The 57,671-nt window shown below is 69.3% G+C and carries 51 protein-coding genes (2 of these 51 cut by a window edge); 26 read left to right on the forward strand and 25 right to left on the reverse strand.

Going from position 1 to position 57,671, the window contains the following annotated elements:
• Positions 1-245 carry the 5' portion of a VOC family protein gene (locus EIZ45_RS20330; protein ID WP_043835433.1) on the reverse strand. The gene continues 130 nt to the left of window position 1, outside the view, so the window shows 245 of its 375 coding nt (coding positions 1-245); the start codon lies at positions 243-245; its stop codon lies beyond the left edge, outside the window.
• Between the two features lie 138 nt (positions 246-383).
• Between EIZ45_RS20330 and EIZ45_RS20335 the strand changes: the two genes are divergently transcribed.
• The gene (locus tag EIZ45_RS20335; RefSeq protein WP_043835431.1) at positions 384-1,085 is read left to right on the forward strand and encodes a response regulator transcription factor; all 702 of its coding nucleotides are present in this window, start codon (positions 384-386) and stop codon (positions 1,083-1,085) included.
• Entirely contained in the window at positions 1,082-2,533 is a 1,452-nt protein-coding gene (locus EIZ45_RS20340) for a cell wall metabolism sensor histidine kinase WalK (RefSeq protein ID WP_134665545.1), read from the forward strand. Before EIZ45_RS20335 ends, EIZ45_RS20340 begins: the two co-directional genes overlap by 4 nt.
• Here the strand turns inward: EIZ45_RS20340 and EIZ45_RS20345 are convergent.
• Positions 2,505-3,179 (reverse strand): pyridoxamine 5'-phosphate oxidase family protein, encoded by a 675-nt coding sequence (locus tag EIZ45_RS20345; RefSeq protein ID WP_134665543.1) that lies wholly within the window; start codon positions 3,177-3,179, stop codon positions 2,505-2,507. The two genes, EIZ45_RS20340 and EIZ45_RS20345, sit on opposite strands and share 29 nt — an antisense overlap.
• Before the next feature lie 89 nt (positions 3,180-3,268).
• On the opposite strand from EIZ45_RS20345, the gene EIZ45_RS20350 reads away from it, so the two are divergent.
• From EIZ45_RS20350 to EIZ45_RS20360, 3 genes are all read left to right on the forward strand, one after another.
• Positions 3,269-4,639, forward strand: coding sequence for a PLP-dependent aminotransferase family protein (locus EIZ45_RS20350; RefSeq protein ID WP_043835426.1), 1,371 nt, complete (start codon positions 3,269-3,271; stop codon positions 4,637-4,639).
• A gap of 331 nt (positions 4,640-4,970) precedes the next feature.
• Positions 4,971-6,068: a D-alanine--D-alanine ligase family protein gene (locus EIZ45_RS20355; RefSeq protein ID WP_134665541.1), complete on the forward strand. Its 1,098-nt coding sequence runs from the start codon at positions 4,971-4,973 to the stop codon at positions 6,066-6,068.
• Between the two features lie 286 nt (positions 6,069-6,354).
• Entirely contained in the window at positions 6,355-7,695 is a 1,341-nt protein-coding gene (locus EIZ45_RS20360; protein WP_037811717.1) for an MFS transporter, read from the forward strand.
• Here EIZ45_RS20360 and EIZ45_RS20365 read toward each other — a convergent pair.
• Positions 7,676-8,215 carry a DUF3515 domain-containing protein gene (locus EIZ45_RS20365; RefSeq protein WP_134665539.1) on the reverse strand — a complete coding sequence of 180 codons (540 nt, stop codon included), beginning with the start codon at positions 8,213-8,215 and terminating at the stop codon, positions 7,676-7,678. The genes EIZ45_RS20360 and EIZ45_RS20365 overlap by 20 nt on opposite strands.
• A 19-nt stretch (positions 8,216-8,234) precedes the next feature.
• Positions 8,235-8,468, reverse strand: a complete 234-nt coding sequence (locus tag EIZ45_RS20370; RefSeq protein ID WP_037811714.1) for an Lrp/AsnC ligand binding domain-containing protein — start codon at positions 8,466-8,468, stop codon at positions 8,235-8,237.
• Positions 8,469-8,614: 146 nt separating this feature from the next.
• Here EIZ45_RS20370 and EIZ45_RS20375 point away from each other — a divergent pair, with 146 nt between their 5' ends.
• The 5 genes from EIZ45_RS20375 to EIZ45_RS20395 all read left to right on the forward strand — a co-directional run bounded on the left by EIZ45_RS20375 (position 8,615) and on the right by EIZ45_RS20395 (position 12,268).
• A complete protein-coding gene (locus EIZ45_RS20375) occupies positions 8,615-9,574 on the forward strand; it encodes a thiamine-phosphate kinase (RefSeq protein WP_043835420.1) in 960 nt (319 codons plus the stop codon).
• Positions 9,575-9,594: 20 nt separating this feature from the next.
• Entirely contained in the window at positions 9,595-10,074 is a 480-nt protein-coding gene (locus EIZ45_RS20380) for a GNAT family N-acetyltransferase (RefSeq protein WP_134665537.1), read from the forward strand.
• A gap of 17 nt (positions 10,075-10,091) precedes the next feature.
• On the forward strand, positions 10,092-10,613 hold the full coding sequence (locus EIZ45_RS20385; protein ID WP_043835417.1) for a gamma carbonic anhydrase family protein: 522 nt from the start codon (positions 10,092-10,094) through the stop codon (positions 10,611-10,613).
• Between the two features lie 115 nt (positions 10,614-10,728).
• On the forward strand, positions 10,729-11,406 hold the full coding sequence (locus EIZ45_RS20390) for a uracil-DNA glycosylase (RefSeq protein ID WP_037811706.1): 678 nt from the start codon (positions 10,729-10,731) through the stop codon (positions 11,404-11,406).
• 73 nt (positions 11,407-11,479) lie between these two features.
• A complete protein-coding gene (locus EIZ45_RS20395) occupies positions 11,480-12,268 on the forward strand; it encodes an alpha/beta fold hydrolase (RefSeq protein ID WP_134665535.1) in 789 nt (262 codons plus the stop codon).
• 255 nt (positions 12,269-12,523) lie between these two features.
• Here the strand turns inward: EIZ45_RS20395 and rpmB are convergent, their stop codons facing one another.
• Positions 12,524-12,715 carry a 50S ribosomal protein L28 gene (rpmB, locus tag EIZ45_RS20400; RefSeq protein ID WP_009074135.1) on the reverse strand — a complete coding sequence of 64 codons (192 nt, stop codon included), beginning with the start codon at positions 12,713-12,715 and terminating at the stop codon, positions 12,524-12,526.
• Between the two features lie 134 nt (positions 12,716-12,849).
• On the opposite strand from rpmB, the gene EIZ45_RS20405 reads away from it, so the two are divergent.
• Both EIZ45_RS20405 and recG read left to right on the forward strand, forming a co-directional pair.
• Positions 12,850-14,436 carry a DAK2 domain-containing protein gene (locus EIZ45_RS20405; protein ID WP_134665533.1) on the forward strand — a complete coding sequence of 529 codons (1,587 nt, stop codon included), beginning with the start codon at positions 12,850-12,852 and terminating at the stop codon, positions 14,434-14,436.
• Between the two features lie 2 nt (positions 14,437-14,438).
• Positions 14,439-16,592, forward strand: a complete 2,154-nt coding sequence (gene recG, locus EIZ45_RS20410; protein ID WP_043835411.1) for an ATP-dependent DNA helicase RecG — start codon at positions 14,439-14,441, stop codon at positions 16,590-16,592.
• Between the two features lie 60 nt (positions 16,593-16,652).
• Here recG and EIZ45_RS20415 read toward each other — a convergent pair whose 3' ends face one another.
• The gene (locus EIZ45_RS20415; RefSeq protein WP_167756507.1) at positions 16,653-21,620 is read right to left on the reverse strand and encodes an RHS repeat-associated core domain-containing protein; all 4,968 of its coding nucleotides are present in this window, start codon (positions 21,618-21,620) and stop codon (positions 16,653-16,655) included.
• Positions 21,621-21,909: 289 nt separating this feature from the next.
• Here EIZ45_RS20415 and EIZ45_RS20420 point away from each other — a divergent pair, with 289 nt between their 5' ends.
• On the forward strand, positions 21,910-22,437 hold the full coding sequence (locus tag EIZ45_RS20420) for a GNAT family N-acetyltransferase (protein ID WP_134665529.1): 528 nt from the start codon (positions 21,910-21,912) through the stop codon (positions 22,435-22,437).
• A 634-nt stretch (positions 22,438-23,071) separates the two neighbouring features.
• On the opposite strand, the gene EIZ45_RS20425 is transcribed toward EIZ45_RS20420, so the two are convergent.
• Positions 23,072-23,704: a TetR/AcrR family transcriptional regulator gene (locus EIZ45_RS20425; protein WP_134665527.1), complete on the reverse strand. Its 633-nt coding sequence runs from the start codon at positions 23,702-23,704 to the stop codon at positions 23,072-23,074.
• A gap of 31 nt (positions 23,705-23,735) precedes the next feature.
• Between EIZ45_RS20425 and EIZ45_RS20430 the strand changes: the two genes are divergently transcribed.
• The 4 genes from EIZ45_RS20430 (at position 23,736) to EIZ45_RS20445 (ending at position 30,569) form a co-directional block, all read left to right on the forward strand.
• On the forward strand, positions 23,736-24,953 hold the full coding sequence (locus EIZ45_RS20430) for an erythromycin esterase family protein (RefSeq protein ID WP_134665525.1): 1,218 nt from the start codon (positions 23,736-23,738) through the stop codon (positions 24,951-24,953).
• Between the two features lie 246 nt (positions 24,954-25,199).
• Entirely contained in the window at positions 25,200-26,132 is a 933-nt protein-coding gene (locus EIZ45_RS20435) for a S8 family peptidase (protein WP_106961417.1), read from the forward strand.
• 142 nt (positions 26,133-26,274) lie between these two features.
• Positions 26,275-29,652, forward strand: a complete 3,378-nt coding sequence (locus EIZ45_RS20440) for a pyruvate carboxylase (protein ID WP_043835404.1) — start codon at positions 26,275-26,277, stop codon at positions 29,650-29,652.
• 119 nt (positions 29,653-29,771) lie between these two features.
• Positions 29,772-30,569 (forward strand): arginase family protein, encoded by a 798-nt coding sequence (locus EIZ45_RS20445; RefSeq protein WP_134665523.1) that lies wholly within the window; start codon positions 29,772-29,774, stop codon positions 30,567-30,569.
• A 145-nt stretch (positions 30,570-30,714) separates the two neighbouring features.
• On the opposite strand, the gene EIZ45_RS20450 is transcribed toward EIZ45_RS20445, so the two are convergent.
• Together EIZ45_RS20450 and EIZ45_RS20455 are read right to left on the reverse strand one after the other, a co-directional pair.
• Positions 30,715-31,101 (reverse strand): GntR family transcriptional regulator, encoded by a 387-nt coding sequence (locus EIZ45_RS20450; protein ID WP_134665521.1) that lies wholly within the window; start codon positions 31,099-31,101, stop codon positions 30,715-30,717.
• Positions 31,102-31,827: a hypothetical protein gene (locus EIZ45_RS20455; protein WP_037811688.1), complete on the reverse strand. Its 726-nt coding sequence runs from the start codon at positions 31,825-31,827 to the stop codon at positions 31,102-31,104.
• A gap of 350 nt (positions 31,828-32,177) precedes the next feature.
• Between EIZ45_RS20455 and EIZ45_RS20460 the strand changes: the two genes are divergently transcribed.
• The gene (locus tag EIZ45_RS20460; RefSeq protein ID WP_134665519.1) at positions 32,178-33,485 is read left to right on the forward strand and encodes a CdaR family transcriptional regulator; all 1,308 of its coding nucleotides are present in this window, start codon (positions 32,178-32,180) and stop codon (positions 33,483-33,485) included.
• 1,220 nt (positions 33,486-34,705) lie between these two features.
• On the opposite strand, the gene EIZ45_RS20465 is transcribed toward EIZ45_RS20460, so the two are convergent.
• Entirely contained in the window at positions 34,706-36,154 is a 1,449-nt protein-coding gene (locus tag EIZ45_RS20465) for a DUF6801 domain-containing protein (RefSeq protein ID WP_205670068.1), read from the reverse strand.
• A gap of 243 nt (positions 36,155-36,397) precedes the next feature.
• Here EIZ45_RS20465 and EIZ45_RS20470 point away from each other — a divergent pair, with 243 nt between their 5' ends.
• Positions 36,398-37,432, forward strand: coding sequence for a hypothetical protein (locus EIZ45_RS20470; protein WP_134665515.1), 1,035 nt, complete (start codon positions 36,398-36,400; stop codon positions 37,430-37,432).
• Positions 37,433-37,766: 334 nt separating this feature from the next.
• Here EIZ45_RS20470 and EIZ45_RS20475 read toward each other — a convergent pair whose 3' ends face one another.
• The 15 genes from EIZ45_RS20475 to EIZ45_RS20545 all read right to left on the reverse strand — a co-directional run bounded on the left by EIZ45_RS20475 (position 37,767) and on the right by EIZ45_RS20545 (position 53,609).
• Positions 37,767-38,378 (reverse strand): DUF6801 domain-containing protein, encoded by a 612-nt coding sequence (locus tag EIZ45_RS20475; RefSeq protein WP_037811680.1) that lies wholly within the window; start codon positions 38,376-38,378, stop codon positions 37,767-37,769.
• A 332-nt stretch (positions 38,379-38,710) separates the two neighbouring features.
• Positions 38,711-39,346, reverse strand: coding sequence for a hypothetical protein (locus tag EIZ45_RS20480; RefSeq protein ID WP_037811678.1), 636 nt, complete (start codon positions 39,344-39,346; stop codon positions 38,711-38,713).
• Positions 39,347-39,380: 34 nt separating this feature from the next.
• Positions 39,381-39,851: a hypothetical protein gene (locus tag EIZ45_RS20485; RefSeq protein ID WP_199817564.1), complete on the reverse strand. Its 471-nt coding sequence runs from the start codon at positions 39,849-39,851 to the stop codon at positions 39,381-39,383.
• 755 nt (positions 39,852-40,606) lie between these two features.
• Positions 40,607-41,290 (reverse strand): hypothetical protein, encoded by a 684-nt coding sequence (locus tag EIZ45_RS20490; protein ID WP_134665513.1) that lies wholly within the window; start codon positions 41,288-41,290, stop codon positions 40,607-40,609.
• The gene (locus tag EIZ45_RS20495; protein ID WP_037811676.1) at positions 41,269-42,474 is read right to left on the reverse strand and encodes an MCE family protein; all 1,206 of its coding nucleotides are present in this window, start codon (positions 42,472-42,474) and stop codon (positions 41,269-41,271) included. The genes EIZ45_RS20490 and EIZ45_RS20495 overlap by 22 nt, the downstream gene beginning before the upstream one ends.
• Entirely contained in the window at positions 42,474-43,526 is a 1,053-nt protein-coding gene (locus EIZ45_RS20500) for an MCE family protein (RefSeq protein WP_037811674.1), read from the reverse strand. The genes EIZ45_RS20495 and EIZ45_RS20500 overlap by 1 nt, the downstream gene beginning before the upstream one ends.
• Positions 43,523-44,521, reverse strand: a complete 999-nt coding sequence (locus EIZ45_RS20505) for an MCE family protein (RefSeq protein ID WP_134665511.1) — start codon at positions 44,519-44,521, stop codon at positions 43,523-43,525. Before EIZ45_RS20505 ends, EIZ45_RS20500 begins: the two co-directional genes overlap by 4 nt.
• Positions 44,518-45,501, reverse strand: coding sequence for an MCE family protein (locus EIZ45_RS20510; protein ID WP_134665509.1), 984 nt, complete (start codon positions 45,499-45,501; stop codon positions 44,518-44,520). Before EIZ45_RS20510 ends, EIZ45_RS20505 begins: the two co-directional genes overlap by 4 nt.
• On the reverse strand, positions 45,498-46,499 hold the full coding sequence (locus EIZ45_RS20515; protein WP_134665507.1) for an MCE family protein: 1,002 nt from the start codon (positions 46,497-46,499) through the stop codon (positions 45,498-45,500). The genes EIZ45_RS20510 and EIZ45_RS20515 overlap by 4 nt, the downstream gene beginning before the upstream one ends.
• Positions 46,496-47,737: an MCE family protein gene (locus EIZ45_RS20520; protein ID WP_134665505.1), complete on the reverse strand. Its 1,242-nt coding sequence runs from the start codon at positions 47,735-47,737 to the stop codon at positions 46,496-46,498. The genes EIZ45_RS20515 and EIZ45_RS20520 overlap by 4 nt, the downstream gene beginning before the upstream one ends.
• The gene (locus EIZ45_RS20525; protein ID WP_134665503.1) at positions 47,734-48,576 is read right to left on the reverse strand and encodes an ABC transporter permease; all 843 of its coding nucleotides are present in this window, start codon (positions 48,574-48,576) and stop codon (positions 47,734-47,736) included. The genes EIZ45_RS20520 and EIZ45_RS20525 overlap by 4 nt, the downstream gene beginning before the upstream one ends.
• Positions 48,576-49,349, reverse strand: a complete 774-nt coding sequence (locus EIZ45_RS20530; protein WP_037811666.1) for an ABC transporter permease — start codon at positions 49,347-49,349, stop codon at positions 48,576-48,578. Before EIZ45_RS20530 ends, EIZ45_RS20525 begins: the two co-directional genes overlap by 1 nt.
• Before the next feature lie 289 nt (positions 49,350-49,638).
• The gene (locus EIZ45_RS20535; protein WP_134665501.1) at positions 49,639-50,451 is read right to left on the reverse strand and encodes an alpha/beta fold hydrolase; all 813 of its coding nucleotides are present in this window, start codon (positions 50,449-50,451) and stop codon (positions 49,639-49,641) included.
• Positions 50,451-51,446 carry an LLM class flavin-dependent oxidoreductase gene (locus EIZ45_RS20540; protein WP_205670067.1) on the reverse strand — a complete coding sequence of 332 codons (996 nt, stop codon included), beginning with the start codon at positions 51,444-51,446 and terminating at the stop codon, positions 50,451-50,453. Before EIZ45_RS20540 ends, EIZ45_RS20535 begins: the two co-directional genes overlap by 1 nt.
• Before the next feature lie 39 nt (positions 51,447-51,485).
• A complete protein-coding gene (locus tag EIZ45_RS20545) occupies positions 51,486-53,609 on the reverse strand; it encodes an AAA family ATPase (RefSeq protein ID WP_134665499.1) in 2,124 nt (707 codons plus the stop codon).
• Between the two features lie 125 nt (positions 53,610-53,734).
• On the opposite strand from EIZ45_RS20545, the gene rsmD reads away from it, so the two are divergent.
• From rsmD to rnc, 7 genes are all read left to right on the forward strand, one after another.
• Positions 53,735-54,301, forward strand: coding sequence for a 16S rRNA (guanine(966)-N(2))-methyltransferase RsmD (gene rsmD / locus EIZ45_RS20550; protein WP_199817561.1), 567 nt, complete (start codon positions 53,735-53,737; stop codon positions 54,299-54,301).
• Positions 54,302-54,353: 52 nt separating this feature from the next.
• Positions 54,354-54,836: a pantetheine-phosphate adenylyltransferase gene (gene coaD, locus EIZ45_RS20555; protein WP_037811658.1), complete on the forward strand. Its 483-nt coding sequence runs from the start codon at positions 54,354-54,356 to the stop codon at positions 54,834-54,836.
• 141 nt (positions 54,837-54,977) lie between these two features.
• On the forward strand, positions 54,978-55,697 hold the full coding sequence (locus EIZ45_RS20560; protein ID WP_037811656.1) for a ribonuclease domain-containing protein: 720 nt from the start codon (positions 54,978-54,980) through the stop codon (positions 55,695-55,697).
• A 154-nt stretch (positions 55,698-55,851) separates the two neighbouring features.
• Positions 55,852-56,577: a DivIVA domain-containing protein gene (locus tag EIZ45_RS20565; protein WP_037812104.1), complete on the forward strand. Its 726-nt coding sequence runs from the start codon at positions 55,852-55,854 to the stop codon at positions 56,575-56,577.
• A gap of 147 nt (positions 56,578-56,724) precedes the next feature.
• Positions 56,725-57,342, forward strand: coding sequence for a DUF177 domain-containing protein (locus EIZ45_RS20570; RefSeq protein ID WP_037811654.1), 618 nt, complete (start codon positions 56,725-56,727; stop codon positions 57,340-57,342).
• Positions 57,343-57,416: 74 nt separating this feature from the next.
• Complete coding sequence (gene rpmF, locus EIZ45_RS20575) at positions 57,417-57,599, forward strand: 50S ribosomal protein L32 (protein ID WP_009074209.1); 183 nt, start codon at positions 57,417-57,419, stop codon at positions 57,597-57,599.
• Positions 57,600-57,613: 14 nt separating this feature from the next.
• Positions 57,614-57,671 carry the 5' end (the start) of a ribonuclease III gene (gene rnc, locus EIZ45_RS20580; protein ID WP_182892148.1) on the forward strand. 683 nt of this gene lie beyond the right edge of the window, so only the first 58 of its 741 coding nucleotides appear in the window; its start codon is at positions 57,614-57,616; its stop codon lies beyond the right edge, outside the window.

Raw genomic sequence — 57,671 nt, forward strand, 5'->3', positions numbered from 1 at the left:
TCCACCTCTTCGTCGCGGGTCCCGTCGTCCGGCGCCAGGCAGAGGTGCATCCGGTTCTTGACGGTCTTGGTTTCCGGGACGGCGATGAACAGGAGGGTGACGCCGGAATCGAGCGTGATGCCGATCTCCGGATCGCCTTGCCGGTCGTCCTCGCCGACCGGGCGGCCGGTCACCTTGGTCCAGAACTGGGCAAGAGCCCACGGGTCGGCGCAGTCGACGGTGATGTTGTCCACGTACGAGGTCATCGGGCTCCTTGTGCCAGGGTTGCTGCCGGTCCGGAGTCTGCCCGGAATGCCCGATGCGCGCGACAGGTTTCCTGTCGAGTCGCTGTCAGCCGGGGGTTCGGCTCGCGCGCCCGAGCGGACGTCGCGGAGGATGGCGGGGTGGAGAACCCGAACCCGGTGCGGCTGCTCGTCGTGGACGACGAGCCGCACATCGCCGACCTGGTCGCGACCGTCGCCCGTTACGAGGGCTGGCAGGCCGTGACGGCCGGCTGCGGCGCCGACGCGCTCGCGCGCGCTGCGGAGTTCGCTCCCGACATCGTCGTGCTCGACCTCATGCTGCCCGATTTCGACGGCTTCACCGTGCTCGACAAACTGCGCGAGAAACACGACGCGGTGCCGGTGGTGTTCCTGACCGCCAAGGACGCGACCGCCGACCGCATCGCCGGCCTCACCCGCGGGGGTGACGATTACCTCGTCAAGCCGTTCTCCGTCGAGGAGCTGATGGCGCGGCTGCGCGCGGTGCTGCGGCGGACGTCCGAGAAACCGGATACCCGCACGGTGGTGCTGCAGGTGGGCGACCTCACCCTGGACGAGGAGACGCACGAAGTCCGCCGCGGCGGCCAGCTCGCCGAGCTGACACCCACCGAATACGAGCTGCTGCGTTACCTGATGCGGCGTTCGCCCGCGGTGCTTACCAAGGCGAAGATCCTCGACCACGTCTGGGAGTACGACTTCGGCGGACGGTCCAATGTGGTCGAACTCGCGATCTCGCGGCTGCGGCGCAAGCTCGACACCGAGGCCGAACCGCTGATCCACACCGTGCGCGGCGTCGGGTATTCCGTGCGGCAGGCGGGCCGGTGAACCGGGTCGGGCGCTGGGCTCGCCGGTGGTACCGGGCTTGGCGCGCTTCCCGGCTGGGCACGCGGCTGGCGTTCGGGCTCGGCGCGTTGTCGCTGGTGGTGTTCGCGATCGTCGGCGCGCTGACCGTCGAGCTGATGCACGACTACCTCAACCGGCGGCTCGACGAGCAGCTCAAGACCAGCCAGGTCGCGCAGGTGCCGCATCTGCGCGAATCGAAGGACAATCCGGAAGTCGTCTACTCCTGGTATTCCGCGGTTTTCGACGTGCGGGAGGGGCACGCCGTCCCGCAGCCGGGAAGCACGTTGCCGAACGACGTGCGGCCGTTGGCGCAGGTCGCCGAAGATGCGACCAGCGGCGACCTGTTTCGCACGATCGCCTTGCCCGGCCAGGGTTCTTACCGCGTCCGGGCCTGTCCGGTGGAGACCTCGCGGAACGGGGCCGGCACCGTGCTGTTGAGCGCCGCGCCGCAGGCTGATCTCGACAACACCGTGCAGCAGCTGATGTTGATCGAAGTCATCGCGTTCCTCATCGCGTTGGCGATTCTCGTTGTCGCGGGCCGCGTGGTGCTGCGGCGCGGATTGCGTCCGTTGTCGGACATGGCCGGCACGGCGCACGACATCGCCTCGCACGACCTCACTGCTACGGCGGATTTGCCGGTGCGCGCGTCCGGCACGGGTGGCGGAGCGGAGGTCGAGGAGCTGCGGACGGCGTTCAACTTGATGTTGAGCCACATCGAATCCTCGCTGGCCGCGCGGACTGAGGCGAACGATCGGTTGCGCCGGTTCGTCGCCGACGCTTCGCATGAGCTGCGGACCCCGTTGACGTCGATTCGCGGCTATGCCGATCTTTTCCGTTACGCCGCCGCGAACGAACCCGAGGAACGCGAGGCGCACCTGGAGAAAATCCGGGCCGAGACCGCGCGGATGAGCGTGCTGGTGGACGATCTGCTGCTGCTCGCGCGGCTGGACGCGCGCGATGTCGAACCGCCGGTGCGCCCGCAGCGGATGGATCTCACCGAGATCGCCGCGGCCGCCGCGGACGCGTTCCGGGCCGGTCGGCCGGGTCATCCGCTGACGGTCTCGATTCCGGAGGAACCGGTGCTGCTGCACGCGGATCCGGCGCGGCTGCGGCAAGTCCTGGACAATCTGCTCGCCAACGCCGCCGTGCACACCGCGGAGGGAACGCCGGTCGAGCTGGCGGTGACGGTGGCCGACGGGATGGCCGTCGCCGCCGTCACCGATGCCGGACCGGGGATTTCCGCGGCGGATCAGCAGCGGATTTTCGACCGGTTCTATCGCGTCGACAACTCCCGCACCCGGGCCGCTGGCGGCACCGGGCTGGGGTTGTCAGTGGTGCATTCGCTGGTGGTGGAGCACGGCGGGACGGTCTCGCTGGAGAGCCGTCCCGGGCGGACGGTGTTCACCGTGCGGTTGCCGCTGCCCTCGTGACGCGTGCGGTGACGTGTTCGGGCACGGTCCAGCCGGGTGGCAGGTCGGCGGAGGGTTCGGGCTCGCCGAAGACCGTGCGCACCGGCAGTACTCCGGCCCAGGCGGCGTTGGCGGTGACGTCTTCGGGTTCGTCGTCGGGTCCTTCGGCGCGGAGTTTCACCGACGCTTCGGCGAGGTCGAGCGCGATGACCGACACCGCGGCGAATTCCTTCTTGTTCACCGCGCGAGCGTGCTCCCACGAACCAGGGGAGAGGTGGTCGGTGAGCACGTGCAGGCCGCGCATCTTCTCGTCCGGGTCGGTCACCAGCCGGGCCTTGCCGAGGATCACCGCGCTGCGGTAGTTCACCGAGTGGTTGTTCACCGAGCGGCAGTAGACGATGCCGTCGAGGAGGGTGACCGTCACGCAGACGTCGGTTTCCCCGGTCGCGGCTCGCAGACTGGCCGCGCCCGTGGAACCATGCAGGTACAGGGTGTCGCCGTCGCGGCCGTATCCGGTGGGCAGCACCAGCGGGACGCCGTCGCGGACCACGCCGAGGTGGCAGATCAGCGCCTCGTCGAGCACGGCGTGCAGGACCGCGCGCTCACTGGCGGCGCGGTGGCGTTTGCGGCCGAGCGTGGTGCGTTCGGTGGGCGAAAGGCTGCTCATGCGTTCAGTGTGCGGCGGCCAAGTGGCTACGTTGAATGTCCACTTCTTCTACACTTGAGAAGTCCACTTCGCCGTAACGGAGGTCCGCCGTGTCCTACGCCGACACCGCCCTGCCGGTCAGCCTCGACCGCGAAGCGGCCACCCCGCTGGCCGTGCAGCTGGCTGACGCGCTGCGCGAAGCCGCGGCCGGCGGACATCTCCGCGGCGGCGACCGGCTGCCGTCCACGCGCGCGCTGGCGGAACGGCTCGGCGTCTCGCGCACGGTCACTTCCGCTGCGTACGAGCAACTTCACGCGGAAGGCTGGATCGCTGGCCGACACGGTTCTGGCACCTACGTGACCACTCCGCCGACCCGCGCCGCCGCGTCCGTCACGGTGCCCGGTTCGCTGCTCGCCGAGGCGGAACAAGCCCCGCTGCTGGACCTCGCGCCGGGTACGCCATGGGCAGGCGGCCTCGACCGCGCGGCCTGGCGGCGAGCATGGCGGGCAGCCGCCGATCCCGAGCCGCTCACGCGCGCGCACCGCGCCGGGTTGCCGGAATACCGCGCGACAGTGTCGGAACACTTGCTGCGCCACCGCGGTCTGGCCGCCGGTTCGGTGCTCGCGACCGGCGGTACCACTGCGGCTGTCGTGGAACTCGCCGCTGCCGTGCTGCGCCGAGGTGCGGTCGTGGCGTTCGAGGAACCGGGTTATCAGCGTGCGGTGCAAGCGTTCCGGCAGGCCGGGCTCACCGTCGTCGGCGTTCCGGTGGACGAGGAAGGCCTGCGCCCGGACGCGATTCCCGCCGGGGCGCGCGCCGTTTATTGCTCGCCCGCGCACCAGTACCCGATGGGCAGCCGGATGAGCGCGGCCCGCCGCGTGCAGCTCGTGGAACGCGCTCGCGCGGAAGGCATGCTGGTCATCGAGGACGACTACGACGGCGAGCTGCGCTTCGACGTCGCCCCGCTGCCGATGCTGGCCGCGCTCGCCCCGGACGTCGTCGTGCACCTCGGCACCACCAGCAAAATCCTTACCCCGACCCTCGGCGCGGGCTGGCTCGTCGCCCCCGCCTCGGTGGCCGATTCCATTCTGGCGTACCGGGATCTCACCGGAACCCGTCCGTCACCCGCGGGGCAGCGGGTGCTGGTCGAACTCGCCCGGACCGGCGATCTGGGTCGGCACCTGCGGAAGCTGCGGCGGGAAATGGCCGAACGCCGGACTGTGCTGGTGACCGCGCTGTCGAACGCCGGGATCCCGTTCGTCGGCGACGACGCTGGCGCGCATCTGGTGGTGCGGACGGAAAGCGCCGAGGCCGAAGCCGAGCTGATCGCCGCGGCGGAACGGCATTCGATCCGACTCGACGGGCTGGCGCGGCATTTCGCCGGAACGCCGACGGTGCACGGCATCGCGCTGGGATACGCGGGCTGCTCGCGGGAAGCGTTGATGGCCGCGGTGCCGACGCTGGTCGATCTTCTCCGCTGACCGCGCTCAGCTCCCGCAGAAGTCCTGAGGGTTCCCCTCACGGACTTCACCGGGGCATGCAGCGGTGCTGCCTAGCCGCCCGCCGCAGCTGCCGAGAAACCCCACGGGGTCACCGGCCCTCTTCGTCCAGCCGCCGCGGTCCCGCCAGCCCCTGCGTCCCGGGCAGCCACGCCGCACACCGCGCCCGCAGCCTCGCCTTGAGTTCCTGGCATCGGGAATCAGAGTCCCCCAGAGGTCCCCTTCACGGACATCGGGCTCGCGCGCCTTCCGACCAGCGCAGGCACCCCCGGCGCGCGCTGTTGGCGAGGCTCACCCGGTACGGTGACCGGCTATGAGCGCTGAAAAGATCCGGGTCGCGGTCGTGTTCGGTGGCCGCAGCAGCGAGCACACCATCTCGTGCCTGTCCGCGGGCAGTGTGATCTCGAACCTGGATCCGGACCGCTTCGAGGTGCTCCCGGTCGGCGTCACGCCGAACGGCGGCTGGGTGCTCGGCACCGGCGACCCGAAGCAGCTCAGCATCCAGGGCCGCGAGCTGCCGTCGGTCGAGTCCGGCCGCGCGCTCGTGCTCGCCGGCGACCCGACCAGCCGCGAGCTGCGCACCGTCGACCCGGGCCAGGCCACCGAGGTGCTCGGCACCGTCGACGTCGTCTTCCCGGTGCTGCACGGCGCCTTCGGCGAGGACGGCACCATCCAGGGCCTGCTGGAACTCGCTGACATTCCGTACGTCGGCCCCGGCGTGCTCGCCAGCGCGGCGGCGATGGACAAGGAATACGCGAAGAAGCTGCTCGCCGCGGAAGGGCTGCCGGTCGGCACGTACTCCGCGCTGCGCCGCGGACAGTCCACTTTGGCCGAAGCGGACCGGGAACGCCTTGGCCTGCCGGTGTTCGTGAAGCCCTCGCGCGCCGGTTCGTCGGTCGGCATCTCCCGGGTCGCCGACTGGGCGGACCTGGACGCCGCGATCGAACTCGCCCGGCGCACCGATCCCAAGGTGCTCGTCGAGGCCGCGGTGCGCGGGCGCGAGGTCGAATGCGGCGTGCTGGAATTCCCGGACGGCCGCGTCGAGGCGTCGCTCCCGGCGGAGATCCGGGTGCTCGCCGAGGGCGAGGACGCCTGGTACGACTTCGAAACCAAGTACCTCGGCGAGGACGCCGAACTGGACATCCCGGCCAAACTGGACGACGCGCTCACCGACCGCCTGCGCGCGATGGCCGTCGAGGCGTTCCGCGCGCTCGACTGCCAGGGCCTCGCCCGCGTCGACTTCTTCGTGACCGAGGAAGGCGACCTGGTGATCAACGAGGTCAACACGATGCCCGGGTTCACCACGAAGTCCGCCTACCCGAAGATGTGGGAGGTCACCGGGGTGGACTACCCGACGCTGCTGTCGACACTGATCGACACCGCGCTCGCCCGGGGCACCGGCCTGCGCTGACCCGCAATGCCAGGAATTTAAGCCGCGTCGCCCCGCTGCCCGGCGCACAGGACGCGCCGGGCGAGGCGAATGTACGTGAGGGGAACCCTGAGGGAATCTGATTCCCTGAGGGTTCCCCTCACGTACATTCACCGGGGTCACGCGGGCGGTTCCTGGCATTGGCGCTGACCCGGGGGTCTTCCTCGGGAACCCCGCCGCGACAGCGGCGCACGCGGCCGGACCAGGCCGGCGACCTTACGATTGCCCTCGAACGAACGGCCTGTCCCCACCGTAAGGAAAACAGCGCGTGCAGATCGCATCCCGGCTCGACCGGCTCCCGGTCACCCGGCGGCACCGGTACTTCGTCGCAGTGGTCGGCATCGCGACCTTCTTCGACCTCTACGACCTGTTCCTCGCCGCGACCATCAGCACCGTCCTCACCAAGGAGTTCGGTGTCACCCCGACGACGCTGAAGTACGTCCTGGCGTCGGCGTTCGTCGGCGCGTTCGTGGGCGCGGTGTTCCTCGGCAGGCTGGCCGACCGGCTCGGCAGGCGTCGCGCGTTCCTGCTCACCCTGGGCCTGTACTCGGTGTTCACGCTGCTCGGCGCGTTCAGCACGGACGTGTGGATGCTGGTGATCTGCCGGTTCATCGCCGGGATCGGCATCGGCGCGGAGCTGCCGGTCGCTGACGCCTATCTCGCCGACCTGCTGCCCGCGCGCGCCCGCGGCCGGGCGACAGCCTGGGCTTACACCATTGGCTTCTGCGGTGTCCCCGCCGCCGGATTCCTCGCTCGTGCGCTCGTCGGGCACGCGCCGCTCGGCATCGACGGCTGGCGCTGGCTGTTCGTGATCGGCGCGCTGGGCGCGGCGGTCGTGTGGGCGCTGCGGTTCACGCTGCCGGAATCACCGCGTTGGCTTGCGGCACAAGGGAGAATCGGCGAAGCGGACGAGGTCGTGCGCAAGCTCGAAGCGAGTGCGCCGCAGCCGTTGCCCGAACCGGAGCCGGAACCGCCCGCGCCCGAACCCGTGCGCGCGTCGGCATTGCTGCGTCCGCCGTGGTTCCGTCGCACGGCGATGCTGTACGTCTTCCAGTTGCTGCAATCGTTCGGCTACTACGGCTTCGGTTCACTGGTGCCGATTGTGCTGGCCGCCAAGGGTTTCGGCCTCGTCACGTCGCTGACGTTCAGCGCGCTCACCTTCCTGGGCTATCCGATCGGGTCGGCGCTGTCCATCCCGATCATCGAACGGCTGGAACGCAAGTGGCTGATCGTCGCGAGCGCGGCGGCGATGGCGGTGTTCGGGCTGGCCTTCGGCTACGCGACGTCCGGCGTGCTCATTGCGGTGTTCGGCTTCTGCTACACCGCTGTCAGCAACGTCTTCTCCAACGCCTTCCACACCTACCAGGGCGAGCTGTTCCCGACGTCGCTGCGCGGCACCGCCGCGGGTTCGGCCTATGCGTTGTCCCGGCTGGCGACGGCGGCGATGCCGTTCGTGCTGCTGCCGGTTCTGCATTCGGCGGGTGCGACGACGATGTTCGCGGTGGTCGCGGGTGCGATGGTGCTGTTGATGGTCGACGTGGCGGTGCTCGGCCCGCGTACTACCGGCGAGTCGCTGGAAACGATCGCGGCTAGAACTTCAGAGGCTTGACCGGCAGCTTGGCCGAGATGGCATCCGAAACGGCCTGCAGCGGTCCCGTCCCGGCGCTCTCCGGGACGGTCAGCGCGACGTAGACCGGCCGGTCGACCGCGTACCAGGTGGCCGAACCGCCCTGCTCGATCTGCAGCCACTGCACCTTGTTGACCACGCGCAGCTGCGCGGTCTGGGTGAGCTCCGGCGGGCGTTCGAGGCCGCAGCGCAGCACGACCGGATCCGGTTCGCCCCACGCGACGGTGGCCTTCGGCGCGGGCTCGGCGAGCGTGCGCGGCGACAGTTCCTTGCCGTTCGACGTGAGCGTGGCCGGGACCCCGGCGATCAGCTTCGCGCAGTCCGGCGACCCGGCCTGCGGCGCGGGAACGGACACGAGCGCGAGCGGCTGGTTCGGATCGGGCTGTCCCGAAGAGCTCTTCGTCAGCGCGACGACCGCGACCGCGACCGCCAGCGCGGCCACGAGCAACGACGCGGTGACGAGGACGACCTTCGGAGGGGCCCCGGTGTCGGTGTCTGCCACCGCCTCAGTGGACCACGGCTCAGAGATGCACGACCGGGCAGGTCAGCGTGCGCGTGATCCCCTGCACGTTCTGCACGCGGGCGACGACGAGCTGGCCGAGCTGGTCCACGGTGTCCGCGGCCGCGCGCACGATCACGTCGTACGGGCCGGTGACGTCCTCGGAGCTGGTCACGCCCGGGACCCCGGCGATCTCCGCAGCCACCGCGGCCGCCTTGCCGACCTCGGTCTGGATGAGGATGTATGCGTGGACCACGGCGTGCCCTTTCGTCGGTGGCGGTCTAGTCGAGGTAGGAACGGTGTAGACGGTGTAGGAAACGTAGCGCCAGCCCTGGGAAAAACCTAGGGGATCCGATTGTCGGTGGCCGATCCGACACAGGCGAGGGAAACAGGAGGTGACCGGTGTCACCGGACGAGCACTCGGTGGCCGCGACAGGCGAGTTCGGCCTGATCCGGCGGGTCACCGAAGGACGCGCGCAGCCGCCGTCGACACTGCTGGGCCCGGGCGACGACGCGGCGGTTCTCGCCGCGCCGGACGGCCGCGTGGTCGTGACGACCGACGTGCTGGTCCACGGCGTGCACTTCCGGCTCGACTGGTCGAGCCCGGAGCAGGTCGGGCGCAAGGCGGTCGCGGTGAATCTGTCCGACGTCGCGGCGATGGGCGCGAAACCGACGTCGGTGGTCGTCGGGATCGCGTGCCCGGCCGACACTCCGGCGCAGGTCGTGACCGAGATCATGGACGGCATGTGGGCCGAGGCGGGCGCGGCCGGGATCGGGGTGTCCGGCGGCGATCTCGTGAGCGCGGACCAGCTCGTGATCAGCGTCACCGCATTGGGCGACCTCGAAGACCGCGAACCGGTGACCCGCTCCGGCGCGCGCCCCGGCGACGTGCTCGCGGTGTGCGGGCGGCTCGGCTGGGCCGCGGCCGGGCTCGCGGTGCTGCGCCGCGGATTCCGGTCGCCGGTCGGCGTGGTGAACGCGCAGCGCTGCCCGGAACCGCCGTACGCGGCCGGCCCGCAGGCCGCGCACGCCGGCGCGACGGCGATGATGGACGTGTCCGACGGGCTCCTCGCCGACCTCGCGCACCTGGCCGCCGCTTCCGAGGTCGGGCTCGACGTGCAGACCGCGTTGCTCGAAGTGCCGACGCGGCTGAAGGAGGTCGGCAGCGCGCTCGGCGCGGACCCGATGCAGTGGGTGCTGACCGGCGGCGAGGACCACGCGCTGGTCGCGACGTTCCCGCCGTTCGACGACCTGCCCGAGGGCTGGCGCAAGATCGGCGTGGTCACCATGCCCGGATCCGGCGTCACCGTGGACGGACGCGAGTACGACCAGCAGGGCGGCTGGGAGCACTGGCAGCAGTGATCCTTCATTAGGCTGGCGCCGTGGACATCCGTGCCGTCGCCTTCGACCACCCCGACGCCGCCAAGCTGATGGCCGAGGTGCAACTGGAGTACGTGCGCCGCTACGGCTCCGAGGACGAGACCCCGATGGACCCCGCGGAGTTCGCGCCGCCGCGGGGCCGGTTCCTGGTCGGGTACCTGGACGACGTGCCGGTGGCGTCCGGCGCGTGGCGCGCGCACGACGGTCCCGAGCCGACGTTCCGGCCCGGCGACGTCGAGCTGAAACGGATGTACGTGGTCGAATCCGCGCGGGGCCGCGGTTTCGCCCGCGCGATGCTCGCCGAACTGGAACGCACCGCGGTCGCCGCCGGACGCCGCCGCGTCGTGCTGGAGACGGGCACCGAACAGCCGGAAGCGATCGCCCTCTACCGTTCGTCGGGCTACGTCGAGATCCCGGCCTTCGGTTATTACGGCGATATGCCCGAAAGCCGGTACTACGGCAAGGATCTAGCCCGCGACTGAACGACCCGGAGGCGGCATTGGCCATCTACGCGCTCGGCGACCTGGTCCCGACCATCCACCCGGACGCCTACGTCCATCCCGACGCCACGGTGATCGGCGACGTCCGGATCGGCGCGCGCGCCTCGGTCTGGCCGCAGACCGTGCTGCGCGGCGACCACGGGTACATCGAGATCGGCGAACGCTCGAACGTGCAGGACGGCTGCGTCGTCCACTGCACCGCGCGGCATCCGACGATCGTGGGCCCGTCCTCGGCGGTCGGGCACGCGGTGCACATCGAGGGCGCGACGATCGGCACCGGCTGCCTGATCGCGTCCGGTTCGGTGGTGCTGAACGGAAGCGTGATCGCGGACGGCGGCATGGTCGGCGCGGGCGCGGTGCTGTCGTACGAATCGAGCGTCGGCACCGGCGAGATCGCACTGGGAGTTCCGGCGAAAACGCGGCCGAACAAGTCGTTTTCCGAAGACCAGATCGCCGCGGTCGTGGATTCCTACGTCCGGCGCGGGGCCCGGTTCCGGGCGGAGTTGCGCAGGCTGGACTAGGTCCGTGAAGACTCCTTGAGGGAATCGGAAGGAACTTGTCGCCAGGCCCGGGCCGCACGCCGGAGTCTGGACCCGCCCCGGTGATCTCGGGCACGTGGCGCTAGGCTCGCGGGCCGTGACTGGACGACCGCTGGACGAAATCGTCGAAGCCGGCTGGGCGAAAGCCCTTGAACCAGTGGCCCCGCAGGTCGCCGCGATGGGGGAGTTCCTCCGCGCCGAGATCGCCGCGGGCCGCACCTATCTTCCCGCGGGCGAGCACGTGCTGCGCGCGTTCAAGCAGCCGTTCGACGACGTCCGCGTGCTGATCGTCGGCCAGGACCCGTACCCGACGCCGGGGCACGCGGTCGGGCTGAGCTTCTCGGTGGCCCCGGACGTGCGGCCGATCCCGAAGAGCCTGATCAACATCTACCAGGAGTACTGCGAGGACCTCGGCCATCCGACGCCGTCCAACGGCGATCTGACCCCGTGGGCGGAGCAGGGCGTGCTGCTGCTGAACCGGTCGCTCACCGTGCAGCCGCACAAGTCGAACTCGCACCAGGGCAAGGGCTGGGAGCAGGTCACCGAGCAGGCGATCAAGGCGCTCGCCGCGCGCGGCGGACCGCTGGTGGCGATCCTGTGGGGCCGCAACGCGCGGAACCTGCGGCCGATGCTCGGCGAGGTGCCGTGCATCGAATCGGCGCACCCGAGCCCGCTTTCGGCGCGCAACGGCTTCTTCGGGTCGCGGCCGTTCAGCCGGGCGAACCAGCTGCTGGTCCAGCAGGGCGCGGAACCGCTCGACTGGAAACTTCCCTGACGCGGCGTGTCCAGTTCCGGCGATCGGCGCCGACCACCAGGGTAAGCAGCGACTGAAACCCTGGAGGAACGCCATGACCGCCACCGTCACGTCCGCCGACGGCACCCCGATCGCCTTCGACACCTACGGCGCGGGTTCGCCGGTGCTGCTGGTCGGCGGCGCGGTGAACGACCGCACGACCGTCGCCGCGCTCGCCGCGGTGCTCGCCGACGCCGGTTTCACCGCCATCGCGTACGACCGGAGAGGCCGCGGCGACAGCGGCGACGCGCCGGTCTACGCCGTCGAGCGCGAGATTGACGACCTAGAGGTGCTGATCGAGGCTGTCGGCGGCTCGGCCGCGGTGTTCGGCCACTCGTCCGGCGCGATCCTGGCCCTGGAAGCGGCGGCGCGCGGACTGCCGATCACGAAGGTGGCGGCGTACGAACCGCCGTTCATCGGCGACGACCGCCCACGGCCAGCCGAAGACCTGGTGGACCGGGTCAGCGCCTGCCTCGCCGACGGCGACCGGGACGGCGCGGTCGAGTTGTTCCTGGTCGAGGGCACCGGGACCCCGGCATCGGTGGTGGACTCGATGAAGTCGGCGCCGGTGTGGGGCTGGTTCGTCGGACTGGCGCACACGCTGCCGTACGACCTGACCGTGTGCGGACGCGGCAACTACCTGCCGACGGACCGGCTGGCGGCGATCACCGTCCCGGTGCTGTCGCTGTCCGGCGGCGCGGGGGAGGCCTGGATGACGTCGTCCGCCAAAGCCGTGGCGGCCGCGGTCGCGCACGGGCGGTACGAGGAGATCCCGGGGCAGGACCACGGGGTGCTGAACGCTCCGGAGTCCCTGCGAGAGGTGCTGACCGGCTTCCTGCGCTGACGGATGCACTCGCCCCTGGAGCTTCAAGTACGTGAGGGGAACCCTGAGGTACTCAGAGTCCCTCAGGGTTCCCCTCACGACCCGCAATCTGGGGGACCGCCCCTTCCGCAACCTTCAAACTCAAGGTGACCCAACGCGGGGGTCCAGGGGGCTTGCCCCCTGGCGGGGGCCCGGGGGTTCGACCCCCGGAAGACACGTAGCGACAAAAAATGGCGAGTGCTCTCCACGAGCACTCGCCACCCTTCGAGTTTGTCGCTACCCGCGTACGACCTTGCCAGCCTTGATGCACGAGGTGCAGGCGTTCAGGCGCTTGCGCTGGGACACGCCGACCTTCGCGTGCACAACCTGGATGTTCGGGTTCCACCGGCGGTTGGTACGCCGGTGGGAGTGCGAGACCGACTTGCCGAAGCCGGGTCCCTTGCCACAGACGTCGCACACGGCAGCCACGTCGAACTCCTCTGGATATGGGACAAAGAATGCGCGCCCGAACGTGCCGGGCAACTCGACCATAGTAACGAGTGGTCTCGGGGGCCTTGCCGCGGGGTCGTTACCCTCGCGGGGACCGGCTAGGAGGTTACGGGGTGCGGGTGCTGGACGCAGCGGCGGTGTCGGGCTGGGCGGCGGCCTCTGTGCGCAGCTTGGACAGGCTGCGCACGGCCATCGACGGCATCAACGTCTACCCGGTCGCGGACTCCGACACCGGTTCCAACCTGCTGTACACGATGACCGGTGCGCACGAGGCGCTCGCCGCGGCGGAACCGGCCGACGCGGCCGAGGCGCTGGCGGTGCTGGCGCGCGGGGCGGTGGCGCACGCGCGGGGCAATTCGGGAGTGATCCTTTCCCAGGTCGTGCGGGGGATGGCGGACTGGGCGGCCACCGGCGGCGACCTCGACGGATCGGGTCTTGCGGCTGCGCTGGGGCACGCGGACCAGGCCGCCACGGGCGCGGTCAGCAGGCCGGTCGCCGGGACGATGCTGACCGTCCTGCACGCCGTGGCCGCCGCCGTCCGTGACACGACGCGGACGTTGCCCGAGGTCGCGCGCGAGGTCGTCACCGTGGCTGCGGCGGCGCTGGAGGAGACGCCCAAGCAACTGCCCGCGCTGGCCAAGGCGGGAGTCGTCGACGCGGGGGGCCGGGGTCTGGTCGCGGTGCTCGACGCGTTGGCCGGGGTGATCACCGGCGAACCCGAGGATCCCGGGCACGACCTGAAGGCAGTCGCTTCGCTGCCGGAGCAGGCGCCGTACGCGTGGGAGGTCATGTACTTGCTGGACGAGGTCGACGAGGACCGGCTGCCAGCGTTGCGCAAGGAACTGAGCGGGTTCGGCGACAGCGTGACCGTGGCGGGCGACGGTTCGGGCAGCCACGCGGTGCACGTCCATTGCGCGGACATCGGCGCGGCCATCGAAGCCGGGCTGCAGCTGGGCAGGCCGCGGAAGATCCGGGTCGAACCGCTGATCACGCCGACGCCGATCGAACCCGGTGGCGGTATCGACCGGTCTGTGGTCGCGGTGGTGCGCGGCGGCGGGCTCGCCGAGCTGCTGCGCGCCGAGGGCGTCGCCGTGCTGGCGGTGCCCGAGGGCGAGACGCCGAGCGTCGAGGACATGATCGGGCTGTTCAACGAGGCGGCCGGACAGCACCTGAGCGTCCTGCCGGGCGGGCCGGATCTCACCGCGGCCGCCGACACCGCCGCCGGGCATCCGATGGCGGGCGAGCGCGACGTCGTGGTGATCCCGTGCGCGTCGCCGGTGCAGGTGCTGGCCGCGCTCGCGGTGCACGACAGCGGACGCCGGGTCAACGACGACGTCGTCGCGATGGCCGAGGCGGCCGCCGCGACCAGGCGTGGCGAGCTGCGGATCGCGCACGAGGAGTCGCTAACCTGGGTGGGCCGGGCCCAGTCCGGCGACGTGATCGGCCTGGTCGACGACGAGGTGGTGCTGATCGAGCCCGCCCCGGCGTCGGCGACGAATCTCGTCGCGGCGGCGGTCAGCGTGCTGAACCGGATGCTGGCGCTCGGCGGCGAGCTGGTCACCGTCCTGAGCGGGGCGGACGCTCCGCCGAGGGTGGCCGCCGAGCTCGCCGAACAACTGCGGCTGGAGCACCCCGAGGTGGAGTTGACGAGTTACGCCGGCGGGCAAAACGACGCTGTGCTGCTGATGGGGGTCGAATAATCATGGCCGGGCTTCGCGACAAGCTCCCGCTGCTGCTGGGCGCGAAAACGGCGAAGGCGCTCTCGAGTGCGCTCGACATCGAGACGGTTTCCGATCTGCTGCGCCACTATCCGCGCCGCTACGCCGAACGCGGCGAGCTGACCGACATCGCTGGGCTGGAGCTCGGCGAGCACGCGACCGTGCTGGCGCGGATCGAGAAGATCAGCAAGCGCCGGATGAAATCCCGCAACGGCACCATCCTCGACATGGTGATCACCGACGGCAAGCGACGGCTCGCGTGCGCGTTCTTCAATCAGGCGTGGCGCGAGAAGGAGCTGGCCCCCGGCAAGACCGGGCTGTTCGCGGGCAAGGTCACCGCGTTCCGGGACACGCTGCAGCTGGCCAACCCGGAGTACGAACTGCTCGACGCCGAACGCGAGGCCGAGGCGGTCGACAATTTCCTCGCCGAGATCATCCCGGTTTACCCGGCGGCGCAAGGCATGCCGACCTGGTCGATCGCCAAATGCGTGCGGCAGGTGCTGGACGTGCTGGAGGTCGGCGAGGACCCGATGCCCGAGGAACTGCGCAAACGGCACGGGCTGCCCGGCCTCGAGCGCGCGCTGCGCGGCATCCACCGCCCGGAGGACTGGGCGCACCTGGAGTCGTCGCGGCACCGGCTCAAGTGGGACGAAGCGATGGCCGTGCAGCTGATTTTCGCGCAGCGCAGGCATTCCGCGGTGTCGCGTCCGGCGAAAGCGAGCCCGCACGTCGACGGCGGCCTGCTCGACGCGTTCGACAAACGGCTGCCGTTCGACCTCACCGCGGGCCAGCGCGCGATCGGCGACGAGATCGCGGCCGACCTGTCGACCGAGCATCCGATGAACCGGCTGCTGCAGGGCGAGGTCGGTTCCGGCAAGACGGTGGTCGCGCTGCGGGCGATGCTGCAGGTCGTCGATTCCGGACGGCAGGCGGCGATGCTCGCGCCCACCGAGGTACTGGCCGCGCAGCACGCGCGCTCGCTGCGCGAAATGCTCGGCGACATCGGGATGGCGGGCGAGCTCGGCGCGGCCGAGAATTCCACCCGGATCACGCTGCTCACCGGGTCGATGGGCGCGAAGGAACGCAAGAAAGCGTTGCTGGAGACGGTAAGCGGCGAGGCGGGCATCGTCGTCGGCACGCACGCGCTGATCCAGGACACCGTGCAGTTCGCCGATCTCGGGCTCGTGGTCGTGGACGAACAGCACCGGTTCGGCGTCGAGCAACGGGACGCGCTGCGCTCGCGCGGGGCCGATTCGACGAGTCCGCACGTGCTGGTCATGACGGCGACGCCGATCCCGCGCACGGTCGCCATGACGGTCTACGGCGACCTGGAAATCTCGGCCCTGCGCGAAATGCCGGTCGGCCGCTCGCCGATCAAGACGACGGTCGTGCCGGTCGCGGAGAAGCCCGCGTGGTTCGACCGGGTGTGGCAGCGGGTCAGCGAGGAAGTCGGCAAGGGACACCAGGCGTACGTCGTGTGCCCGCGGATCGGCGACGAACCGCCGTCGGACAAGAGCGACAAGCGTCCGCCGCTCGCGGTGCTGGACGTCGCGCCGGATCTCGCCAACGGCGCGTTGAAGGGCTTGAAGATCGCCGCCCTGCACGGCCGGATGCCGACGGACGAGAAGGACGCCGTCATGCAGGCGTTCGGCGCGGGGAAGGTCGAGGTGCTGGTCGCGACGACCGTGGTCGAGGTCGGCGTGAACGTCCCCAACGCGACGGCGATGGTCATCCTCGACGCCGACCGCTTCGGCGTGAGCCAGCTGCACCAGCTGCGCGGCCGGGTCGGGCGGGGGAGCGTGCCCGGATTGTGTTTGCTGGTCACGGAAACCCTGGACGGCACTTCCACGCGCGAGCGGCTGGCGGCGGTCGAGTCCACCACGGACGGGTTCGAACTGTCCCGATTGGACCTGGAACTGCGCCGGGAGGGCGACATCCTCGGTGCGGCGCAGTCGGGCAAGCGGTCCGGGCTGAAACTGCTGTCGTTGCTGCGGGACGAGGACGTGATCACCGAGGCGCGGGCGCAGGCTCAGGAGATCGTGACGGGCGATCCGGAGCTGGCTTCGCTGCCGGGGCTGGCGCAGATGGTGGCGGACGTCGTCGACCTGGAGCGGGCGGAGTACCTGGAGAAGAGCTGAGCGGGGCGTGACCCGGGGGTTTCCCGGGCCACGCCTTCTTGCTCGAGGTTTCTCGTGGGGTCAGGCGTCGTAGAGGTCGTCGTCGGAGTCGTAGCCGTGGTTCCGGCGGCTGCTGCTGCCTCCGTAGCTGCTGCCGCCGCCGTACCCGCCGCTGCCGCCGTAGCCACCGCTGTATCCGCCGTGGCTGCTGGATCCGCCGCCGTAACTGCTGGAACCGCCGCCGTAACTCCCGCTGTACCCGCCGCTGTAACTCCCGCCGCCTGACCCGCGGTGGCCGGAGGACCGGCTCGGCTGCGGACTCACCAGATCCCAGTCGTGGTCCGGATTGCCGACATAGCCCCGGTGGTTCTTGTCCCAGTAGACCCGGTTGGAGTCCCGCGGGTCCGGGGCGCCGAACCGGGGTTCCTGGGATCCGCTCGCGGCGGAGTTGCTCTTCGGTTCGAGGTGCTTGAAGATCCGCACGTCGGAGTTGTGCGCGAAGTTCTGTTCGGGCGTGTTCCGATGGCCGGTCTGGTTGAAATGGGTTCCGGCCGAAGGGTTGTGGCCCATCACGACATTGCTGTGGCCGCGGACGATGCCGGTGGGATTGCCGAGGTAGTCGTGCGTCTGGTAGCGCCGGTTCGGGTCCATGTACCACTTGGTGTCGTCGCCGCGCCTGCGGAACTTCGGCGGCGGCGAAACGGCGTTCCGCTCGAACAGCGGCCGCATCTTGGAATGCTTGTGCGACAGGTTCTTGTAGCCGTAGTGCTCGCGCCTGCGCGCGCCGGCCGCGACGGTGGGCGGTCCCTCCTGGTAGACCCGGCCGCCGGGGGAGCGCACGCGGCGCTCCCCGTTCGGGCCGGGGCTGGGCGAGCGGGTGCGGCCCCGGCCGCGCTGGGAACCGCCGCCGGAGCCGCCGGACCCGCGCGGGGTGTTGCAGGATCCCCCGACGAGACCGAGCGGGTCGACCGAGACGTGCGGGTTGCTGACGTAGGCGTGCGGGTCGAGTCCGCCGCCGAGCCCGAGCGGGTCGGGGCTGAGGTACCGCGCGAGCACCGGGTCGTAGTACCGGTGGAAGTTGTAGTGCAGCCCGGTTTCCTCGTCGAAATACTGGCCCTGGAACCGGAGCGGGATGCCGGTGCCGCCGGACTCGGCGACGACGACGCCGAACAGGCTGCTGCGGGACTGCCACGCGATCTCGCCGCGGTCGTCGAGCAGTTCGGTCGGCGTGCCCGACGGTTCGGCCACGATGGCGAAGAACTGCTCGTCGACGCGTTTCTGGTCCGCGGAACCGGTGCGCCGGCGCTGCAGCAGCGGCACGAAGCTGCCCGGTTCGTAGTCCCACACCGTGGTTTCGGCGGCGCCGGGGCCGGAACTGGTCGCCTCGGCCAGCGTTTCGCCGTCCCACGCGAAATCGACGCGTTCGAGCAGCGTCGTCCCGTCGGCGGCGAAGTGTTCCTTGCGGATGCGGCGGCCCAGCGGATCGTAGGTGTAGCGCCAGGTCGTGGCGTCCGGGACCTCGACCGCGACGAGCCGGTTCAGCGGGCCCCAGGTGTAGGTCCAGGTCCGGCCGTCCTCGTGGCGGCGGGTGCGCATCCGGCCGGACTGGTCGTAGGTGTAGCGGACGCCGCCCGCCTCGGTGATCACCGAAGCCGGTCCCGCCCGCCTGCCGCGGCGGTCCTCGTCCTCGGGCGCGGGCCAGTCGGCGTCGACGAGCCGTCCGGTCGGGTCGTAGGCGTACTGCTCGTTCCAGCCCTGGGCGCGCACCGAGATCACCCGGCCGCGGACGTCCATCGCGAGCCAGCGCGACCCGGCCGTCCCGTCGTCGATCCGGTCGGGAAGGCCGTCGGGCCGGTAGTGGTACTGCCGGTCCTGGCCGAATTCGCCGGTCGCGGACCGGACCGCCTGCCGGGCGAGCCGTCCGGCCGGGGTCCAGGAGCGGACGATCGCCGCGTCCTGCCCGAACGCGCGGAGGGTTTCGCGGCCCGCCCGGTCGTACTCGAACCGGGTGGTCCGGCCGGCGGCGCGCACCGCGGCCGGGAGCCCGGCTTCGCGGTATTCCCAGACGCTTTCCGCCCCGGACGGCGTCTGCCGCCGGACCTGATTGCCCGCGGGGTCGAGTTCGGAGCGGACGGCGCGCCCGTTGACCGTTTCCCCGACGATCCGGCTCGCCGCGTCCCGGGTGTACTCGATGCGGGTCGTCCCGTCGTCGAGGGCGACGAGCTCGCCGAGGACGTCGTACTCGAAGCGGGTGTGCAGCGTCCCGGACGGTCCTTCGACGGTTTCCTCGACGATGTTGCCGCGCACGTCGCGGCGCAGGGTGACGACCTCGCCTTCCTGGTTGCGGATCTCGGTCAGCTCGCCGGCGGCGTTGTAGCCGTAGGACGAACTGGCCCCGCCGAAGTCGGTCTCGCGGGAGAGGTTGCCCGCCAGGTCGTATTCGTAGCGCCAGACCTGGCCCTGTTCGTTGGTCACCGCGGTGAGCCGCAGTTCGGTGTTGTAGGAGTATTCGAGCCGGGTGCCGTCCGGCCGGATCTCGGCCGAGACCAGGTCGAAATGGGTCACCTCCTGCTGGGCGATCGCCGAGGAGGCGTCGGAGTGCAGGCGGTTGTTGCCTTCTCCGTCGTAGAACCATTCCTCCGTCGAGCCGTCCGGCAGGCGGTGCCAGGCGAGCGCGCCGCTGACGGTGTAACCGAATTCCTCGGCCGCGCCGTTCGGATCGACGATCGCGGAGAGCCTGCCGAAGCAGTCGTAGGCGTAGGCGGTCGTCGCGCCGCGGGCGTCGGTGACGGTGATCGGGTTGCCCGCGTCGTCGGACACCACGGTCAGCGTCGAGCCGTTTGGATCGGTGACCGACGCGACGTGGCCCCACTCGTCGTAGGTGTAGCTGGTGGTCGCGCCGCCCGGTTCGACAACGCGGGTCACGTTGCCGCGTTCGTCGTACTCCCAGCGGGTTTCGACGCCGGGCGCCTCGGCCATGCGGACGGCTTGGCCGAAGTCGTTGCGCTCGATGGTCAATTCCGTGCCGTCCGGCCGCTGGAGGGCGACCAGGTTGTTCATTTCGTCGTAGCGGTAGGTCCGCTGCCTGCCCATTTCGTCGGTTTCGCCGACCAGGCGGTCCAGCGCGTCCCATTCGTAGGCGCGCGCCGCGCCCGTCGGGTCCACCTCGCGCACGACCCGGCCGGTTTCGTTCAGGTGGTAGGCACTGCGGCGGCCGAGCGAGTCGACGACGTGGGTGATCCGGGCGGCCAGGTCGTAGTGCATGGTGACGGTGAGGCAGTCGCCGGAGCCTTCGGTGCGCACGACCCGGCCTTCGCGGTCGTAGTGGAAGCGGTACCACTCGCCGTTGCGGTCGGTCCACTCGACGATCCGTCCCAGATTGTCGTAGGCGTAGCGGAACGGGAGGCCGGATTCGTTCGTGATCTCGGTGAGGTTGCCCGCGGTGTAGCCGTAGCGGACCAACGGCACCTCGTCCCCGTCCTTGGTGACGGTGGACAGCCCGGTCACGAGTCCGCCTTCGGTGGCGATCTGGATCAGGTGGCCGCCGCTGTGCCGCATCGCGACCGGCGTGCCGTGCTGGTCGCGCTGGAAGTAGATGTGCTCCTTGCCGCGGCCGCTGATCGAGCGGATCGGCCGGACCGGGCCGTTGCCGCGCTCGAAGGTCAGGACCCGCTCGCTTTCGCGGTCCTCGAGGACGAATCCGCCGCCGGGCTCCTCGGCGAGATACCGCGCGGGCCCGTGCTCGGCGGCGACCCACTGGTCGCCGCGCGGCCGGGGGAACACCTGGACGATCCCGTCCGCGCCGGCGAACCACACCTGGTCCTCGTGCACCTCGATCCGCTCGTCCAAAGTGGTCACCCAGGCGGGACCGAGCCATCCGCCCGCGCGGAACGACGAGAAGTGCGTGCGCTCGAAGACCATCGGCAGCGCGCTGAGGAAGGTCGCGTCGGTCTCGGCCATCACCATCTGGCCGCTCGCGACGTCGATCGGGTCGCCGGTGGTGCAGATGTTGTCGAGGCTGCGCGAGTTCTCGCCCTGTTTGCCGAGCGACCGCGAGGCGTCGCTGTTCCCCCTGGCCCCGCCTGAGGAGGAACTGCTGGAAGCCGACGTGTGCCCGCCCGCCCCTCCGCTGCCGCCGTGCTCGCCGCCGCTTTCGTGGCTGCCGCTCGAGTGGCTGCCGCCGTGGTGCCCGCTGTCCCCTCCGGCGCTGGAGGCATGCGTGCCCTCGTCTCCGCCGGGGTGAGACCTGTTCCCGGTTTTGATGTCGTTGGGAGTGTGCGTCGGCGCTGCCTTGCCGCTCTTGAGGCCCTTCAACGCTTTGCCGGCGTCCTCGAACAGCACGCCGGCCTTTTTCAGCAGCGGCACCAACGCCTTGAGCGCCTTGACCAGCTTCGAAGTGACCTTCGCGATGCTCGACGCGGTCTTGGCGACGGCGGTGACGACCTGCGGAACCACCCAGGCCATCCCGATTCCCGCGGTGAACAGCACCTGCAACGCCCACGAAATCAGGTGCCCGACGAGGTCGGCGATCGTGTCCCGCACCAGCGACCGGACGGCCGCGACGATCTCGCCCGCGGTCTTGACCCCGCTCGCCGCGCCCTCGCTGCCCTTCTGCGCGCTGGCGATCAGCGCCGAAGTGTCTTCCGCCTTCTTGCGGTAGGTGTCGGCCGCTTCGCCGTTCCAGTCCTGCAGGTCCTTCTTGACCAGCTCGGTCAGCTCCGCCGAGACGCTCTCGAGCTCCTTGGCGACATTCGTCCAGGTCTCCGCCTGGGACTTGATCTCGTCCGCTTTGCCGGTGAGCGCGTCGAGCGCCTCCTTGAGCGGCCCGACGTGCTCCATGAGCCACCCGACCCCCGCGGCGAAGATCGCGCCGAACGGATCCATCACCGCGGTGAGCACGTCGATCGCGGTGCCCACCGCCCCGATCGCGACGGCCGCCCAGTTCTTGCTCTCGATCGCGGTCTTGAGGCCGGTCGCGTCCTCCAGCAAAGGAATCCCGGACATCGCGGTCGTGGAGTCCTTCACCGGCGCGATCAACGGGTTGGTCATCGATAGTCCCATTTCCTGGTGCGCACGGGCATGACGAACAAGCGGAGCCTGACCCGCCAATCCGACGAGGCTATCGGCCGCAGTCCCGACGAGCCTCCCTGGCGGGGCGGCGATGCCTGAAGTCCCGGAACCCTTGCCCGAACACACTCACTCCCCGCTGGCCCAGCCGCCCTTGTCCGGTTCCCTGACTGTCCTTTGTGGTCACTCCGGTAAACCGCATGCGGGCCGACCTGCTTGTGTGCTGAACTGCTCCCAGCCCGATCGCCCTTCGTGCCGAGCCTCTGGAGGAATGGTGCCCGACCTGGTCATCCGCCCCGCGACCCCGCAAGACGCGGCAGGCATCGCAGCCGTCCACGTCGGCTCCTGGCAAGCGGCCTACGCGGGTTTGCTGCCGGACGAGTTCCTGTCCGGCCTGTCGGTCGAGACGCGGGAACAGTTCTGGGCTTCGAGCCTCGCGGACGCTTCCCGCCCGCACACCGTCCTGACCGCAAGCACCGGCGAGAAGATCACCGGTTTCGCGGTCTTCGGCCCCAGCCGAGACGACGACGCCACCCCTGAGACGGGCGAACTGTCGTCGATCTACCTCCTCCCGTCCGAGTGGGGCCAGGGGATGGGCCGAGCCCTGCACGAGGAGTGCGTACGCGGCCTGTCGTCCCAGTTCGAGTCGGCGACGCTGTGGGTGCTCTCGACTAATACCCGGGCCCGGAAGTTCTACGAACGGGCCGGGTGGGTCGCGGACGGAAAGACCAAGGTGGAATCGATGTCCGACGGAGCGGTGACCTTGGAGGAGGTCCGGTACCGCCTGCCGTTGGGGTAGCCGTGCTTCTTTGAGCGGGCTTCGGTTGTTGCCGTTGAGTGGCGATTGCCTGCTCAGCCTGGCTGCGATCCCGCATCATGCATTGCCGCCTTCGACGGTGACTCTCTGCGCATCTCGCCCATCAGAGTCGCTCCGCATGCCGCTCGTTGGCGACCATCGCCCGGTGCCCGGTGCCCGGTGCCCGGTGCCCGGTGCCCGGTGCCCGGTGCCCGGTGCCCGGTGCCCGGTGCCCGGCTTCGCCTGGTTCGTCCCCGCTTTGCTGCGAACGTTGAGCTAGCCCGCCGCCGAGCCGCGCTCTGGTTTCGCCCTTCTACGGCGAAACCAGAGCCGACCCGCCAGCCGCTCTTCTCCGCCCGTCGTCTGGTGCCCGACGCCTGGCTTGCCCCCGCTTCGCCGGGACCGTCGAGCGGCCGTACCCTGCTTTCGCCGTTCAGCGGCGAAAGCAGAACCGAATCACCAACCGTGACTCTCTGCCCGCCGCCCGGCTTAGCCTGCTTCGTCTCAGCTTCGCCGAGAGCGTCGAGCCAGCCCATAGCTCAGCCGCACTATGCATTCGCCGTTCCGCGGCCAAACCACCCCACCCAGCGGCCCCTCCGCCCGTCGCCGTTTTCCGGTAACAAACCCCGCCCCGGAATCAACGCCCGTAGCCATCCCCTGGCAACCGCCTGCACAACACCCCCGCCCGAGCAGCCGCGGCCCCAGCCTCCGCCGCGATCTCAGCCGTCTCCTCCGACACCGGTTCCCGCGACACGAACAACCGATAGAACACCGGCCCGCACACCGTCCGTGTCACCTCGTCCGGGTCCGTGTCGGCTGGCACTTCTCCGCGCGCCACCGCTCGCTCCACGATCACCGCGGCCCGGGCATGCCGATCCTGATAGAAGTCCCGCAACGCCTCGGCCGCCCGTTCCGAGTGGAAGGCCGCCAGCACCGCGGCGGTCGGCAGCTCGCGTTGCCCGGGGGTGGTCAATATGTGCACCACGTCCAACGCCATTCGCCGCAAATCGGCGACAAGCGAACCGGTGTCCGCCGGGCTCCACGGTTCGCCGGTGCCGAACCGCAGTGCGGCCGCGACCAGTCCTTCGCGCGACTCCCATCGCCGGTAAACCGTGGTCTTGTGCACGCCCGACCGTTCGGCGACAGCCTCGACCGTCAGATCCGGGAAACCGACCTCCGCCAGCAGATCGAGCGTCGCCCGCAAAACGGCGACGCGCGTGCGTTCCGTGCGCCCGCCCGGCCTGCTGGTCCCGGGTACCTCAGTGGCCAATCGCTACCCCTGTTGCATTAGTGTCCTCAGTATGACACCGCTGAGCACCCGTTCGCCGCTGGACGGCGACGTCGCCTCGATCACCAGCTTGATCGGCGACGCGCGCATCGTCGCGATCGGCGAGAACAACCACCACATCCGCGAGTTCGGCGAACTCCGCGACCGGTTGCTCCGCCGCCTCGTCGAGGACCACGGGTTCACGGTGCTCGGCTTCGAATCAGGCTTCGCCGAGGGCGACCTGGTGCAGCAGTGGCTCGACGGCGGCCCCGGCACGGTCGCTGAGGTCGGGCGAGAAGGATTCACCTTTTCCCTCGGCGAGTCGGCCGAGGTGCACGAGATGCTGACGTGGATGCGCAGCCACGGCGGCGTCCGTTTCTCCGGACTCGACCTGCCCAGTTCGAGCGGTTCGCCGCAGCCGGCGTTGAAGATTGTCCGCGGCTTCGTGGAGGAGGTCGATCCGGAGGTTCTTCCGCTGGTCGACGCCGCGATCGCCGCGTCCGAGCCGTACTCGGCGGTCAGCAGCGCGGTCGCGCCTGGCCGTTATGCGGCAATGACCGCTGCGGACCGGGACGCAGCCACGGCCGCGTTGACGACTCTCGTCGCGCACCTTTGTTCTCTTTCGCCAGTTTATCGGCAACGGAGCGAGCCAGGCCGGTATGCGATCGCCGAGCACCACGCGGTCGGCGCGCTTCGCGTAGACGCGTACCTGCGCGAGTTGAGCGCCATGATGTCGGGAACGGCACCGTCGCTCCAGGGGTCGTCTCGCGACACGTACATGGCCGCAACCGTGAAGCTGCTTCGCAAGCTGTACGGCGAAGGCGAGAAGATCGTGCTGATGGTCCACAACGGACACCTGCAGCGAGTGCCGTTCGCCGCTTTGCCGACCATGACGTTCCCTTCCGCGGGCACCCACCTCGCCGAGGAGTTCGGCGACGATTACTTCGCCCTCGGCCTCACCGCGGGCACCGGTACGACCACCGGCCTCGAACCGGACGAGAGCGAGCGGCTCGGCTTCCGGGTCTACGCGCAGGAGTTGGAGCCACCCGCCGAGGGCAGTGTCGAAGCGGCATTGGCCGGTGCGGATCCGTGCGTGGTCGATTTGCGGCAAGACCGGGCGCAGGGCCTGACCGGACCGTCGAGCGTGCGGCACGCGCACATGTTCACGAAGGTCGACGTCGTGCAAGCCTTCGACGCGCTGGTCTACTTGCCGACGATGTCGGTGAGCGCGCACGTCCCGGCGGAGAAGTAATTGTCGGTCTGCCAACGGTTGGCCGGCTAGCGGCTAAAGCTCTCAGCCGGTCAACCGTTGGCCACGGAGCGGCGAAACGCGTCGGTCGGACAGCAGTTTGCCTCTTAACGGCGAGCTAGGTGCCGTGCATCGTCCCCCTTGCCTTTTACCTATCAGTGCGTCGGGGCGGGCGGCTGCTGGACGGGGACCAGCCCATCGTGTGACGTCGAGTTGCCGCCGAATGTCCACCGGGATACGACCGCAGGCATGCGGAACCGAGCGGCGCGTGGCCTTTTTTCGGCAACTCTGACATTCCTGCTGGTCGCCGGGGTGCAACCGGCCGCGCTGGCGGCGAGCGGGACGCAGGACAACCCGCCGAGCTGGGCGCTCGACCGGATCGACCAGCGAACCGGCCTCGATCAGAAGTACCACTACGAATCGGACGGCTCCGGCGTCACCGTCTACGTGATCGACAGCGGCGTCGACGCCAAACACCCGGATCTGCAGGGCCGCGTCCTGCCCGGCAAGGATTTCCTCACCACCGGCACCGACACGTCGGACACCAACGGCCATGGCACCCGCGTCGCCGGAATCGTCGCGGGACACAGCTACGGCGTCGCCAAAGGCGCGCAGATCTTCCCGGTCCGAGTGCTCGACAAAGCGGGCGGCGGCGCGACCGACACGATCATCGCCGGGCTGAACTGGGTCGCTCAGAACGCCCACCAACCCGCGGTCGCGGTGCTGGGCATCGGCGGCGTGCCGAACGAGCAGCTCGACAACGCGGTCAAGGGAGTCGCCGCCGTGATGCCGATCGTGCTTCCGGCGGGGGAGGGCAGCACCGACGCCAGCCAGACCTCGCCCGCCCGAGTGCCGGAAGCGCTCACCGTCGGGGCGACCGACGTCCAGGACCAGGTCGCGCCGTTCTCGAACTTCGGCACGTCGCTCGACCTGTACGCCCCAGGCGTCGACATTCCCGCGCCGATCGCCGGAACAGCCGATGTCGGGACCTTGTCCGGCACAGCGATGGCCGCCGCGGTGGCCGCTGGCGCGGTGACCCTCTACCGGTCCGCACATCCCGACGCCGCGCCCAATGCGGTCGGCGAAGCAATTGTGCAGGACGCAACGCAGAACGTGGTCAAGAATGCGCCCTCCGGAACCGCGAATCGGCTGCTGTGCACACTGCCTGCGGGAACGCCCTGACGGTTGCGGCGCCGCGGCCCGACCAGCATCATGCATGCAGGTCGGCGTGCATGATGTCCATCACTTGGACTACGGCTCCCGCACCGCGGGACGAACCGGGTAACGTGCCTTCGATACCGATCCGAAAAGGGAAGGACCGGGCATGTTCCGCAAAGTGCTGGTGGCCAATCGCGGCGAAATCGCGATCCGGGCGTTCCGCGCAGGTTACGAACTGGGCGCGGGCACAGTCGCCGTGTTTCCGCACGAAGACCGCAACTCGCTGCACCGGCTGAAGGCCGACGAGGCCTACGAGATCGGCGAACCGGGCCATCCGGTCCGCGCGTACCTGTCGGTCGAGGAGATCGTCAAGGCCGCCAAGAAGGCGGGCGCGGACGCGGTCTATCCGGGCTATGGCTTCCTGTCGGAGAACCCCGACCTGGCCATGGCCTGCGAAGAAGCGGGGATCACCTTCGTCGGCCCGAGCGCCGAAATCCTCGAACTGACCGGCAACAAGGCGCGTGCGGTCAAGGCGGCGCGCGAGGCCGGGGTCCCGGTGCTCGGCTCGTCGGAGCCGTCCAGCAACGTCGACGAACTGGTCGCGGCGGCCGACGAACTCGGCTTCCCGGTGTTCGTGAAGGCGGTCGCCGGCGGCGGCGGCCGGGGCATGCGCCGCGTCGAGGACCCGGCTCAGCTGCGCGAGTCGATCGAGGCCGCCGCGCGCGAGGCCGAATCCGCGTTCGGCGACCCGACCGTGTTCCTGGAGAAGGCCGTGGTCGAGCCGCGGCACATCGAGGTCCAGATCCTCGCCGACGGCGAGGGCAACGTGATCCACCTCTTCGAGCGCGACTGTTCGGTGCAGCGCCGCCACCAGAAGGTCGTCGAGCTGGCCCCCGCGCCGAACCTCGACCCGGAACTGCGCGACCGCATCTGCGCCGACGCCGTGAAATTCGCCCGGCAGATCGGCTACCGCAACGCGGGCACCGTCGAATTCCTGCTGGACCGCGAAGGCAAGCACGTGTTCATCGAGATGAACCCGCGCATCCAGGTCGAGCACACGGTCACCGAAGAGGTCACCGACGTCGACCTCGTGCAGTCCCAGCTGCGGATCGCCTCCGGCGAGACCCTCGCCGACCTCGGCCTGTCGCAGGACAAGATCTACCTGCGCGGCGCCGCGCTCCAGTGCCGCATCACGACCGAGGACCCGGCCAACGGTTTCCGGCCGGACATCGGCATGATCAGCGCCTACCGCTCGCCGGGCGGGTCGGGCATCCGGCTCGACGGCGGAACCGCGTTCTCCGGCACCGAGATCAGCGCCCACTTCGACTCGCTGCTGGTGAAACTCACCTGCCGCGGCCGCGATTTCCGCACCGCGGTCGGCCGCGCCCGCCGCGCGGTCGCCGAGTTCCGGATCCGCGGCGTGGCGACGAACATCCCGTTCCTCCAGGCGGTGCTGGACGACCCGGACTTCCGCGAGGGCAACGTCACCACGTCGTTCATCGAGGAACGGCCGCACCTGCTGACCGCGCGGCACTCCGCGGACCGCGGCACGCGCCTGCTGACCTACCTCGCCGACCAGACGGTGAACCGTCCGCACGGCGAGCGGCCGCGCACTCCCGAGGCCGCGACGAAGCTGCCGAAGCTGCCCGCGGATCTCGTCCCGCCGGACGGCTCCAAGCAGAAGCTGACCGAACTCGGCCCGGAGGGATTCGCGCGCTGGCTGCGGGAAACTCCGCAGCTCGGCGTCACCGACACCACCTTCCGCGACGCGCACCAGTCGCTGCTCGCGACGCGCGTCCGGACGAAGGATCTGCTCGCCGTCGCCCCGGTCGTCGCCGCGACGGTGCCGCAGCTGCTGTCCCTGGAGTGCTGGGGCGGCGCGACCTACGACGTCGCGCTGCGATTCCTCGCCGAGGACCCGTGGGAACGCCTGGAGCAGCTGCGCAAGGCCGTGCCGAACATCTGTCTGCAGATGCTGCTGCGCGGCCGCAACACCGTCGGCTACACGCCTTACCCGACCGAGGTCACCACGGCCTTCGTCGAGGAGGCCACCGCGACCGGCATCGACATCTTCCGCATCTTCGACGCCCTCAACGACGTCGAGCAGATGCGGCCTGCCATCGAAGCCGTCCGCGCCACAGGCACCGCGGTCGCCGAGGTCGCGCTTTGCTACACCTCCGATCTGTCGGATCCGAACGAAAAGCTCTACACGCTCGACTACTACCTCAAGCTCGCCGAGCAGATCGTCGGAGCCGGGGCGCACGTGCTGGCCATCAAGGACATGGCCGGCCTGCTCCGCGCGCCCGCCGCGGCTCGGCTGGTGACCGCGTTGCGCAAGGAATTCGACCTTCCGGTGCACATCCACACGCACGACACCGCCGGCGGTCAGCTCGCCACCTACCTGGCCGCCATTCAGGCAGGCGCCGACGCGGTGGACGGCGCCGTGTCGTCGATGGCGGGCACCACGTCGCAGCCGTCGCTCGGCTCGATCGTCGCGGCCACCGATCACTCCGACCGCAGCACCGGCCTCGACCTGCACGCGATCGGCGACCTGGAGCCGTACTGGGAGAGCGTCCGCAAGATCTACGCCCCGTTCGAGGCTGGTCTCGCGTCGCCCACCGGACGTGTCTACGACCACGAGATCCCCGGCGGCCAGCTCTCCAACCTGCGCACGCAGGCGATCGCGCTGGGCCTCGGCGACCGGTTCGAGGACATCGAAGCCATGTACGCCGCGGCGGACAAGATCCTCGGCCACCTCGTGAAGGTCACGCCTTCGTCCAAGGTGGTCGGCGACCTCGCGCTGCACCTCGTCGGCGCCGGCGTTTCCCCGGCGGACTTCGAGGCGGAGCCGAACAAGTTCGACATCCCGGACTCGGTGATCGGCTTCCTGCGCGGCGAACTGGGCGACCCGCCCGGCGGCTGGCCGGAACCGTTCCGCACCAAGGCGCTCGAGGGCCGTTCGGAGGCCAAACCGGTCGCCGAACTGTCCGAAGAGGACCACAAGGAACTCGCCGACAACCGCCGCGGCGCGCTGAACCGGCTGCTGTTCCCCGGCCCCACCAAGGAATTCCTCGCGCACCGCGACGCCTACGGCGACACCAGCGTGCTCCCGAGCAAGGACTTCTTCTACGGTCTGCGCCCGGGTGAGGAGTACTCGGTGGACCTCGAGCCCGGCGTCCGGCTGCTCATCGAACTGGAAGCCATCGGCGAGGCCGACGAACGCGGCATGCGGACCGTCATGTCCACGCTCAACGGCCAGCTCCGGCCGATCCAGATCCGGGACCGGTCGATCGCCTCGGACATCCCGGCCACCGAAAAGGCCGAGAAGGGCAACCCGAAGCAGATCGCCGCGCCGTTCGCGGGCGTGGTGACGCTGCAGGTGGCCGAAGGCGACCAGGTGGCGGCAGGGGCGACCGTGGCGACGATCGAGGCCATGAAGATGGAAGCGTCGATCACCGCTTCGGCGGCGGGCAAAGTCGGTCGGCTGGCAATCACCTCCGTTCAGCAGGTCGAGGGCGGAGACCTTCTCATCGTGCTCGAATAACCGGCTCCCGCGCCACTTTTTCCTGTGCGAGGGGTCCCTTCGCTCCAAAACGGAGCGAGGGGACCCCTCGCACCATTTACGGCTCGCTTTTTCCGGGGTGTTCGCGCTAGCGTCGAAGCATGCTGATCAACGCGGTGCCGCAATGGCAGGGCGCGATCAGTCCCGGGGCGAAGGGGCTGATCGAGGGCTGCCGCGCACTTTCCGAACTCGCCGGGCACGTGCTCGGCAAGCCGGTGCACCACGTACGCCAGGACGCAGCGGCGTCCGACGTCGTCGCCGGGATAGCCAACCGGTCCGTGCTCACGGGCACGAACCGGCAGTTGCAGCTCGCTGCGCTCGAAGCGCCGGAAGGCCCGGTGCTCACGATCGGCGGCGACTGCGGCGTTGAGCTGGTCCCGGTTGGCGTCGCGCGTTTCCGTTACGGCGCAACGCTTGGCGTCGCGTGGTTCGACGCGCACGCGGACTTGAACACGGCGGATTCCTCGCCGTCGGGCGCGTATCACGGCATGGTGCTGCGGTCGTTGCTCGGCGAGGGCGATAAGGAGTTCGCCGCGAGTCCGGCGATCGAACGCGGCCGAGCGGTGCTGTTCGGTGCCCGCTCGACCGATCCCGCGGAAGAGGAAGCCATTGCCGGCGGCCTCGCCGTGCGCTCCGACGATGTCGCCGGAGCGCTGAACGCCGCCGGAGTCGACCGCGTTTATCTGCATGTGGATTTGGACATTCTTGATCCCGGCGAGTTCCCCGGAGTGAATTATCCGGAGCCCGGCGGGCTCACGATCGCTGAATTGGTTGAAGCAATCGACGGGCTTTCCGGAATGGAGGTCGTCGGTGCGGGCATCACGGAATGCGTCGGCATGGAAGTCGCCGCGCTGGAACCCGTGCTGGCCGCGGTGGGGAGGGTGCTGATGGAGGGCTGAACCTCCGCGCCGAGGCGGCGGATCCGCGCCTCGTCCGGTGAGTGGACCACGGGAACGCACGGGCAAGAAGGAGGTGTGCCCGAGACCGTGCGGAAGACGGTTCACAGAACGGCGAAAACCGCGCCGGCCGGACGATCGCCCGGATTCACCGCGACGGTGCGTCCAGGCTCGCCAATGCCACGCGCACGGCGTCGACGGCTTCGTCCGGCGCGACCCCGAGTTCCCGGCTGTGCCGGGCGTATTCGACGGCCGCGTTGAGAAGCAGCGTGCCCGGATCCGGTCGTTCGGCCGGGCCGGTCACGACGGTTCCGCGTGCCCGTGCGGTGGTGACCCAGCCGGCGGCCTCGAGCTCGCGGTACACGCGGGCGACGGTCCCGGAGGCGAGCCCGAGGTCCCTTGAAAGCTGACGGATCGGCGGCAGACGGGCGTCCCGGACGAGGGAGCCGGTCGTGATCGCGCGGATGATCTGGTCGTGCACCTGACGCCAGGGCGGAACCCCGCTTTCGGCGTCGACCACTACTCGCAGCGGCATCTACCGCGCTGCCGTGGTTGTCGCGCGCTGCTTGGGCGGCGGGCCGACGATCGCGAGAAATGCGGCGACGGTGGCCACGAACGCGAGGAACGAGGCGAGGTCGCCGACCGTCCAGCCGAGCGTGGCAGCCGTTCCGGTGCCGAGCCCGAGAGCGACGCGGGCGCTGCGCACGCGCAGTGCCTGGTCGACTTCCGGGTCGCCGGCGGCCGGACGCCGCACCGCGAGGAGCACGATGATCCACGACACCGCCGCCGCGCCGACAGTCACCGCCAGCGGGCCCCATTGCCGCAAAACGGCGAGATGCACGACGGCGGCGACAGTGGCCAGCCCGGAGACGATGACCGTCCACAACGGAGCGAAATCGAGCACGGCGCGTGGTGCCAGCACGGCTTCCCTGCGGGGTTCCCGCGAGGGACGCTGAGCGAGGATTTCGGCGGCGAGCCCGCCGAGCAGCACCACGAAGACGAGCGAGTTCGCTGTCCGTTCTCCGACGAGATTCGTCGCGCCCGGGATGAGGGGGAGACCGAGGAACAGCCACGGATACCAGAATCGACGACGGCGCAGATAGCGCACGGCTACCGGCACCTGGTCGGCAGTCGGGTTCCGCACGCCCCATTTCGCGAGCAGCCGAGCGCCTTGTTTCTCGCCTGGCCACAACACGACGAGGATGATCAGCCCGAACAGGCCGGTAATGCCCGCGACGGCGAGCGCCGAGTCGAGTTGCATCGTGGACCCCTCCCTCTTGTATCAAGTACATGCTACAAGAGGGCTGCGGGCTTTGCCGCGTGACGCTCTGTGGTCGTTTTGGCGACCCGGCGGGCCGCCGCTGAAGGCAGGTGTCCAGGTTCGCCCGTTTGCAGGCATGGCGTAGCGCACCTGGTGGTGTGTTGTCGCGATGTGCCCCTCCGACCTCGTGAACTTGTCACGAACGTGACAAGAAATCGGTTTCTTCGGGGAGTGGTGACACGTTTGGCGTTGGTTTTTCGATGTGTCGGGTGTCACCCCTCAATGGATGCGGGGGCTTCCGGCGGCGCCGCGGCGCGGTCGGGGAACCGGGGCGGAGCGAAGGAGCTGCGATGTCGGTGGAGCGGGGACTCGATCACGCTGTGCCGTCGGCTGCGCTGCCGCGCAAACTCGCCGAGATCCTGCGGCCCGAGCTGGCGAGCCTGTCCGCCGAGATCGTCGACGAAATCCGCGCGACGATTCCCGCCTACGCGCGGCCGCTCGACGGTCCGTACGGGAGATCGATCCGCGCGGGCGTCGAGTATGCGATCACGTTGTTCGTCGCGCAGATCGCCGACCCGCGGGCGTCGAAGGAACAGTCGCACGAGGTGCACCATCGGCTCGGGCAGAACGAGATGCGGGAAGGGCGGAGCCTCGACACTCTGCAGTCGGCCTACCGGGTCGGCGCGCGTGTGTCGTGGCGCCGGATCATGCGCGTCGGACGGCGGGCTGGCCTTTCGTCGGCGGTGATGTCGCAGCTGGCTGACGCGATGTTGGCGTTCATGGACGAATTGGCGTCGGTCGCGCTGGATGGCTATTTAGAGGCGAAAGCTCGCACCGCCGGCGCATTGGACACTTGGCGGCGACGGTTGCTCGGCGTCCTGCTGGAGGTCCCGGCCGCTCCGCCGAAGGCGATCGCGGAGCTGGCCCAGCTGACCGGGTGGGCCGTGCCGGAGCAGGCGTCGCCGATTGCCGTCCAATCGCCGCTGAACGGCAGGGCTCGTCGGCACGCGACGTTGGACTCGGACGTGCTGGCGGAACTGGACTCCGCCGAGCCGTGCATCGTCGTGCCCGGCGCGGTCAATGGCGCCCGGCTCGCGACACTTCAGGCTGCGCTGCCGAATTGCCGGCTGTCCGTCGGGCCATGTGTGCCGTTGGCGAGCCTCGCCGATTCCCTGCGCTGGGCGCGCCGGACGCTGGTTCTCGCCGATCGGGGGCGAATCCCTGGTGAGCGGGTGCTCCGCGCGGAGGAACATCTCGCTTCCTTGCTGGTGCGCTCGGACGGCGCGCTCACCGACCTCCTCCGCACCCGGCTTTTCGCCCCCCTGGCGGACATGACCGACAAACAACAGGAGCGTCTGCTCGAAACGCTGCGCGCCTGGCTCGACAGTCAGGGGAACGTGGTCGAGATCGCCGAACGCCTGCAAGTCCACCCGCAGACGGTGCGGTACCGCATGCGCCAATTGCAGGCGACCTTCGGCGAGCTGCTGCGCGATCCAGCCGCGCGGTTCGAAATGGAACTGGTCTTGCGCGCGGCCGCGGACGACCGGCCACGTTCGGGGCTGTCTTGGCCGCAGCCTCTCGCCGGGGCGAATATGGTGCCCGCCAGCCGTCGGCCGACTTCGCTCGAAAATTCGTCCGGTCCAAGGTCGGGCAGGTGATTCAGGCTCGCCAGTATTTCCGGGGTCGCTTTGTCTCGAGCAGAAGGGACGCGGGCCCGGCGGGGAGGGAACGCAACCCGGCGAACACCAGGACGGACAGCGTCGGAATCGCTGGTAGCAGCCAACGTAGCCGCTCAATGGCGAATCTTGTGTGGTTTGCGGGTGAGGCTGGAGCAGCGTGCGATGAGCGCGGGCTGACGTTGGCGGCCTATGGGCGTTCGGCTTGGCTTGGGACGACCCTTCGCGGTTTCACAAGACCGTCATGCTGGGAGAGAAGCCGGGTATTTCGGCCGTCGGGTGGCACTGCACCAGAAGGTCTTGCCAGCCAGAACTTTTGTAGTGGGTTTGCAGGCGAAGGTGAAGCCGTCGATGCCGGGGACGTTGCCGGTAGTCGAGAAGGAGATGCTTCCGGGATTACCGGGAGCGGTGTAGGAGACGGCCGACGAGGCAGTCGGCACGATCGGCAGCGCGATGGGGTCGTTTCCCTTGCCTGCCGAGGTTGCGGTTTCAGGGATCGTGAACCCGATGACAGAAGGCGGCGACGCGAGCCCGCGGAGGCCGACAGCGACAAGTCGAAGGTGGGTCCGTCCGCGGCGCCTCGTAGTCCGTCGATTCCTGCGGCTTGGAGGATTGCGCTGACGAACCCGGTAAGGGTGAGTGCTCCGCCGAACTCCGTCAACGTGACGGTGTCTCCCCGTCCGGCAGAAGCTGGTCCCGTGAAGTGTGCCGTGATCTCGGCGGGCTCGGGCCCGAGCGGGCCTAGCAGGCACGACAGTTGCACCGGCTGATCCGCTCCGAGTGTGTACTCCGTTCCGCCGGCGGCTGAGGCCGGTGGGGATCCAGCCAATACGGTGGCGGCTAACGCGGTTGTTGCCACGCATAATTTCCTCATTGATGACGGCACAGGTTTCCGCCCTTCATTGACGTTGCCTTCGTGGCGGTGCGCGCTTGGCTGGATTGTCATGGTCTGAGCGTGCCGCGCATTCCGGTGCTGGCGGATCCCTCGCGGGCGAGCGGATGACCGATCGGCCGCGTGCCGCGATGCTGCTGGACGAGCGGCGACCGGTGCGGGTGCCGGGGTCGGGGCGCCGGGCTCATGGTCGTGGTCGGTCGGCGGCCACCGGGTGAAGCAGCGGAGCGAAACCGGTGCTGCCCGGTCGTCAGCGGGCTGGCGGAACCTTGACCGAACACCGTTCCACCAGCCGGTGCGGTGTTCGGTCTCAGCCAGGAGGCGGTGTGCTGGGGATGGGCTTGCACTTGGTGTGATCCGGATAGTCCTTGGCGGGGCAGGAGCCGAAGTTGACGTTGACGACCTTGGCCTGGTTGACGTTCGTCGTGGTGGAGGCCATGCCGGTGAGCAGCGGGCTGAGCGGTTCGGCGGTGCCGCAGTGGACGAACGGCGGCAGGGCGAAACCCCGGTAGTCGGGGTCGGGCGAATTCGGGTCCGTGCTGAGGATGCCGCCCTTCAAGGCGCTGTACGCACCGGACAGGCTGAGCGAGATCGGCTTGGCGGTGACGCAGTCCGGGCCGAGGTCAAGCGGCACGCCGTTGATTCTGGCGTTGCTCATCCGGGCCATGACCTGGATGTGCGTGGTCAGGAAATCGCCGGAGAGGACGAGCTTGCCGGTGAACTCGATCAGCTTGGAGTTGCGGTAGTCGACGGGCAGGAACTCGACGGTGGCGGTCACCGGAACGAAGCCGAAGCCGAGGAACGTCGCGTCGACCGGGCGGAAGCCGACGTTTCCGCTGATCGTGCTCGGGTCGTGCTGGAGATAGTCGGGCGGGATGAGCAGCACCGTCCAGGTTCCGTTGAGCACCCCGGTCCGGGCGCTGGCGACGGTCGCGCCCAGCCGGTAGACGGACGAAGTCGCCGCGACCTGGACGTAGTCGAGCGGGGTGATGAGCGGGAAAGGAGGGTCGTCCTGCGGCGAAGCCGCGTCGCGGCGGGATGAAGGCGGCGGCGACGGCGCGGTGCTCGGCTCAGCCGGCTTCTTCGGGGCAGTCGTGGGCGCTCCGGTGGCGAGGATCGACACGAGGGTGGTGGTCTGGTCGGGAAGAAGGGTGCAGGCGACCGGTGCGGTCTCGGTGGCGCCGTCGGCAGCCGGTTTCACCGCGATGGTCGGGGCTCCGACGTCGAAGCTGACCTTGCCGGGGACGGTAATTGCCTGTTCCGGCAGGTCCGCGGTCGCGGTGAGCTTCACGTCGCCGGCCGGCGGCAACGGGGTCGCGGCGATCGTGAACGGAGCGGGGATCGCGGTGCTCTTGTCGCCTTGGCGCGCGGTGAGGTCGAGGGTCAGGCCGCCGCGGATACCGTCTGGGGCATCTGGTGCCAGCTGGACGGCGACGGCGCGCGGAAGCGTGAAAGACGCGGTCAGGGAACGGAATTTCAGCGCGGACCCGACCGGCACCGTCGCGGGCACGGTCGCGGAGACGGTGAGGGTGATCTGCTGCGAGCCGGCGGGGGCGGCGAACGGGCAGTCGAGGACGATGTCCTTGCTGACACTCTGTTCGCTGGCTGACAACGGGGGCGGTGCGGCGGGGGTGGGTGTCTCGGTCGAGGCGGAGCTGACGCCGGTGAGGGCGCCGGTGCCGATCGACAGTGCGCCGAGTACTGCAAGGGCGAGGGAAGCTGGGCGGCGGCGGGCGGAGCGCCCGCGTGGGTTCGGCATCGTGTACCTCCTCGCCCTGCGGTCCGGAAAATGGGTTCCGAGCGAAGTTACCGGTGAGTTTCGCCGGTGCGCAAGCATGGGTGGCGGACGGTCGTTTTCCGTTGCGGGAAAAGGGTTTTCTTATGGCCGGGAGCTAGTCTGGAGCCGGTTTTTCATCGGAAACTGACAAAGAATTCGCGCGTTCCCCGCGCAGGCCGCGGGACTGGGAACATCTCTGCGGGAAGCACGGAGGAAGGAGCTGCGATGGCGGCCGGACGCCGGAGATGGCGCAAGGCAGCGACGGCGGTCTTCGCGGTCGTCGTAGTGGGCGCAGGGACCTCGTCGAGCGGTCCGGCAGCCGCGACGTCGGCGCCGCAGCCGACGCGACCGAATGCGGCGGGAGCGCAGCGGGAGGCAGGCAGTGCGGCCGGCGCGGCGAACGTGCCGCAATTGACCGCCGCGGGCGGGCTTTACCAGTGGGGGACGCAAAAAGCGCCCTCGCCCATGCCACCGGCCCTGACCTCGGGTCTCTCCGCGGTTTCGGCCGGAGGAGAGTTCGCGATGGCGCTCAAGAACGGTGCCGTGCTCGCCTGGGGCGACAACAATTTCGGCGAAAGCGAAGTGCCGGCGGAACTGTCGTCGGGCACCAGCCAGATCGCTGCGGGCTGGACGCACGGCCTTGGACTCAAGAACGGCAAGGTGTATGCGTGGGGCAACGATTGGTACGGCCAGACGGAGCTTCCCGCGTCGGTCTCCAGCGGGGTCACGGCGATTTCCACCAGTGCGGTGCACAGCCTCGCGTTGCTGGCGGACGGCCGGGTGGTCAGCTGGGGGAGCCGGTCGGACGTTCCGGACTTCGCGCAGTCCGGCGTCAGCGCGATCTCGGCGGGCGGGGATTACAGCCTCGTGCTGAAGAACGGCTCCGTATTCGCCTGGGGCAGCAACACTTTCGGCCAGGCGACGGTTCCCGAGGCGGCGCGGTCCGGGGTGACTGCGATTTCGGCCGGGTATGAGCACGGTCTCGCGCTGAAAGACGGCGGAGTGATCGCCTGGGGGCACGACAACGACGGCCAGACCGAGGTCCCCGCGGCGGCCAAGAGCGGGGTCGTCGCCATTGACGCGGGGTGGAACCACAACCTGGTGGTCAAGGCGGACGGGTCGATGGTCCTCTGGGGCAACAACACCTACAGTCAGGCGACGGTGCCGAAACCGCCGGTGTGCGGACCGGTCACCGGTGCGTCGGCGGGCTACGAGTACAACCTGGTGATCACGGATCTGTCGATCCGCTGCCGCCGGTGAAGCGCCAGGCGCGAGGGTGCAGGGCCGCGTTTCCGGTGCGCTGGAACGGGGTCACGACTGTTCGTCTCGGGTCGAGCCGGTTCCCGGACGCTGAAGGGAGCCGATTTCCGGTGCACTGGGAAGCTCGGGTGTTGAACAGGTTTCTCGTTCGCCGCACCTGCGGATCGCTGCCCGCGTTCTGAGGAGGGCGCTTCTCTGTGTCACGACGGGAAGCGGTTCTCAGGTGCAAGACCGGGGCACACGGCTGGGCGGGAGTTGGTCTTCTGGTTGCCTGCGCCGGTCCTGGATACGACGGCGGAGGGGCGGCACTCGGCCGCCCCTCCACCGGAATGGGTCAGGAAATAGTGCCCGAGGGGCTGAAGCTGGTGCCCGACGGGGCGCTGCACTGCATGGTCCACGGGGTCCAGCTGCCGTCTGACGCCTTGTGGAACTCGAGTTGCGCGGAGAGCCCCGTGTCGAGGCCGAACGTCACCGTGCCGGGGGTGCTCGGCGCGGTGTAGGTCGGGATCGACGACGTCGAGGTCTGGGCGATGTTCACCGTGATCGCGCCGCCCGCCGGGTAGATCTGCTCCGGGATCTGCAGGCCGGAGGCGTCCGACGGGGAGAGCGAACCGTTGTCGACGGTGATCGGGACGTCGGCGGTGCCGCGGATTCCGTCGTATCCGGCTGCGGTGAGCAGCGCGTGGACCAGCGCGGTGATGGTCGCGGTGCCGGAAACGTTGGACGGCGTCGTGGTGCCGTTGACGGGGATCGTGTCCGGGCCGTCGAACTGCGCGGTGATCGCTACGTTCTGTGCCGGGATGGCCGGGAACGTGCAGCTGTAGTTCGCGGGGCCGGCCTGGTAGGTCGCGGTGGCGGCCGAGGCCGTGCCTGCGGTGAGGACCGCGATCGCGCCTACCGCGACGCCGGTCGCCACGCCCGTGGACAGTTTGCTGAGCCGGGGCATACCATTCTCCTTAGATCGGACTGCAGTTTTCGCGGCGATCCTGCGCAGTGGGGACGGAGGTTTCCGCGGATTCCGTTCCGGACCAGGTTTTCGGGAACGGGGATCGGCTCGGTGAGCGATACCGGCCGCGAGCCCAAGGTTACCCGTGAGTTCAGTCGGCAACAACCCTGGTCAGCGCCTTGTCCGCGAGTCGACGACTGGACCGATTCTTTTGTCATCGGCCGCGTAAACAGTATAGGCGTTTCGTGCGAGCGTGACAATTCCGTGAAGATCGGATATGCGAAAACGGAGTGCCGGAAACGCTTTCCGGCACTCCGTTTTCGGGTGGTTGATCAATTCTTGGAGGTCAAGGTCAGCGAGATGGTGTTGTCCGGTCCGGAGACCAGTGCGCCGAGCGCGAGGTCGGCGATGAAGCAGTTCTTGAAGTCCGGGATGGTGTAATTCCCGGTGAGCGTGATCGGCTTGGTGATGTCGACGTTCGCCGCGGTCAGGGTCAGGTCGATCGGCTTGACGGTCGTGCAGCTGCCGGGCACGGTCGGGACCGGGAAGACCGGCACGATCGGGCCCGCCCAGATGTCGCTGATCTCCATGTTCGCGGTTTCGTGCGTGGTGAGGGTGCCGTTCGCGAGGGTGCCGGTCGCGGGTGCGGTCGGGGTGACAGTGACCTTTGCTTTGATCTTGAAGCCGCCCGCGAGCAGCGAAATGTGCGCGGTGGCCGGCGGCAATTGCAGATTGGCGTTGAGACCGACGGCTCCGGTTTGATCGTCGACCAGGAGATTTCCGGCGAGACTTCCGGGGCCGAGGTCGAGGGTGCTTCCGGTCTTCTTCACGACCGTGCTGCCCGTTACCGAGTAGGAGATCGGAATGGGTATTTCGGTCGCTGATGCGGGAACGGCGGAGGCGAGGCTGACCGCGGTCGCGGCGGCCGCTGCGAGCACGCCGATTCTGGCGATCCGGGAAATGGGCATGACGGTACTCCTTCGGCGGTGAGGAAACAGAATTTCATCGGGGTGCGAGATCGGTGACGAACCAGTTTCCGTCAATGCGCTCAGCGGTGACGGCCAGTTGTGCGGCGGCTGTCTCGGGAGTGGCGGAATTCCCCCTCGTGGCGGACTGGTCGAGGAAAACGAGCAACTGTGCGTGATCGTTCGTGAGGTGCTGGACGGAGGCGGCGGAGACGCGAGAGGTGAGAGTCAGACGTTGGCTCGGGGCCATCGTGCGGACTTGGGCGAAGAGTTTTTCGTAGGAATCGCGGGCGTGGCCGCGGAGCAGGGTGGCGGCGGCGTTCTCGGTGACGTCGGTTTTGTCGTAGGTGTAGGAGAAGATCTTGTTGAGGGTGAGGCTGATGGCGGAGGTAACCGCGGCGGTCGCGGGCTGATCGGTCAGCGCGCGGTTCGAAGCGGCGGCGGACGCGCTGGTGGAGCGGGCTTCGACGGTGCACCAGACGCCGACGGCGGTGAGCAGGACGGTCAAGGACAGGAGGAGAGCGAGGAGGCGGGTGTTGCGGGGATGCTCGGCATTGGGGTCGCGAGCGGGATGTTCGGCGGGTTCGGTGTCGGCGGGTGGTTGGTGGGAATCGGAGGTTGTTGTGGCGTGGGGAGTTGAGTCGGTGCGGGAGGAGGTGGCGGTCGCGGGGGAGGGTGGTTGAGCGGTGGTGTGTGCTGGCTGAATGGCTGCCGCGGTGGTTCGCTGGTCGGTGGCTGAGGTTTGGGCGGGGTTCGCGGGTGGCTCGGCGGATTCGGCTGGGGCAGTGGCGTGCTCGGGAGCGGTGTGCGCTGCTGCGGTGGTCTCGGGTTCGGAAGATGCCTTGGCCGTGCCGGTACCGGAAGCGCGTTGCTGGGCGGCTGCGGATGGTGCCTGGTTGGTGCTTGCTGCATGTGGCTGGGTGGGCTCGGCGGCGACTGTGCTGGGGTGCGCGGGGTCGGTTGTGGCTGGTGCCTGGTTGGTGCTTGCTGCGTGCGGCTGGGTGGGCTCGGCGGCGACTGTGCTGGGGTGCGCGGGGTCGGTTGTGGCTGGTGCCTGGTTGGTGCTTGCTGCGTGCGGCTGGGTGGGCTCGGCGGCGACTGTGCTGGGGTGCGCGGGGTCGGTTGTGGCTGGTGGCCGGTCGGTACTTGCTGCATGCGGCTGCGTGGAATCGGCAGCAACAGCGCTCGGCGGCGCGGAGTCGGTTGCGGCCACCGCGGAATCATCGGGTTCGGTGCGTGGCTTCCGCCGGTGCAGGGAGAGCTTCATGACCCCGCCACCCCCAGTTGCTCCAGTGAGCTGAGTTTCCAGCCGGAAGCTGTGCGGGTCATCGTCGCGGCCAGGCGGGTGCGGCGGATGGGCTGTGCGGTGCCGTCTTTGGTGACGGTGATTTCCACGGAGGCCAGGAGTTTCGCGGTACCGGCGTCGGCGTCTAGGTCGGAGAGTCCGGCGTCGAGGACGTGGCCTGTGGTGGCGGAGCCGTCGGGCGGGACGTTGCTCGGCAGGGTCGTCTGGAGGGCACCGGTTGTCGCGGATTGCCAGTGGGTCAGGGTTTGGTCGCGGTGTTGGGGGTCGAAGGTGGTGACCGTGGTGATCAGGGCGCGGCCGGCGGTGACGGCTTCGTCGCGGGTCGCGCCTGCGGTCGAGGCGGGAGCGGTCGCGGCGGCGTGCCATGACCAGGCTGACCAGGCGGCGAAAGCGGCGGCTGCGGTCAGGGCGATTCCGGCGGCCCACGTCCACCTGCGGGGGGATTTTGCGGTCGTGGGGGAGGCGGTTGTGTCAGTCGCGGAGTCGGCGACGCGTGAGGACTCCGCGTCAGGCAGCAAATCGGAGGAGGTTGTGTCGGTCGACGAGTCGGCGACAAGCGAAGACTCCGCGTCAGGCAGCAAAGCGTCGTCGACGGAGGAAGCCTCGTCCGGCGAGGCCGTCAGTTTCCCCGGCGTAGCCACAGCATCTCCTCCAGATCAGTCGACGTCGGAAGTCCGGCAGCCGCCGCGGGGAGGCCGCCTGGGTGGGCGGGCTCTGGGACTCCGGGGTGTGGTGCGTGCTGGGAGCCGCGCACCGACGACGGGTCTCCGGCGGGCAGGGTGCAGGCCGCCGAGGTGTTGAACGGGAGCACCGGCAGCTCGGCGCTGCTGCGGATCTTCGTGCTCTCGTACCCTTTCCGGCACGGTGGCGGGTCGAAGAACGTCAGGGCCAGCGACAGCCGTCCGCTGTCGGGGGTGATGGCTGACGACGTTGCGGCTACGGTTTTCGGCAGCGTCACCAGCAGTTGCTCCAAGCCGTCCGTTCGGGCGCTGAAGACGTCGGCTGTCGTCAAGAGGTTGGCCATCAGGATGGGGAGACCGGGGCTGTTGTCGCGCAGCAAGCCCGTCACCTGGGTAGCAGCCGGCGGGGCGGTCGCGATCAGCTGGCGCAGGTCACCGTCCGACGACGCCAGTTGCGAGGCGAACAGGTGGGCGTTCCGGCTGAAGTCGCGCCACGCGGTCGAGGACGCGGCTTGCGTTTTCAGGACTGTCGAGCCGTCGTCGAGGAGTTTTGTGGTTTGGGGCAGGTGGGCGGAGGCGGAATCGGTGAAGGACCTCGCGGTGTCCATCAGCAACTGCAGGTCTGGGCCGCTGCCTTGCAGGGCGTTGTCCAGTTCGTTGACCACGGTGCGCAGGTCCTCGGTCGGGACCGACGACGTTAGCGAGTCCACGTCGGACAAGAAGGTCTGCACGGGAAGGGGCAGGGTGGTGGAGCTCCGGGGGATGACGCTGCCGTCCTCCAGATAGGGACCCCGGTCGGTGGTCGGTTGCAGGTCGACGTATTGCTCGCCGACGGCGGAGCGGTTCGCGACGATTGCGCGGGCGTTCGAGGGGATCTGCGGGGCGGAGGTGTCCAGCAACAGGTCCGCTTCCATGCCGTGTTCGGTCAGGTGTAGTTGGCCGATCCGACCGACTGCCACGCCTCGGTAGGTGACCTCGCCGTTGGTGAAGATGCCGCCGCCTTCGGAAAGTTCCAGGTGCACGGTGTAGGTCCCGGCTCCGAAAAGGCGCGCGATCCCGGCGTATTTCGCGCCGACGAACGAGGTCGCGGCCAGCGCGACTATCACGAAGGCGATGACCTGGATCCGGATCCGTCTGGTGAGCATCACTGACCCCCGGAAGGGGGAGGCAGCGTCGGAAGGCCGGGCGGGACGCCTTGACCCGGCGGCGGCAGCGGGACACCGGCACCGGGCGTGACCGTGGCGTAGACGTTCAGGTAGTCGCCCTTGATCGCGTCCAGCACGGGGTCGGTGAACGGGAATGACGGCAGGATTTCCAGCGCCTTCGGCAGGTTTTGCCCCGCATCGGCCAGGCGGCGCAGGATGGGCGCGAGTGCGCGCAGGTCGGCGGCCAGGTCGTCGCGGCTCTTGTTCGTGACATCAGTGGCCACTGTGGACAGTTGGTCCAGCGATTGCAGCATGGTCACCAGCTGCGGTCGCTGGTCGGTGAGGGTCTTCAGGCCGGGGGTCAGGTCGGTGAGGGCGTCGGCGATCTGCTGGTTCCGGTCGGCCAGCGACGCCGACAGGTGGTTGAGGCCGTCCAGCGCGGCGGTGATGTCGCGGCGGTGCGCGTCGAGGTTCGTCATCAGCTGGTTGACCCCGGACAGGAAGCTGCGGATCTCCTCCTCGTTGCCGTCCATGGCCTTCGTCAGTTCGCGGTTGATCGTTTGCAGCTGCCCGATCCCGCCCCCGTTGAGCAGCAGCGACAGTGCGCCGAAGATCTCCTCGAACTCCGGGTTCCGGTTGGTTCGCGACACCGGGATGACCGCCTTGTCGCCCAGCTGCCCGGAAGGGGACGCGACCGGCGCGGCCAGTTCCACGAACTTCTCGCCCAGCAGCGACGATTGCCGCAGCCGGGCGACGGCGTTCGCGGGCAGGTGGACGTCGCCGTTCACCGCCAGGACGGTTTCGGCGGTCCAGCCGTCCGCGCCCAGGCGGATCGATTGAACGCGCCCGACCGGGACGTCGTCCACCTTCACCGCGGCTTGCGGCACCAGGTCCAGGACGTCGGCGAACTGGACGGTGACCTCGTACGGATGCGCGCCGAGGTCCGCGCCGCCGGGCAGCGGGAGGTCGTAGACGCCCCGGAAGCCGCCGGGTGCGGCGCAGCCGGCCAGCGTGCTCACCGCCAGCGCCAGGAAGAGCCTTCGCGCCTTCATCGGCCACCTCCCGTCACGGCCGCGTCCGTCGTCGGGAACGGCAGGTAATCCAGCAGGTCTGCGCGGCCTTGCAGACGTCCGGTATCCGGATCGACCGCGTTCAGCACGTTCTGCGCGGCCAGCGGGGCGACGTCCAGCGCTTCGGCCAGCGACGCGCGTTGGTCGACCAGCGTCTGCGTCGTCTTGGCCAGTTTGTCTACATTGGACTTGATCGCGGCCCGGTTGTCCCGGATGAAGCCCTGGACCGAAGCCAGCGCACCGCCGAGCGAGCGCAACGCGTCGGACAGTTCGCCGCGGTTCTCTGCCAAGGTGGCCGACACCTTGGCCAGCTGCTGATTCACGTCGGCGACCTGGCGGTCGTTCGTGGCGAGCATGGTGGTGAACTTCTGCAGCTCGTCGACGGTTCCGAACAGGTCCTGCGAGTTGCCCGCCAGGGTGCGGGCGAGGCGGGCGAAGTCGCGGACGGAGGTGTTGAACGCCTTGCCGTTGCCGTCCAGGTTCGCTGCGCCGGTGCGGAGGAGATCGGACAGCGCGCCGTGGGAGTTCGCGCCGTTCGGGCCGAGCGCTTTGCTCAGCGTGTCCAGGCTCGAATACAGCTGGTCCAGCTCCACTGGCGTGCCCGTGCGGGCAGTGCCGATCACTGCGCCGTCGGCTAAACGTGGGCCGCCGCGGGCGAGTTTGCCCAGCTGGACATAGCGGTCGGCGACCACGCTCGGCGCGATGACCAGCGCGGTGGTGTCGGCGGCGACGGGGATGTGCGGATCTACCGATAAGTCGACACGAACCTGGCCGCCCTGCGGAAGGACCGCGGTGACCTCGCCGACCTTCACCCCGAGCACCCGGACGTCGGAGCCGCTGTAGACGCCGACGGCCCGCGAAAAGTACGCCGTGACGCGGTATCGGCCGGACCCGGAGAACACCCACCACAGGACGCCGCAGATCACCAAGGCCATGACCAGCAGGAAGACGACGAAACGGTACGCGCGCGTGGTCATTTCGCGCCTTCCTTCGGCGGGGTGCACGGATCGCGGTTCTCCGGCAGGAGGCCGCACAGGTAGCTGTCGATCCAGCGGCCGTTGCCTGCGGTGTTGGTCAGCACGCGGAAGTACGGCCCGGCGAGTTTGAGGCTTTGCGCGAGGTTCTCGTCCTGCCGTTGCAGCAGATCGGTCACGCGGTCGAGCTGCTGCAACGCCGGAGCGAGCTGCGCGGTGTTGTCCGCGACGAGCCCGGACAGCTGCTTCGCGAGCTGCTGGGTGCCGACCAGCAACTGGTGGATCGCGTCGCGGCGGTGGTCCAGTTCGGTGAGCAGCAGGTCGCCGTCCTTGACGAGTTTCTCGAAGTCGTCGTTGGAGTTGGCGATCGTGGTGGTCAGTTTGCGCGCGTTGGCCAGCAGTTCGGCGATCTCGTTGTCGCGCGAGGAGATCGTTTTCGACAGCGCGCTCAGCCCGTCCAGCGCGGTGCGGACGTGCTGCGGCGAGTTGCGGAAGGTGTCGCTGATCGTGGAGAAGCTGGTCGCGAGCTGCTTCGTGTCGATCGCGCCCGCGGTGTCGGCGAGGCCGTTGAACGCGTCGGTGACGTCGTACGGGGTCACCGTGCGGTCGCGCGGGATCGGCTGGTCTGGGTCCTGCTCTGCCCGCCCGGCCGGGTCGAGGGCCAGGAACTTGCGGCCCAGCAACGTCTTGATCTTGATCTGCGCCGACGTCCGGTTGCCGATCCAGGCGTTCTTGACCCGGAAGCTGACCAGCACGTGGTCGTCGTCCAGGTCCACCTGGGACACTTCGCCGACCTTGATCCCGGCGATCCGCACCTCGTCGTCCGCCTGCAGTCCGGCGGCCTCGCTGAATTCGGCCTGGTAGGTGGTGCCGCCGAGGAACGGCAGGCGGTTGTAGTTCAGCGTGCCGGTGAGCACCGCGGCCAGCGCGAGGCTGCCGACGGCCCCCAGCACGAGCGGATTGCGCTCCCGGAACGACTTCACGCGCCGCACCTCGCCGCGGTCTCCGCGACGCCGCGCGGCGGCGACGTCTCCAGGACGGCTTTGCACAGGTAGAAGTTCATCCACGAGCCGTACGACCCGAGCGTGCCGATGCGGTCCATCTTCTTGGGCAGCGTGGTCAGTGCCTTGTCCACGTCGGCCTCCCCCTTGTTCAGGTTCCGGGTCAGCGCGTCGAGACCGGAGATGCTGTCCTCGAGCCCGGGCCGGATCTCGGTGAGCAGCCCGCTGGTGGACTGCGTCAGCTCGGCCAGCCCGGACACCGCGTCGCCGATCGCCGTGCGGTCCTCGGCGAGCCCGGACACGAGCTGGCGCAGCGTCGACACCAGCGTCGCGAGCGAATCTCCCTTGCCGTTCACGGTTTTCAGCACCGAGTTCAGGTTGCCGATCACCTCGCCGATGACCTGGTCGCGGCTGGCGAGCGTGCTGGTGAGCGATCCGGTGTGCTGCAGCAGTTCGGTCACCGTGCCGCCTTCTCCTTGCAGCACTTGGACAATCTCGCCGGACAGGTCGTTGACGTCCTTCGGCGAGAGGGCCTGGAAGAGCGGTTTGAAACCGTTGAACAGGTCGGTCAGGTCGAGCGCCGGAGTAGTGCGGTCCAGCGGGATTTCGCCGCCGGACGGCAGCACCCCGGTCGGGTCGCGGGGGCGCTCCAAAGCGAGATAGCGCTGGCCGACCATGTTGCGGTACTTGATCACCGCGGTCACGTTGGCGGGCACCGTGCGGCCGTCTTCCAGTGAGAAGCTGACGTGCGCGCGGTTCTGGTCGACGACGTCGAGGCCTTCGATCTGCCCGACCTTCACCCCGGAAATCCGCACGTCATCACCGACATTGAGCGCGGTGGCGTCGACGAAAGTGGCCCCGTACCGCTGGCTGCCGCCGACCGAGCCGCCGGTGATCGACAACGCGAGAACGACCGTCGCGAGCACGGTGATCAGGATGAAGATCAGGCTTTTGACCAGGGGAGCGGCAAGGTTTCTCACTTCGCCGTCACCTCCGTTCCGCGATAGAGCGGGCCGACCAGGACGCTGCTCCACATCGGCACGTCAGCGGTCGAAACCCCCAGCTGGGGCGCGAGCAACGGGCCCAGGAACTGCTGCTCCTGCGGGGAATTCGCGATGCCGAGGTCGCCGGTCGACGGCACGGTCGCCGGAGTGCCCGCGGTCGGCATCACCCCGCTCGGGTAACAGCGCGGGCCGGTTTTCTCGGTGTACGCCGGATCGTCCTTGCCCGGCACGTATTTCCCGCGCGACTTGGACACGGTGACCTCGACGTGCAGCCCGGGTTCTTTCGTTCCGGCGCCGAGGACCTTGTCCATCGACGGTTTTAAGTCGGTGAGCGCCTGTAGAGTGCAAGGGAAGCTGGGGGAGTACTTAGCACCGATTTCGAGCGGACGGCGGCTGTCCGCGGACAACGCGATGATGTTGTTCCGGTTCTGCTGCAGGAACGTCGTGAGGTCCTGCGACGACGTGGTCACCTGCTGATACAGCGAGCCGAGGTCGGTGCGCTTGGCGTTGATCGTGCCGAGGGTGACCGATGAGTCGGTGAGCGCGTCGAGCAGATCGGGTGCGATGTCGCCGTACATCTGGGTGACGGTGGCGAGGTCGCGCACGTTTCGGTCGAGCTGCGGCAGGTTCGGATTGAACCGCCGCAGGTAGTCCGACGCGGTCGCCAACGTCTGGCCCAGCTGTTCGCCGCGGCCTTGCAGTGCGGTGGAAACCGCGGTCAGCGTGGTGGCCAGTTTCTGCGGCTGCACTGCCTTCAGCACCGGGAGCAGGTTGTCGAAGACGCGCTCCAGCTCGATCGCGTTCGCAGACCGGTCCTGCGAGATCACGTCTCCGGCCCGCAACGGGCGCTTCCGGCCGGTGTCCGGAATGGACAGTTGGACGTACCGTTCGCCGAACAGGGTCTTGGGCACCAGCAACGCGGACACGTTGACCGGCAGCCATTTCACCTGCTCGGGATCCAGCGCCAGCGAGATCTCCGCACCGCCGCGGATCGCGCGCACGCCCCGGATCTCGCCGACCACGACGCCGCGCGCTTTCACCTGCCCGCCCGCGCGCAGCTGGTTGCCGACGCGGTCGGCCTGGAGAGTCACCGGGACCGTCGTGGTGAAGTCCTTGTTGTAGATCTTCACCGTGAGCAGCACGAACGCCGAAAGCGCCGCCAGGAACAGCACCCCGGCGGTGCGGACTCCGGTCTTGTGCCAGCGCCGGTTCATCCGGCCACCTGCACGGTCGTCGTCGCGCCCCAGATCGCGAGGCTGAGGAAGAAGTCCAGCACGCTGATCGCGACGATCGCCGTCCGCACCGCCCGGCCCACCGCGACACCGACGCCCGCCGGACCGCCGCTCGCGCGGAAGCCGTAATAACAATGCGCGAGCACCACGACGACGCTGAAGACCAGCACCTTCCCGAACGACCACAGCACGTCGCCGGGCGGCAGGAACAGCAGGAAGTAATGGTCGTACGTGCCCGCCGATTGCCCGAAGCCCCACACCGTGACCTGCCGCGACGCGAGATACGACGACAACAGGCCCACGGCGTACAGCGGAATCACCGCGATGAACCCGGCGATCACCCGCGTGGTCACCAGATACGGCACGCTCGGGATGCCCATCACTTCAAGCGCGTCGATCTCCTCCGAGATCCGCATCGCGCCCAGTTGCGCGGTGAACCCGCAGCCGACCGTCGCCGACAACGCCAGCCCGGCCACCAAAGGCGCGATCTCGCGGGTGTTGAAGTACGCCGAAATGAACCCGGCGAACGCCGACGTGCCCACCTGGTTCAGTGCCGAATAGCCTTGCAGCCCAACGACAGTCCCGGTCGCGACGGTCATCCCGACCATCACGCCGATGGTCCCGCCGATCACCGCGAGCGCGCCGCTGCCGAAGCTCACCTCGGCCAGCAGCCGGACGATCTCGCGCAGGTACCGGCGCACCGCGCGCGGCACCCAGCCGAGCGCGCGCAGGAAGAACAGGATCTGGTCGCCGAGAGTGTCGAGGAAGCCCAGCCTGCGGTCGATGGCCTCGAGCACGCGCGTCGGAGTCGGGGTGGCCATCAGCTTCCCTTCGGCGGCACGAGCTGGAGGTAGACCGTGGTGAGGACCAGGTTCAGCACGAACAGCAGCAGGAACGTGATGACGACGGACTGGTTCACCGCGTCGCCGACGCCCTTCGGCCCGCCGCGCGGGTTCAGTCCGCGATACGACGCGACGACCGCGGCGACGAACCCGAACAACAGCGCCTTGATCTCGCTGATCCACAAGTCCGGCAGCTGGGCCAGCGCGGAGAAACTCGCCAGGTACGCGCCCGGGGTGCCGCCCTGCATGATCACGTTGAAGAAGTAGCCGCCGAGCACGCCGACCACGCTGACCATGCCGTTGAGGAACACCGCCACGCCCATCGCGGCCAGCACCCGCGGCACGATCAGCCGCTGGATCGGCGAAACCCCCAGCACCTCCATCGCGTCGATTTCCTCGCGGATGGTGCGGGAACCGAGGTCGGCGCACATCGCACTGCCGCCCGCGCCCGCGATCAGGAGCGCGGTCACGATCGGGCTGGCCTGCTGGATGATCGCGAGCACGCTCGCCGCGCCGGTGAACGACTGCGCGCCGATCTGCGTGGTCAGCGACCCGATGTGCAGCGCGATCACCGCGCCGAACGGGATCGACACCAGCGCGGTCGGCAGGATCGACACGCTCGCGATGAACCAGAACTGCTGCACGAGCTCGCGGAACTGGAACGGACGGCGGAACGTCAGCCGGACGACGTCGAGACCCAGCGCGTAAAGCCGGCCGGTCTGGTGCAGTGCCGCGGCGCCGGGAAACGCCATCGCCCGACCTCCCAGCAATTTCCGGGCACGGCGGAATGCCCGCCGAACGCCCGTTCCGGTGCTGATCCGTTTGGCGGACCGGTCCGGTGCGGAAACTCCGGCGGGGTTACCGTGCGGTTTCGTTACTGGTCAGTACGCTAACGAGGGCCTTGCCCGCAGACAAGAACTTGCCCCGTCATCCGGGGTCACGGCGCAGTAACCGCCGAATTCTTGTGCGGTTGTGACAACTGCCGGGAATGCGGTTGTCAGTGCCGGAAAATAAAAACCGGTGCGGCGGTTTCCGGATATTTCAGCGAGCGAGCCAGCGGTGCAGCGAAGCGGTCAGCGCTTCGGGTGCGTCGAGTTGGATGAGGTGTCCGGCCGAACGGACCAATTCCAGCCCGGCGCCCGGGATCGCCCCGGCGAGCCGGTGTGCGCGATCGACCGGGATCCAGGTGTCCTCGGTGCCCCACACGACGAGCGTGGGCACGCTGACGTCGCGGTAGCGCGGCTCGATTTCGTCGGTGTACCGCTGATCGGCCTGCGCGATCTGCCGGTAGAACGCGGCCTGTCCTTCTGAACCGAGCCACGGCGTGACAAGCATGTCGTGGGCTTCGGCGGACAACGGACGATGCGCGGCGCCGGCGATGTACTCCCGCACCAGCGCCTCGTGCAGATTCGGCGGCAGTTGCGCGAACACGGCCGCGTTCTCCGCCACCAGACGGAAGAATTCCGAACCCCACGGGGCCAGCGCGACGACGTCCACCAGCGCCAGCGAGCGGTAAGCCGCTCCGTGCAACAGAAACGCGCGCAGGCTGACCGCGCCGCCGTAGTCGTGCGCCACCACGTCCGGCTCATCAAGGCCCCAGTGGTCCAGCAGCGCCGCGAACGTCTCGCCTTGCGCGGCCAGCGAGACGTCCTGTCCCTCGGCCTTGGTGGAACTGCCGTAGCCCGGCATGTCCCACAGGTACACGGTGAAGTCCGCCGCGAACGTCGCCGCGATCGGCTCCCACAGCTTCGACGACCACGGCGTGCCGTGACAGAACACGAGCGGCGGCCCCGAACCCTGCCGGGACCAGCGCACCTGCTGTCCGTGCTTGTCTTGCCAGTCGAAGACCTCCATCAGCGCTTGAGGTCCGCGACGATCTCGTACGAACGCACCCGGTCCTCGTGCCCGTGCACCATCGTGGTGATCATCAGCTCGTTCGCGTCGGTGTCGGCCAGCAGCTGGTCCAGTCCCTTGCGGACGCTCTCCGGACCGCCGACGATGCTCGACCCGAACCGCTCGGCGAGGAACGCGCGGTCCATTTCGGTGTACGGGTACTCGGCGGCGTCCTCCGGCGTCGCCAGCGCGATCGGGCGGCCGCGGCGCAGGCTCAGGAAGGTCAGCCCGCTCGGCCCGGCCAGGTACTCCGCGCGCTCGTCGGTCTCGGCGGCGATCACCTGCACGCCCAGCATCACGTACGGCTCGGAAAGCACCTCGGACGGCTGGAAGTTCTCGCGGTACAGCCGCACCGCCGGCAGCGTGTTTTCGGCGGCGAAATGGTGCGCGAAGGAGAACGGCAGCCCGAGCCGTCCGGCCAGCTGCGCGCTGAAGCCGGACGAGCCGAGCAGCCACACCGGCGGCTTGTTGCCCTCGGCGGTGACCGCGTTGACGCCGCGCGCCGCGTCCGGCTCGAAGTAGCTGATCAGCTCCATCAGGTGCTCGGGGAAGTTCTCCGCGGACAGCCCGCCCGGTCCGCGCAGCGCGAGCGCGGTGCGCTGGTCGGTGCCCGGCGCGCGGCCGATGCCCAGGTCGATCCGGCCCGGGTGGAACGCCTCCAGCGTGCCGAACTGCTCGGCCACCACGAGCGGCGCGTGGTTCGGCAGCATGATCCCGCCGGACCCGACGCGGATGCTCTCGGTGGCGTCCGCGACGTGCCCGATCAGCACCGCCGTGGCCGAGCTCGCGATGCCCGGCATGTTGTGGTGCTCGGCGAGCCAGTACCGGTGATAGCCCAGCCGCTCGGCATTGCGGGCGAGATCGAGGGTGTTGCGCAGCGCCTCGCCGACCCCCTTCCCTTCGGAAACGGGGGAGAGGTCGAGCACGGACAGCGGCACGTCAGGCAGGGAGGTCACGTACAGCCGTAACGCATGCGGCCGCGATTCCCTTCCCGCCTACGCGTGCGGCAGCCAATCCGGGTTCGAGGCGAGCACGATGAGCTGCTGGGTCGCGCGGGTGAGCGCGACGTACAGCACGCGCCGCCCGGTCGAGGACTCGGTGACCAGGTCCATCGGCTCGACCAGCACGACCGCGTCGTATTCGAGGCCCTTCGAATCGAGGGACCCGACGACCTTGAGCCGCTCGTCGGTCTGCCCGGCGAGCCAGCCTTCGACCTCTTCGACACGGTCCATGGCGGTGATCACCCCGACCGTGCCCTCGACCGCGCCGAGCAGTTCCTTAGCCGCGGTCTGCGTCGCCGTCGCCAGCGCCGCCTGGTCGACCGGCCGGACCTCCGGCTCGATTCCGGTGGTGCGCACGGCCTTGGGCAGTTCGTCGGCCTGCGCGTGGCCCGTGACCACCTTCGCCGCCAGGTCGAAGATCTCCGCCGAGTTCCGGTAGTTCGTGCGGAGCGTGAAGCGCCGACGCGTGGTCTTCACTCCGAACGCCTGGTCGCGCGCCTGCGCCGCCTCGTCCGGATCCGGCCACGAACTCTGCACCGGGTCGCCCACGACGGTCCAGCTCGCGTACTTGCCGCGACGGCCGATCATCCGCCACTGCATCGGCGAAAGGTCCTGCGATTCGTCGACGACCACGTGCGAGTACTCGTCGTAGTGCTCCGGACGGTGCGGCGCGCCTCCGGAACTGCCGCGCTCCGGGGCTACCTCGACGACGGTCTGGCGACGGCGGCGCTTCGGCTCCGGACCGACCAGCACGCGCAGTTCGTCCAGCAACGCGACGTCCGCGACCGACCAGCCGCGCGAACGGTCCGCGAAATCGGCCGACAGCAGGCTGATCTCGGTGCGGTTCAGGATGCCCTTCGACGCGGCGGCCATCCGCTTCTCGTTGCCCAGCCACTTGAGCACCTGCGCCGGGTACAGCACCGGCCACCACACCACCAGGAACCGGTGGAAGTCGATGCGCTCGCCGAGATCGTTGATCAGCTCCGCGCGGTCGATCTCCTTGCCGTCCGCCTTCGCGTACTCCTCGGCCTTGTCCGCCAACGCCGCCAGCAACAGCTCTGCCACGCGTACGCGCGACCGGTTCGGCGGCGCGCCCTGCGTGTGCGCCTTGCGCCGTACCTTCTCCAACTCGCGCGCGGTGAGCTTCAGCACTTCGCCGCGATAGACGATCTTCAGCTCCGTCGGCGCTTCGGGCGGGGTGTCGCGCAACGCGCGCAGAAGCACCCTTCGCATCCGAAGCGAACCCTTGATCGCGGCCAGTGCGGCTGTGTCCTGTCGAGTCGCTTCGAGACCGTCGAGGACTTCGCCGAGCGCGCGCAGCTCTACGTTCGTTTCGCCCATCGACGGCAACACGCGCGAGATGTACGTGGTGAAGACGCCCGAAGGACCGATCACGAGAACGCCCGCGCCGCCGAGCTGACGGCGGTGCCGGTACAGCAGGTACGCGGCACGGTGCAGCGCGACGGCGGTCTTGCCGGTGCCCGGACCGCCGGTGATCTCGGTGACACCGCGCCACGGCGCCCGGATGACGTCGTCCTGTTCCTTCTGGATCGTCGCCACGATGTCGCGCATCTTCTCGCCGCGCGAGCGGCCGAGCGCGGCCATCAGCGCGCCCTCGCCGACGATCTGCATGTCCTCGGGGACGGCGTCGGCGATCAGCACGTCGTCGTCCACGTCCAGCACCGTCTGCCCGGAGCAGCGGATCACGCGGCGGCGCACGACGTCCATCGGCTCTTCGGCGGTGGCCTGGTAGAACGCGGCGGCGGCGGGCGCGCGCCAGTCGGTGACCAGGTTGTCGAACTCGGTGTCGCGGATCCCGAGGCGGCCCACGTAGATGTGCTCGCGGTCGAGGTGGTCGAGCCTGCCGAAGACCAGTCCCTCGTACTCGGCGTCGAGCGTCTGCAGGGTCTGGTTCGCGTGGTAGACCATCATGTCGCGCTCGAACAGCATCGACGCCTGCTCGAAGATCGCTTCGCGCTGTGCTCCCTGGCCCAGCTCGTAGCCCTTGGCCCGCATCGCCTCGGCCTGGGTCCGCAGCTCGGCGAGCCGCGTGTAAACCCGGTCGACGTGTGCCTGCTCGACGGCGATCTCAGCCCGTCTCACCCGGGGTTCCGACACGCAACGCTCCCTTGAACTCCATCAACGCGCCTCTGAAGGGCGAAGGACGACTCTACGCGCCCGCGCGCGCGGGTTCGGCAAGTCCTGCCCAACGCCACATCGCGACCTTGGGCGAAGATGGCCGGGTGACGAGGATCGTGGCGGGGAAGGCGGGCGGACGGCGGCTGAAGGTGCCGCCCAAAGGCACCCGCCCGACGTCGGAGCGGGTGCGGGAAGCACTGTTCAACGCCCTCGAAGTGGCCGGCGAGCTGGACGGAGCCCGCGTGCTCGACCTCTACGCCGGCTCGGGCGCGCTCGGTCTCGAAGCGCTTTCGCGCGGCGCCGCGGACGCGTGGTTCGTGGAAGCCGACCGCCGGGCCGCAGACGTGCTTCGCGGCAACGTCGCCGAGTTGCGGCTGGGCGGCACGGTGCGAGCCGGGCAAGTGGAGACAGTGGTCGCCGCGCCTGCGACGGTGCAGTTCGACGTGGTGCTCGCAGATCCGCCGTACGCGGTCGACGCTGCTTCGCTGGGCACAGTGCTCGCGTCGCTACACAGCGGCGGCTGGCTCACCGAAGGCGCGTTGGCAGTGATCGAACGCGCTGCGCGCGACGGTGCTCCGGACTGGCCGTCGACCTTCAAGCCGCTTCGCGACAAGCGCTACGGCGACACAGCGCTGTACTGGGCTGAGTACGACAGCTCATCTGAGGTGTGACGCAGTCGTCACGAGAGCGCGCGCGACGGCGGGGCTTGATAGCGTCCGCGCCATGCGGCGTGCGGTCTGTCCCGGCTCTTACGATCCGGCCACCAACGGACATCTCGACATCATCGAGCGGGCTTCGGCGCTCTTCGACGAGGTTGTCGTCGCCGTGGGGGTGAACAAGAGCAAGAAGGGCCTCTTCAGCGTCGAGGAACGCATGGAGATCCTGCGCGAGATCACCGCGAAACTGCCGAACGTGCGCGTCGATTCGTGGCAGGGCCTGCTCGTGGACTACTGCCGCGAGAACGACATCGCTGCGGTCGCGAAGGGCCTGCGCTCGGTCAGCGACTTCGACTACGAGCTGCAGATGGCCCAGATGAACCGCGAGCTCACCGGCCTCGAAACGCTGCTGATGGCCAACAACCCGGCGTACGGCTTCGTGTCCAGCTCGCTGGTCAAGGAGATCGCGGCGCTCGGCGGCGACATCGAGAACCTGGTGCCGCCGGTGGTCTACGAACGCCTCGTCGCGGTCTACGCCAAGCGGGACTGAGCACCGCGTCCGGCCGGAAGGCCAGTCCAGCGGCCGATTTAGCCTGAACGGATTACTGCCTTCGTCGGGACTTCGGCCGCGGCCCGAAGCTGTTCACCTCGCGTCATTCTGCAGACCACCCGTCCGGGTTACCGTCCGAAAATGACCAACAACCGCAGCCGCATAGTCGGTGTCCTTTTCGCACTGCTGGTCGGTTTCCTGGGGTTCGGCACGGCCGCGGAGGCCGTCCCGCTGTCCCCGGCGGCTCCGGCGTCCGTGCAGCCGAAGCAGAACTCCTGCGGGGATCTGTCCGGCTTCACGCACGTCAAGCTGTCGGCGCTGCCCGCGCAGGCGACTGACACCTACAAGCTCATCCAGACGAACGGGCCGTTCCCGTACCCGAAGAACGACGGCGTCGTCTTCACCAACCGCGAGGGGATCCTGCCCTCCTGCGCGTCGAGCTACTACCACGAGTACACCGTGCCCACGCCCGGTTCGAGCAACCGCGGCACCCGCCGGATCGTGACCGGCCAGGGCGGCGAGTACTTCTACACCGGCGACCACTACGAGTCCTTCCAGGTCATCGACATCGACGGCGGCAGCACCCCGACGAAGTGCGGCGACCTGTCGAAGCTGAGCCCGGTCGGCTACTCGACGCTGTCCGCCGACGCCAAGAAGGTCGTCGACGGCGTCCGCGAGGGCACCCTCAACGACGGCACGACCTACGAGAACCGCGAGGGCGTCCTGCCCGCGTGCGACGCCGGCTACTACACGCTGTACGACGTCGGCTCGGAAGACCGCGTGATCTCCGGCAAGGGCGGCGAGCTCGTCTACACGCCGGACCACTACGCCACCTTCAAGAAGATCGATCTCAACAGCTGACGCTGGTTCGGGAGGGGCGGTCTCACCGACGAGTGAGGCCGCCCCTTCCCGTGCGCACCAGGACACGCCCGGTCGGGTGCTCGTTCACCGGTTCAGGCTGCGAAGCGGGCAGACTGGAAGCCAGTGATCGGGGAAACTGCTTGAGGGAGTGGCCGTGTACCGGGTTTTCGAGGCACTCGACGAGCTCGTCACGATCGTCGAAGAGGCCCGTGGGGTTCCCATGACGTCCAGCTGCGTGGTGCCCCGCGGCGACGTCCTCGAGCTGCTCGACGACGTCCGCGACGCGCTTCCCGGCGAAGTGGACGACGCGCAGGACGTGCTCGACAAGCGCGACGACCTGCTGCTTGCCGCGCGCAAGGAGGCGGGGGAGACCGTCTCGAGCGCGAACGAGGAAGCCGAGCGGACGGTGTCGGACGCCACGTCCGAGGCCGAGCGCATCCTCGCCGACGCGCGCGCCCGCGCCGAGCAGATGCTGGGCGACGCGCACAACGAGGCCGAGCGCATGGTCGCGGGCGGGCAGGCCGAGTACCAGAACCTCACCGAACGGTCCCGCGCCGAATCCGAGCGGATGATCCAGGCCGGCCGCGACGCCTACGACCGCGCGATCGAGGACGCCCGCGCCGAACAGGCCCGGCTCGTCTCGCAGACCGAGGTCGTGCAGGCCGCGCACGCCGAGTCCGCGCGGATCGTCGACGAGGCGCACGCCGAAGCCGACCGCCAGCGCGCCGATTGCGACGCGTACGTGGACGGCAAGCTGGCGGAGTTCTCCGAGCTGCTGGCGACCACGCTGCGCACCGTCGACTCGGGCCGTAACCACCTGCGCTCGCCCTCGACCGGCCATGGCGGCGGTCGCTCGACGCTGTACGACTACCAGGTCTGACCCGCGGCGGCGCTTGGCGCGACCGGCTGAATGCGCGCCCGGCGGGGTGAGCCTCGCAGGTGCGGATGCCGGTCGGAACCGGCTTCGCCGCGCACTAGCCCCGGCCAGCTCTAACGAGGTTGCGGGGGCTGCGTACGCTGGTAGGCGATGTCCGAAAACCCTGCCCAGAACCCCCGCCCCGCGCAGCTCGACGACCGCAGCCCGTGGGTGGTCGACACCCGTGAGCTCGGCCGCCGCGCGGGACTCAGCCGGGAGTTGCGCCGCAGCGCGCCCGTGCCGACCTCGCTCGGCGTCCCCGGCGTGCTCGAAATCCGCGAAGGCGAGCCGGTCGAGCTCGACCTGATGCTCGAATCCGTCGTCGAGGGCGTCCTCGTCACCGGCACCGCCTCGGCGGTCGCCACCGGCGAGTGCTCGCGCTGCCTCGACCCGGTCACCGAGGACGTCGAGGTCGACCTCACCGAGCTGTTCGCCTACCCGGGCTCGGCCACCGAGGAGACCACCGACGAGGACGAGATCCCCCGCCTGGTCGACGACCGGATCGACCTCGAGCCGACCGTCCGCGACGCCGTGGTGCTGGCGCTTCCGCTCGCCCCGCTGTGCCGCGAGGACTGCCCGGGACTGTGCATCGAATGCGGCGTCAAGTGGGCCGATCTCGAGCCCGGACACGGGCATGAGAAGATAGATCCTCGGTGGGCCGCGCTGGTCGAGCGATTCGACGAGAACGCGGGCGAAAAGCCTGCGCACGGCTCCGGAGAGCAAGCCTGACGAGCGTCCAGCTCGATCCGGGAGAAGTAAGTTCGCTCGCATCCGCGAGCAGACCGTTTGAAGGAGATCTACTCGTGGCCGTCCCGAAGCGGAAGATGTCGCGATCCAACACGCGCTCCCGCCGCAGCCAGTGGAAGGCGGCTCCGGTTCAGCTGGTGCCCTGCTCCAACCGCGCCTGCCGCCAGCCGAAAATCCAGCACGTCGCTTGCCCGGCTTGCGGCCAGCACAACGGCCGCCAGGTCGTCGAGCCCGCCTGAGCGGGCAGCCGACCATGGGGGGTAAGCCCGTCGGAGGACCCGCGGCCGATCCCGCATCGTTGCTCGAGGCGC

It is taken from the genome of Amycolatopsis sp. CFH S0740 (assembly GCF_004522315.1).
GTDB lineage: Bacteria > Actinomycetota > Actinomycetes > Mycobacteriales > Pseudonocardiaceae > Amycolatopsis > Amycolatopsis nivea.

Excerpts from the sequence above, each read along its gene's own strand:
- EIZ45_RS20345 (WP_134665543.1), bottom strand. The coding sequence starts at position 3,179 with ATGAGCAGCCTTTCGCCCACCGAACGCACCACGCTCGGCCGCAAACGC.
- EIZ45_RS20355 (WP_134665541.1), top strand. The coding sequence starts at position 4,971 with ATGAGCGCTGAAAAGATCCGGGTCGCGGTCGTGTTCGGTGGCCGCAGC.
- EIZ45_RS20395 (WP_134665535.1), top strand. The coding sequence starts at position 11,480 with ATGACCGCCACCGTCACGTCCGCCGACGGCACCCCGATCGCCTTCGAC.
- recG (WP_043835411.1), top strand. The coding sequence starts at position 14,439 with ATGGCCGGGCTTCGCGACAAGCTCCCGCTGCTGCTGGGCGCGAAAACG.
- EIZ45_RS20415 (WP_167756507.1), bottom strand. The coding sequence starts at position 21,620 with ATGACCAACCCGTTGATCGCGCCGGTGAAGGACTCCACGACCGCGATG.
- EIZ45_RS20420 (WP_134665529.1), top strand. The coding sequence starts at position 21,910 with ATGGTGCCCGACCTGGTCATCCGCCCCGCGACCCCGCAAGACGCGGCA.
- EIZ45_RS20430 (WP_134665525.1), top strand. The coding sequence starts at position 23,736 with ATGACACCGCTGAGCACCCGTTCGCCGCTGGACGGCGACGTCGCCTCG.
- EIZ45_RS20435 (WP_106961417.1), top strand. The coding sequence starts at position 25,200 with ATGCGGAACCGAGCGGCGCGTGGCCTTTTTTCGGCAACTCTGACATTC.
- EIZ45_RS20440 (WP_043835404.1), top strand. The coding sequence starts at position 26,275 with ATGTTCCGCAAAGTGCTGGTGGCCAATCGCGGCGAAATCGCGATCCGG.
- EIZ45_RS20445 (WP_134665523.1), top strand. The coding sequence starts at position 29,772 with ATGCTGATCAACGCGGTGCCGCAATGGCAGGGCGCGATCAGTCCCGGG.
- EIZ45_RS20450 (WP_134665521.1), bottom strand. The coding sequence starts at position 31,101 with ATGCCGCTGCGAGTAGTGGTCGACGCCGAAAGCGGGGTTCCGCCCTGG.
- EIZ45_RS20455 (WP_037811688.1), bottom strand. The coding sequence starts at position 31,827 with ATGCAACTCGACTCGGCGCTCGCCGTCGCGGGCATTACCGGCCTGTTC.
- EIZ45_RS20460 (WP_134665519.1), top strand. The coding sequence starts at position 32,178 with ATGTCGGTGGAGCGGGGACTCGATCACGCTGTGCCGTCGGCTGCGCTG.
- EIZ45_RS20465 (WP_205670068.1), bottom strand. The coding sequence starts at position 36,154 with ATGCCGAACCCACGCGGGCGCTCCGCCCGCCGCCGCCCAGCTTCCCTC.
- EIZ45_RS20470 (WP_134665515.1), top strand. The coding sequence starts at position 36,398 with ATGGCGGCCGGACGCCGGAGATGGCGCAAGGCAGCGACGGCGGTCTTC.
- EIZ45_RS20475 (WP_037811680.1), bottom strand. The coding sequence starts at position 38,378 with ATGCCCCGGCTCAGCAAACTGTCCACGGGCGTGGCGACCGGCGTCGCG.
- EIZ45_RS20480 (WP_037811678.1), bottom strand. The coding sequence starts at position 39,346 with ATGCCCATTTCCCGGATCGCCAGAATCGGCGTGCTCGCAGCGGCCGCC.
- EIZ45_RS20495 (WP_037811676.1), bottom strand. The coding sequence starts at position 42,474 with ATGCTCACCAGACGGATCCGGATCCAGGTCATCGCCTTCGTGATAGTC.
- EIZ45_RS20500 (WP_037811674.1), bottom strand. The coding sequence starts at position 43,526 with ATGAAGGCGCGAAGGCTCTTCCTGGCGCTGGCGGTGAGCACGCTGGCC.
- EIZ45_RS20505 (WP_134665511.1), bottom strand. The coding sequence starts at position 44,521 with ATGACCACGCGCGCGTACCGTTTCGTCGTCTTCCTGCTGGTCATGGCC.
- EIZ45_RS20520 (WP_134665505.1), bottom strand. The coding sequence starts at position 47,737 with ATGAACCGGCGCTGGCACAAGACCGGAGTCCGCACCGCCGGGGTGCTG.
- EIZ45_RS20525 (WP_134665503.1), bottom strand. The coding sequence starts at position 48,576 with ATGGCCACCCCGACTCCGACGCGCGTGCTCGAGGCCATCGACCGCAGG.
- EIZ45_RS20530 (WP_037811666.1), bottom strand. The coding sequence starts at position 49,349 with ATGGCGTTTCCCGGCGCCGCGGCACTGCACCAGACCGGCCGGCTTTAC.
- EIZ45_RS20535 (WP_134665501.1), bottom strand. The coding sequence starts at position 50,451 with ATGGAGGTCTTCGACTGGCAAGACAAGCACGGACAGCAGGTGCGCTGG.
- coaD (WP_037811658.1), top strand. The coding sequence starts at position 54,354 with ATGCGGCGTGCGGTCTGTCCCGGCTCTTACGATCCGGCCACCAACGGA.
- EIZ45_RS20560 (WP_037811656.1), top strand. The coding sequence starts at position 54,978 with ATGACCAACAACCGCAGCCGCATAGTCGGTGTCCTTTTCGCACTGCTG.
- EIZ45_RS20570 (WP_037811654.1), top strand. The coding sequence starts at position 56,725 with ATGTCCGAAAACCCTGCCCAGAACCCCCGCCCCGCGCAGCTCGACGAC.